The 57,671-nt window shown below is 45.1% G+C and carries 46 protein-coding genes, 1 pseudogene, 1 CRISPR repeat array and 1 riboswitch (1 of these 49 running past the window's edge); of the genes and pseudogenes, 24 read left to right on the top strand and 23 right to left on the bottom strand.

What is annotated here, in order from left to right:
* The 9 genes from JHD45_RS20310 to cas2 all read left to right on the top strand — a co-directional run.
* Positions 1-154: the 3' portion of a hypothetical protein gene (locus tag JHD45_RS20310; protein ID WP_199478310.1), read on the top strand. Its footprint begins 776 nt before the window's first position; the window shows 154 of its 930 coding nt (coding positions 777-930); the start codon falls outside the window, past its left edge; it ends in the stop codon at positions 152-154.
* A 77-nt stretch (positions 155-231) separates the two neighbouring features.
* A complete protein-coding gene (locus JHD45_RS20305) occupies positions 232-1,866 on the top strand; it encodes a Cas10/Cmr2 second palm domain-containing protein (protein ID WP_199478308.1) in 1,635 nt (544 codons plus the stop codon).
* Positions 1,867-2,508: an RAMP superfamily CRISPR-associated protein gene (locus tag JHD45_RS20300; RefSeq protein ID WP_199478307.1), complete on the top strand. Its 642-nt coding sequence runs from the start codon at positions 1,867-1,869 to the stop codon at positions 2,506-2,508. It abuts the gene before it with no gap.
* A complete protein-coding gene (locus JHD45_RS20295; RefSeq protein ID WP_199478305.1) occupies positions 2,505-4,109 on the top strand; it encodes a hypothetical protein in 1,605 nt (534 codons plus the stop codon). The genes JHD45_RS20300 and JHD45_RS20295 overlap by 4 nt, the downstream gene beginning before the upstream one ends.
* Position 4,110: 1 nt before the next feature.
* The gene (locus JHD45_RS20290; RefSeq protein ID WP_199478304.1) at positions 4,111-5,523 is read left to right on the top strand and encodes an RAMP superfamily CRISPR-associated protein; all 1,413 of its coding nucleotides are present in this window, start codon (positions 4,111-4,113) and stop codon (positions 5,521-5,523) included.
* On the top strand, positions 5,523-6,035 hold the full coding sequence (locus JHD45_RS20285) for a hypothetical protein (protein WP_199478302.1): 513 nt from the start codon (positions 5,523-5,525) through the stop codon (positions 6,033-6,035). The genes JHD45_RS20290 and JHD45_RS20285 overlap by 1 nt, the downstream gene beginning before the upstream one ends.
* The gene (locus tag JHD45_RS20280; RefSeq protein ID WP_199478300.1) at positions 6,032-8,242 is read left to right on the top strand and encodes a TIGR03986 family CRISPR-associated RAMP protein; all 2,211 of its coding nucleotides are present in this window, start codon (positions 6,032-6,034) and stop codon (positions 8,240-8,242) included. The genes JHD45_RS20285 and JHD45_RS20280 overlap by 4 nt, the downstream gene beginning before the upstream one ends.
* Positions 8,243-8,248: 6 nt before the next feature.
* Positions 8,249-11,128: a CRISPR-associated endonuclease Cas1 gene (gene cas1, locus JHD45_RS20275; protein WP_199478298.1), complete on the top strand. Its 2,880-nt coding sequence runs from the start codon at positions 8,249-8,251 to the stop codon at positions 11,126-11,128.
* Positions 11,125-11,403, top strand: a complete 279-nt coding sequence (cas2, locus tag JHD45_RS20270) for a CRISPR-associated endonuclease Cas2 (RefSeq protein ID WP_199478297.1) — start codon at positions 11,125-11,127, stop codon at positions 11,401-11,403. The genes cas1 and cas2 overlap by 4 nt, the downstream gene beginning before the upstream one ends.
* 291 nt (positions 11,404-11,694) lie before the next feature.
* Positions 11,695-12,849: a CRISPR direct-repeat array (repeat unit 35 nt; unit sequence CCCTCAGAGAGATTGGCCGCTTAGGCCGTTGAGAC).
* Positions 12,850-12,959: 110 nt separating this feature from the next.
* Here the strand turns inward: cas2 and JHD45_RS20265 are convergent.
* Together JHD45_RS20265 and JHD45_RS20260 are read right to left on the bottom strand one after the other, a co-directional pair.
* The gene (locus JHD45_RS20265; RefSeq protein WP_199478296.1) at positions 12,960-13,889 is read right to left on the bottom strand and encodes a DMT family transporter; all 930 of its coding nucleotides are present in this window, start codon (positions 13,887-13,889) and stop codon (positions 12,960-12,962) included.
* Positions 13,890-14,058: 169 nt separating this feature from the next.
* Positions 14,059-14,237: riboswitch (FMN riboswitch) on the bottom strand.
* Positions 14,238-14,328: 91 nt separating this feature from the next.
* The gene (locus JHD45_RS20260; protein ID WP_199478295.1) at positions 14,329-15,411 is read right to left on the bottom strand and encodes a PA0069 family radical SAM protein; all 1,083 of its coding nucleotides are present in this window, start codon (positions 15,409-15,411) and stop codon (positions 14,329-14,331) included.
* A 151-nt stretch (positions 15,412-15,562) separates the two neighbouring features.
* Between JHD45_RS20260 and JHD45_RS20255 the strand changes: the two genes are divergently transcribed.
* Positions 15,563-16,345: an AraC family transcriptional regulator gene (locus JHD45_RS20255; RefSeq protein WP_199478294.1), complete on the top strand. Its 783-nt coding sequence runs from the start codon at positions 15,563-15,565 to the stop codon at positions 16,343-16,345.
* Here the strand turns inward: JHD45_RS20255 and leuA are convergent.
* Entirely contained in the window at positions 16,303-18,012 is a 1,710-nt protein-coding gene (leuA, locus tag JHD45_RS20250) for a 2-isopropylmalate synthase (protein ID WP_199478293.1), read from the bottom strand. The two genes, JHD45_RS20255 and leuA, sit on opposite strands and share 43 nt — an antisense overlap.
* A 264-nt stretch (positions 18,013-18,276) precedes the next feature.
* On the bottom strand, positions 18,277-19,659 hold the full coding sequence (locus tag JHD45_RS20245; RefSeq protein ID WP_199478292.1) for an MATE family efflux transporter: 1,383 nt from the start codon (positions 19,657-19,659) through the stop codon (positions 18,277-18,279).
* Between the two features lie 137 nt (positions 19,660-19,796).
* Here JHD45_RS20245 and JHD45_RS20240 point away from each other — a divergent pair, with 137 nt between their 5' ends.
* Positions 19,797-20,693, top strand: coding sequence for a LysR family transcriptional regulator (locus tag JHD45_RS20240; RefSeq protein WP_199478290.1), 897 nt, complete (start codon positions 19,797-19,799; stop codon positions 20,691-20,693).
* Between the two features lie 101 nt (positions 20,694-20,794).
* Here the strand turns inward: JHD45_RS20240 and JHD45_RS20235 are convergent, their stop codons facing one another.
* Together JHD45_RS20235 and JHD45_RS20230 are read right to left on the bottom strand one after the other, a co-directional pair.
* A complete protein-coding gene (locus JHD45_RS20235; protein WP_199478288.1) occupies positions 20,795-22,900 on the bottom strand; it encodes a methyl-accepting chemotaxis protein in 2,106 nt (701 codons plus the stop codon).
* A 337-nt stretch (positions 22,901-23,237) separates the two neighbouring features.
* Positions 23,238-24,182, bottom strand: a complete 945-nt coding sequence (locus JHD45_RS20230) for a LysR family transcriptional regulator (RefSeq protein WP_199478287.1) — start codon at positions 24,180-24,182, stop codon at positions 23,238-23,240.
* A 109-nt stretch (positions 24,183-24,291) separates the two neighbouring features.
* On the opposite strand from JHD45_RS20230, the pseudogene JHD45_RS20225 reads away from it, so the two are divergent.
* Positions 24,292-25,263: pseudogene (locus tag JHD45_RS20225) on the top strand (MFS transporter); the annotation flags it as partial.
* Positions 25,264-25,353: 90 nt separating this feature from the next.
* Here the strand turns inward: JHD45_RS20225 and JHD45_RS20220 are convergent.
* The gene (locus tag JHD45_RS20220; RefSeq protein ID WP_233407963.1) at positions 25,354-26,592 is read right to left on the bottom strand and encodes a bifunctional transcriptional activator/DNA repair enzyme AdaA; all 1,239 of its coding nucleotides are present in this window, start codon (positions 26,590-26,592) and stop codon (positions 25,354-25,356) included.
* Positions 26,593-26,778: 186 nt separating this feature from the next.
* Positions 26,779-28,743 carry a methyl-accepting chemotaxis protein gene (locus JHD45_RS20215; protein WP_199478286.1) on the bottom strand — a complete coding sequence of 655 codons (1,965 nt, stop codon included), beginning with the start codon at positions 28,741-28,743 and terminating at the stop codon, positions 26,779-26,781.
* Between the two features lie 434 nt (positions 28,744-29,177).
* On the opposite strand from JHD45_RS20215, the gene ypfH reads away from it, so the two are divergent.
* From ypfH to JHD45_RS20200, 3 genes are all read left to right on the top strand, one after another.
* Positions 29,178-29,807: an esterase gene (ypfH, locus tag JHD45_RS20210; RefSeq protein WP_199478285.1), complete on the top strand. Its 630-nt coding sequence runs from the start codon at positions 29,178-29,180 to the stop codon at positions 29,805-29,807.
* 144 nt (positions 29,808-29,951) lie between these two features.
* Positions 29,952-30,713 carry a sulfite exporter TauE/SafE family protein gene (locus JHD45_RS20205; RefSeq protein WP_067012327.1) on the top strand — a complete coding sequence of 254 codons (762 nt, stop codon included), beginning with the start codon at positions 29,952-29,954 and terminating at the stop codon, positions 30,711-30,713.
* 42 nt (positions 30,714-30,755) lie between these two features.
* The gene (locus JHD45_RS20200; RefSeq protein ID WP_199478284.1) at positions 30,756-31,352 is read left to right on the top strand and encodes a glutathione S-transferase; all 597 of its coding nucleotides are present in this window, start codon (positions 30,756-30,758) and stop codon (positions 31,350-31,352) included.
* Positions 31,353-31,484: 132 nt separating this feature from the next.
* Here JHD45_RS20200 and JHD45_RS20195 read toward each other — a convergent pair whose 3' ends face one another.
* The 5 genes from JHD45_RS20195 to JHD45_RS20175 form a co-directional block, all read right to left on the bottom strand.
* Positions 31,485-31,985 carry a GntR family transcriptional regulator gene (locus JHD45_RS20195; protein ID WP_199478283.1) on the bottom strand — a complete coding sequence of 167 codons (501 nt, stop codon included), beginning with the start codon at positions 31,983-31,985 and terminating at the stop codon, positions 31,485-31,487.
* Positions 31,986-32,921: a diguanylate cyclase gene (locus JHD45_RS20190; RefSeq protein WP_199478282.1), complete on the bottom strand. Its 936-nt coding sequence runs from the start codon at positions 32,919-32,921 to the stop codon at positions 31,986-31,988.
* Between the two features lies 1 nt (position 32,922).
* Complete coding sequence (locus JHD45_RS20185) at positions 32,923-35,658, bottom strand: response regulator (RefSeq protein ID WP_199478281.1); 2,736 nt, start codon at positions 35,656-35,658, stop codon at positions 32,923-32,925.
* 49 nt (positions 35,659-35,707) lie between these two features.
* Positions 35,708-37,009, bottom strand: coding sequence for a DUF917 domain-containing protein (locus tag JHD45_RS20180; RefSeq protein WP_199478280.1), 1,302 nt, complete (start codon positions 37,007-37,009; stop codon positions 35,708-35,710).
* 283 nt (positions 37,010-37,292) lie between these two features.
* Positions 37,293-38,468, bottom strand: coding sequence for an MFS transporter (locus JHD45_RS20175; protein WP_199478279.1), 1,176 nt, complete (start codon positions 38,466-38,468; stop codon positions 37,293-37,295).
* Positions 38,469-38,567: 99 nt separating this feature from the next.
* Between JHD45_RS20175 and JHD45_RS20170 the strand changes: the two genes are divergently transcribed.
* The 3 genes from JHD45_RS20170 (at position 38,568) to JHD45_RS20160 (ending at position 40,486) form a co-directional block, all read left to right on the top strand.
* Positions 38,568-39,473: a LysR family transcriptional regulator gene (locus JHD45_RS20170; RefSeq protein ID WP_199478278.1), complete on the top strand. Its 906-nt coding sequence runs from the start codon at positions 38,568-38,570 to the stop codon at positions 39,471-39,473.
* A 416-nt stretch (positions 39,474-39,889) separates the two neighbouring features.
* Positions 39,890-40,123: a hypothetical protein gene (locus tag JHD45_RS20165; protein WP_199478277.1), complete on the top strand. Its 234-nt coding sequence runs from the start codon at positions 39,890-39,892 to the stop codon at positions 40,121-40,123.
* 63 nt (positions 40,124-40,186) lie between these two features.
* Positions 40,187-40,486, top strand: a complete 300-nt coding sequence (locus tag JHD45_RS20160) for an addiction module antidote protein (RefSeq protein ID WP_199478276.1) — start codon at positions 40,187-40,189, stop codon at positions 40,484-40,486.
* A 20-nt stretch (positions 40,487-40,506) separates the two neighbouring features.
* On the opposite strand, the gene JHD45_RS20155 is transcribed toward JHD45_RS20160, so the two are convergent.
* The 4 genes from JHD45_RS20155 to dgt are packed head-to-tail and all read right to left on the bottom strand — an operon-like array spanning position 40,507 to position 43,721.
* Positions 40,507-41,109, bottom strand: coding sequence for a DNA-3-methyladenine glycosylase I (locus JHD45_RS20155; RefSeq protein WP_199478275.1), 603 nt, complete (start codon positions 41,107-41,109; stop codon positions 40,507-40,509).
* 25 nt (positions 41,110-41,134) lie between these two features.
* Positions 41,135-41,530: a GFA family protein gene (locus JHD45_RS20150; RefSeq protein ID WP_199478274.1), complete on the bottom strand. Its 396-nt coding sequence runs from the start codon at positions 41,528-41,530 to the stop codon at positions 41,135-41,137.
* Positions 41,531-41,551: 21 nt separating this feature from the next.
* Complete coding sequence (locus tag JHD45_RS20145) at positions 41,552-42,190, bottom strand: Vat family streptogramin A O-acetyltransferase (protein ID WP_199478273.1); 639 nt, start codon at positions 42,188-42,190, stop codon at positions 41,552-41,554.
* 13 nt (positions 42,191-42,203) lie between these two features.
* On the bottom strand, positions 42,204-43,721 hold the full coding sequence (gene dgt, locus JHD45_RS20140; protein ID WP_199478272.1) for a dGTPase: 1,518 nt from the start codon (positions 43,719-43,721) through the stop codon (positions 42,204-42,206).
* A gap of 202 nt (positions 43,722-43,923) precedes the next feature.
* Between dgt and JHD45_RS20135 the strand changes: the two genes are divergently transcribed.
* The 5 genes from JHD45_RS20135 (at position 43,924) to JHD45_RS20115 (ending at position 49,923) form a co-directional block, all read left to right on the top strand.
* Complete coding sequence (locus tag JHD45_RS20135; protein ID WP_199478271.1) at positions 43,924-44,154, top strand: type II toxin-antitoxin system Phd/YefM family antitoxin; 231 nt, start codon at positions 43,924-43,926, stop codon at positions 44,152-44,154.
* Positions 44,155-44,639: 485 nt separating this feature from the next.
* A complete protein-coding gene (locus tag JHD45_RS20130) occupies positions 44,640-45,137 on the top strand; it encodes a formate dehydrogenase subunit gamma (protein ID WP_199478270.1) in 498 nt (165 codons plus the stop codon).
* Positions 45,137-46,705 carry a formate dehydrogenase beta subunit gene (locus JHD45_RS20125; RefSeq protein WP_199478269.1) on the top strand — a complete coding sequence of 523 codons (1,569 nt, stop codon included), beginning with the start codon at positions 45,137-45,139 and terminating at the stop codon, positions 46,703-46,705. Before JHD45_RS20130 ends, JHD45_RS20125 begins: the two co-directional genes overlap by 1 nt.
* A 2-nt stretch (positions 46,706-46,707) precedes the next feature.
* The gene (gene fdhF, locus JHD45_RS20120; RefSeq protein ID WP_199478268.1) at positions 46,708-49,572 is read left to right on the top strand and encodes a formate dehydrogenase subunit alpha; all 2,865 of its coding nucleotides are present in this window, start codon (positions 46,708-46,710) and stop codon (positions 49,570-49,572) included.
* Positions 49,573-49,692: 120 nt separating this feature from the next.
* On the top strand, positions 49,693-49,923 hold the full coding sequence (locus JHD45_RS20115) for a formate dehydrogenase subunit delta (RefSeq protein ID WP_067012291.1): 231 nt from the start codon (positions 49,693-49,695) through the stop codon (positions 49,921-49,923).
* 85 nt (positions 49,924-50,008) lie between these two features.
* On the opposite strand, the gene JHD45_RS20110 is transcribed toward JHD45_RS20115, so the two are convergent.
* The 6 genes from JHD45_RS20110 to sstT all read right to left on the bottom strand — a co-directional run bounded on the left by JHD45_RS20110 (position 50,009) and on the right by sstT (position 56,698).
* Entirely contained in the window at positions 50,009-50,647 is a 639-nt protein-coding gene (locus JHD45_RS20110; protein WP_199478267.1) for a response regulator transcription factor, read from the bottom strand.
* A gap of 18 nt (positions 50,648-50,665) precedes the next feature.
* A complete protein-coding gene (locus JHD45_RS20105) occupies positions 50,666-52,024 on the bottom strand; it encodes a cache domain-containing protein (protein ID WP_199478266.1) in 1,359 nt (452 codons plus the stop codon).
* A 121-nt stretch (positions 52,025-52,145) separates the two neighbouring features.
* Complete coding sequence (locus JHD45_RS20100) at positions 52,146-53,435, bottom strand: TRAP transporter large permease (protein WP_199478265.1); 1,290 nt, start codon at positions 53,433-53,435, stop codon at positions 52,146-52,148.
* 73 nt (positions 53,436-53,508) lie between these two features.
* Positions 53,509-54,048: a TRAP transporter small permease subunit gene (locus tag JHD45_RS20095; protein ID WP_199478264.1), complete on the bottom strand. Its 540-nt coding sequence runs from the start codon at positions 54,046-54,048 to the stop codon at positions 53,509-53,511.
* A gap of 124 nt (positions 54,049-54,172) precedes the next feature.
* Positions 54,173-55,243, bottom strand: a complete 1,071-nt coding sequence (locus tag JHD45_RS20090; protein ID WP_233407962.1) for a TRAP transporter substrate-binding protein — start codon at positions 55,241-55,243, stop codon at positions 54,173-54,175.
* Between the two features lie 243 nt (positions 55,244-55,486).
* A complete protein-coding gene (sstT, locus tag JHD45_RS20085; RefSeq protein ID WP_233407961.1) occupies positions 55,487-56,698 on the bottom strand; it encodes a serine/threonine transporter SstT in 1,212 nt (403 codons plus the stop codon).
* 304 nt (positions 56,699-57,002) lie between these two features.
* On the opposite strand from sstT, the gene JHD45_RS20080 reads away from it, so the two are divergent.
* Positions 57,003-57,641 carry an NAD(P)H-dependent oxidoreductase gene (locus tag JHD45_RS20080; protein WP_199478261.1) on the top strand — a complete coding sequence of 213 codons (639 nt, stop codon included), beginning with the start codon at positions 57,003-57,005 and terminating at the stop codon, positions 57,639-57,641.
* The last annotated feature ends 30 nt before the right edge of the window (positions 57,642-57,671 follow it).

Here is a 57,671-nt window from a genome sequence, read left to right as displayed (position 1 = left end):
CTACCTGCAAGATAAACTGGTGATTGATGTAACGGGCGGTAAGGCCTCCATGTCAGCCTCATTAGCGGCGGTATCGGGTAGCAAGGGCATTTTTCTACACTATACAGATACCAATAGCAAAGAGTCGCACACGTTAGACATCAATACCTATTAACTTGTCAGTCATTGATCAACACAATAGCACATTACATTAAATGTAGTTAAAAACACGACTAGGGAAGGGAAAAGAATATGCCCAGCACCGTTTATTTATTTGAAGCCCGAGCAATACAAAAGTACCTCTTTGAAGGCGGAAAACTTCGCGACATGGTCGCCGCCAGTGATCAACTTGATGCCTTATGCAATAAGCCATTGGAGGAGGTTTTTACCACTTTAGGACTAGAAGAAAATAAAGACATCTGGTTTTCACGCCGAGCAGGCGGCTCGATTTACGCCATATTAAACTCAGCAGATCATGCCAAAGACCTTAGCCAACTATGGTCACTTTATGTACGAAAACACTTTCCCAGTGTCGAGGTCGTGCAAGTACTCAGCACCGCCAATAGCATTATGGACGCTATGAAAGACGGCTTTGAACGGCTCGCCGAACAACGCAACCGACTGTCTACTAAATTTCCCATCGCAGGTCCATTGGTGCGCCGCTCACCTAGAACCGCCAACCCTGCCGTCGCTTGGAGTGAATCTCGCAAGGAATGGATAGACGAAGCCACGCAAATCAAACAAAAAACGCTCAACCGATCCAGCTTAACAAGAAAATTTTCCGACGCCCCTGACCAGTATTGGCCAACAAACCTTGATACAGACAGCGGTGACTTTCCCTTTATTAACAATGACCGCTCCATTGCACTTATTCATGCCGATGGTAATGGCTTAGGAGAGTTGCTCAGAGTACTCAATACCGCTGTCAGACATATTGTCGAGAAAACGGCGAATGAACACACCTATATTGAGCTGTATCAAGAATTTTCGAAAAGCCTCGAAAAGGCAATGCAAAAGGCAGCACAAATCGCCACCAACGTCCTGTTGGATGCGAGAAAAAATGACGAGAGCATGATCCCAGCACGGCCTTTGGTACTAGGCGGTGATGATCTAACTATTCTCGTACGTGCAGACTTAGCCATCCCCTTTACTCAAGCCTTTTGTCTCGCCTTTGAAGAACAAACACAACAATATTTATCGCCCCTTTACGACACCGTTAAAAGCAAACTTGGCGGTAAAGACGAACTAACAGTAGAGGGAAAAACACTCAAATTAACACGACTAAAAACACTTACGGCTTGTGCAGGTGTGTGTTTTATCAAATCCAATCAACCTTTTTTACAAGCCCACGATTTAGTCGAATCCTTGTGTAAAGAAGCCAAAAAACAATCTCGACAATGGCAAACAAACAACACTGAGCTAGATTGTATTCCTTCTTCCATCAGCTTCCATCAAGTCGCCGCGACCATGATTGAAGACGTAAGAAGCGTTCGCGAACATGAGTGGCAAATTCCTGTAAATGGTCAAACCCATGAATTGTCACTAGGATGTTATGGGTTTAAAGACGGCCTAGCGAACTTAGCCACATTACAAACCATGGCAAAACTATTTGGAGAAAATAAACTCAATCGTAATGGCTTACGTGAAGTTGCCAGCCTCTTAAAAGACAGTCCATCTAAAGCTCACAGGCGCTACAAACGTTGGCGAGAGATTGCCGCCGAGACCTCTTCGTCATACTTAACCGATTTCGATAGCCAACTCGCTTCATTGTGTGATTTAGAAGCGCTCGACGCTCTGCCCTTTGATAAACATACACGAAAAAGCCCATTAATCGATTTATTGACAATCACTGCGCTACCTAGCCAATCCATTGAAAAGGAGGTCTAAATGCATCAGCAGCTTACTATAAACATCACCAGCTATTGGCATACTGGCACAGGACGAACCAGTGGTAGTCATGTAGATAGCTTGGTAGAAAAAGACGCTTCCGGTTTACCTTTTTTAAATGGTCGTCACCTTAAAGGTCTACTCAGAGACGCCATCACTCGCGCAGATGACTGGGGTTGGTTTAATGACTTTCCTATCCTAGAGCACGGGCAAAGCAGTTTGCCAGATTGGCTTTTTGGCTCTCGTCCTACAAACACAGACCCCGCTAATGAGACACGCTTCAATACCGTGCCAGGAATAATTGCTGTCAGCAATGCTCAATTACCCTCTAGCGATTATGAGATATTAGCTAACGAACCTGAACTGAAATCCGAGCTGTATCGACACATTTTTTCAACCGCCATAGACCACCATTCAGGCGTTGCAAAAGAGAAGTCCTTACGGGGCATCGAGGTCACCGTTCCGCTCACTTTATATGCCGACATTGACTGTAACGACTCACAGGCTGAGCAAGTATTTCAATACTTAAACAAAGCCATCAATCTCATTGATCATGTAGGGGGCATGCGCAACCGAGGCTTAGGGCGCGCACAATTAAACCTGTCTGAATCAAGCACAAATCAAAGAGGGAATGCATCATGAGAAGAATACCTCTGCTTATCACATTAAAAGACGATCTGGTGATCAGCGCCAACGCTGCCACCAGTGGCGCACATATTTCTTTAGATTATATTCCAGGTAGTCTATTACTAGGGGCAGTCGCGGCCAAATTGTATAAGAGTCTCAGCTCACCAGAGGAAAAATGGCAGGTATTTTATTCAGGAAAAGTGTGCTTTCAGAATGGCTATATTGTCCATAAGGATAATCGTCCAAGTTACCCTTCTCCCTTATGTTTACATCACTTTAAAGGAGAAGAACCTAAAAATGGTGGCGACACAGACATCTCCTTGTTTGAACAAAATATCATTCGACCGAATATCGACGATCTGGATAATAACAAACAACCCAAACAACTAAGAGAAGCCTACATTACAGGCAGAGGCCACCTTGCCACTGTCATTCGAACCGCCAGCATGAAAACCGCCATTGATAATACAAATGGTCGTGCCGCCGAATCACAACTCTTTGGTTACCAAGCCATCCAATCCGGACAACGTTTTTTAGCTCATATAGACATAGCCAGCGATGTCCCCAAAGACCTCGTCAATCACATCCTCGACGCTCTAGAAGGCCAAGCTCGAATGGGCCGATCTCGATCAGCTCAGTATGGTCGAGTAACAATAGAACGCTTAAAAAGCGAGGCGTATCAGCCGACCAGTATGGCCAAAGTGGGTGATACCGACCTCACCATTTGGTGTTTATCTGACCTAGCGTTAACCGACCCAATCACAGGGCAGCCCACTCTAACGCCAAGACCAGAGCATTTTGGCCTACCCCAAGGAGAACTCAACCTTTCACACAGTTTTTTACGCAGTCGAGCATACAGTCCTTATAACGCTTTTCGTAAGGCCTTTGACAGCCAACGACAGGTAATCAGTCAAGGTAGCGTCATCACCTTTGACGGCATTGCCCCCTTAACGGCTGAACAAATTAAACACCTCGAGAGCCCCATTGGTAGCTATACCGAAGTGGGTGCGGGCCATATCGCCATACAAGCAAAAGTGTGTGTGAGTTCCTCGCTTAAAGCGGCCATTCAAGACAGCTTCACTCTGCCTGTCATCAATAATGAGAAGACTATTGATAGTCCTTTGATAAAATGGTTACGGGTACAACAGCAAGCACAAGCAGTGGACCATCAAGCATGGCTAAATACCATGCTGACAGACATTCAGAAAATCTACAAAACAGCACGTCAACTTAACGCTTTAGAACCCAGTATACCTATTGGACCAAGTGCTTCCCAATGGGGGGTTGTGTATCAGGCCGCCCGTGATAATCGACGCCATCCGGAAAAGTTACTTGAGCAACTTTTCCTAGACCCAAAACACGCTATTTGCCGGCAAAAAGAAGGCAGCCAGCATACATGGGGGCTGAAAATTGACTCGGAAAATACCTTTAGCACTTGGCTAGCGGATCAACTCATTGAACTGGCTGAGACTTCTAATGATAAAACACAATCAGACTCCAAAAGGCAAAAAGAGAGCCATATTCCCCATACCCTGAGTGACAAAGTGGCACTATTGGCAGCCGAAATGCGCTCACTACGAGGAGAAAAAATCAGCACTGCAGGGGAGGACAACTAACATGCTAAAACAATGGAACCACCTTTACCTAGCTCGCGTCTGTGTCGAAGCGCAAACGCCACTATCCATCCAATCGGGTCAAGCGGAAATGAGCTACGACACCAGTTTGGTGCGCGATGCCAACGGCCTACCCACATTGCCTGCCACCAGTATTCGCGGCGTATTGCGTCATCTTTTTCAAACCCAGTTTAACGAAGAAAAAACCCATACTCTGTTTGGCTACGCTCAAACCCACACCAAAGAACCTAAAGACCAAACATCACGCATACAAATCAGCTGGGGGGTAATACATGATAAACATAACCACCCCGTCGAAGGCTTAGTCTACCCCAGTGAAGATCCTGATTTTCTAGATCCATTGGCTCAGTCGCAGCCGATAAAGCGTGAAAGAGTACGTTTAAACCATAAAGGTTGTGCCGAGGACCAAGGTAAATTCGATGTTTCTGCTTGTCCGAAAGGCGCACGTTTTACCTTTGAAATAAAGTACTGGAGTGACTCCGCTGATGACACCCATTGGGAAGAACTAATGGCGCTCTTACAAAAGCCGAACTTTCGACTCGGCAGCAGCACTCGCTCTGGATTCGGTTCATTAAGCATCCAGCAAATGGAATCCCATCATTTTGACCTAAAAAATCCAAATGACATTGCAAAATGGTGCGCTTTAGACCGTTCTATTGCGGTTAACAGTGCGGATGCACAAGCCTCACCCCCTAGCGAACAAAGCCCAGACGGTATACACATTCATCTCAAATTAAAAGCAGACGGTTTTATACGTATTGGCGGTGGCGATATCCCCATGCATGAAACATCTGATCCTGCTGATTTGCGCATGCAATCCGAAAGTTATATCCAATGGACAAACGACCAAGGCCGCTTTTCCAAACGTCAGCCACTGATTCCCGCTAGCAGCATCAAGGGCGCAATAGCACACCGAACCCTGTACCATTGCAATCGCCTTAAAGGACAATTCGCCGATCAACTAACCGACGAGCTTTTCATCTCCGCCGCCACACGAGAACATCATAGTGAATTAACCGATTTACTCGGTTATGCGAAAAATGAAGGTGATGAAGGAGGTGTGGGAAAGCTACTCATCGATGACATCTACCTACCAGAAAATGCGCCAACCACCCAACTGTGGCACAACCGTATCGACCGCTTCACTGGTGGTGTTATTGATGGCGCATTGTTCACAGAAGAAGTGCTATTTGAACCAGAACTTGAGTTTGATCTCACCCTATTAGACGCAAACTCTCTTTCTGACCTCGCCCAACAGGCCTTAAAAGCCACTCTTGATGACTTATGCCATGGTCGCTTACCACTTGGGGCCGCAGGTTCCCGTGGTTTAGGTAGCTTCACCGGGGAATACCATTGGGCAGAGCACACAACCTCTCAAGTAAAAGGTGAGCTATAATGGATTACAACACTCTCTTTAAACACATCACATCACTGTCACCTGAGCACCAACTGCTAGGACACTTAAAACCAGTCGCCCTGACCTATCAACAACATCAGTCATTCGCTAATGCTAGTGAGATTCTAAGCGCCATAACGCAATTAGGAGATGTCACTGGTTGGATAACTTGGCCAGATGGCGTGGAGCGTATTGAAAGTCAAAAATCACTGACTGCCGATATTGCCATGCCGCCACTTGAGGGTGAATTGGTCACCAGCACACACCATCAACAAGACCAGAAGTATATTCGCCTCCATTATCGTAATCAGCGCTGGAACCTCATCACCATCACGCTTCAGGAACAACCGAACCCATCCGCAGCCAATGCATTAGCAGAACAAATACAGCTTGCTTCTCGTGAAAAGGCACAAGCAAATTTATGCTACACACGTATTTGGCAAATGGATGAAGATCAAGGCGTCGTCAGTACAGACGCTATTTTTACAGGCTTCGCAGGAGGTGAACAATGAGCGTTTTCGCACCTTACAACTTTGTCCCACTATCACGCTTTATTTACTTACCACACTGGGCCGATCAGGTATCACACGACGTTCCCTTTAGTGATGGCATTAGTGGTACGCTTACCGTGGAACTCACCTGTCACACACCAACCCTAGTTGGCGGCACACAAATTCCCGCCACCAAAGAAGCGCCAGGGCGTGTCGAATTTTTCAAAGATCCAAATGGCAACCCCATTATCCCCGGAAGCAGCTTAAAGGGCATGATCAGCAGCGTGATGGAAATCGTCAGCTTCGCCCGCTTTAACCGTCTGGACGACAAACGCTATAGTGTTCGGGACCTCAGTAGCAGCAAGAGTTTCTATCTTCAACAATTTCCAGGCACACCTAAAGGAGGCAAATCCGGTTGGTTGAAATTCAATCAACAAAAAGGTTGCTGGGAAATCACGCCCTGTAAAATGGCCCGAATTCATCAACAGGATATTATTCATTACTATAACGACATTTCTAAATCTAAATGGGTAAGCAATACCAACTCTCAGGCACACCAAAGATATCAGCTGTTAAATGGCATTCGTCAAATAAAATTTGACACTAAGGTACATAAAACGAAAGGAACCGTTGCGCTCCCAAGTACAACGGGCACATTAGTCGGCCAACTCGTTGTTACAGGTCAGCCCGGACAAGCATTCGATGCCGGCCGATCGGCAAAAAAATGGGAATTTGTCTTTTACCAGCCAAGTGACACACCCAAGCCGATACCAACCGCAGTCATAAGAGACTTTCTTTTTATTCACAGTGAGTCCGAAGATTGGAACTACTGGAAGAAAAAAAACAGCGAACACAGCGAAACAGGTATTCCCGTTTTTTTCCAAGAAGAAGGTGGTAAATGTACCTCTATTGGTCTCTCCTATCTGTACAAATTAGCTTATAAAAACAGTACACATGAGGCTGTTATTCACACCAATGAAAATCATATTAAAGGGGATACCCCCGACCTACCTGAATTGATATTTGGAAGAATAAGCAATGAAAAAAACGTTTCACTAAAGGGACGAGTCAACATTGGTACTGCAAAAACCGTAGGGAAGCCAGTTTATAAAACAGATTTACCTGCAAGCATACTAAATGGCCCTAAACCCACCTTTTACCCCGCCTACATCAGACAGCCTAAAGCGGGCTCAGATGGGCAACTTAACGCCACTGGGGACTACGTCACCTTAATGGACCAAAACAGTGAACTATCTGGGTGGAAGCGTTACCCTGTAAAGGAAAAAGTACATGTTTTACGCCCTGAAACGACAGTAGGCTCAAGAAAAGACGAAAACTACAGCGTTCAAGTCAAACTTATTCCAGTGGATACCGCCACAATCTTCCGTTTCAAACTGCAACTTCATAATGTAAGAGAAGTAGAACTCGGCGCTTTATTATGGAGTCTTGACTTTGGAGAGCAAAAAGAAGTTTTTCATAGCCTAGGAATGGGTAAACCCTTCGGTTTAGGGCGAGTCTCACTCAATCTTATCGATGCAGACCTACACCCTGTGATAGACAGAGAATTTGATAACAATACACTGCTCCAAAAATCCCGCAGCAGTTTTATTGAACTCATGGAAAACGCCTACCGTGCCGTAACCCAAGAGCATAGTTGGAAAGAATCACCGCAAATAAAAGAACTGCTTGCAACCTCTACGATCAAATCTGCCTATGAGGGAAACTACATGCCGCTTGGGAAATTTACTAAATCAAAAAATACAGGCGACACATTACAACCTCATTCAGAAGAAGCCTTTCAACCTATTGAGATAGACAAAAATCTTTCCGCAAAAGTAAATACTGAGCTTGAATTACTCACTGACGACGCCTATTTTCGATTACTTCAAACACAAAAAGAAGCAGAACGTGCTCAGCAAGAAAAAGAGCAAAAAGCACAAGCATTAGCCGCCCAAAAAGCAAATGCTTCACCTGAGGAGCGACTAATTATGACGTTAAAAGAAATGGTAGATCATTACCTTGATAACAATACCTCAGCGGCTCGTAAAAAAGTCAACGATGCAATGAACAACACAGCAAAAGCAATAAAAGAAACCCCCTTTAATGAACAACAAACACAGCTATGTTTAACATATATCGAGCCGTTACGGGGGGCTGGAATGTTACCAGAACCTAAATTTCTCAATCGCCTAACCAAAGCTTTAGAAGACCAAAACGAAGGGGGCTAATCTCAAATGCACGACTCTCCCTTGGTTCAAGCCATACTGCCTCTGCGCAGTGTAGTAGTGACCCTGCGCTGGCTGTACAACAGCCAGCCGGGGTTTTTACACCATGTTGGCCTGCATGCCTGGCTAAGAAATTTAGCTGGTAGTCCGGAACATTTCAGCGACTGTATAGTGATCGAACCACTGGAAAACGCTCACAGCCATTACCAAAAGGGCGACCACTACCGTTTTCGCCTTGTGGTTATAAAAGGTGGAGAAGAACTGTTACAAACCTTATTTGACCGATTACAAAAACTACCAGAAAGCGTGCCAGCCAAAGCCCGTAATAACGGCCCCTTTGGCGATAATTTGACACTAGAAAAATTAGAAGACAGTTTTGACCACCATCAAGTGACTCAGATCGAACATCTGAGTGCTTACGACATCAACGACCTCACGTTGGAAACTGCCCTATGGGCAAAAACGCCCGTATTTAAATTCGTCTTTACCACACCCGCCCGCCTAAAAGCAGCCAAAACCAACCCATCGGACAACCTACTACGAAAAGGCAAACAGCGATACTGTCGGGATAAACATCAGCTCAGTTGGGAACTGCTCACCCAACGACTGACCGATACGCTCATCAACCTTTATCAGCGCTACAGTGGCGAGCGGCTACAGCGCCAAGACTGGCCTGCTGCCACGCTACATAACGCCTTGGTTTTTTGGTTAAACAATGACTACCAAAGTAGTGAACCACCTAACACTCAAGGATCTAGCGCCAAAAACCATGGCAAAAAAGACGCTAGCGGCATGCTTGCTCAGCTGCAAATCGAATTGCCAGAGGACTTCCCGGCCGATCTACTCGCCTTAATCGTATTAGGGCAATATATCGGTATTGGACAAAACCGCGCCTTTGGTATGGGATTATACCAGCTCCAAGACGCCTACGGCATAACCAGCTACCCTCGTCCACAAGCGGCGACAACCCTGTTGCAACAATGCATGAGTGATGCTGAACTGTTTGCCGCCTGCCAAGAGATGTACCCACGCAGAGATGACATCGAACAACACGAAACGGATGAAGAACATCAGCTCGCCATTGACTCCCTGTTTCAACAACTGCAAAACAGTCGACAAAAAATCCTCCAAGGCAACTATCAACCCAGCCCGTTACAACCCGTAGAAATAGACAAACCGGATGGTGGTGTACGCCAACTATCGGTACCCAGCTGGCACGACCGAACCTTACAAAAAACCGTTACCGAACGCCTAGGCCAAACCCTAGAGTCCCTATGGATGAAACACAGCTACGGCTACCGTAAAGGCCACTCTCGCCTGCAAGCACGAGATCAAATCAATCGCTATATTCAGCAAGGCTACCACTGGATTTTAGAGAGTGACATCAGCAGCTTTTTTGACAGTGTCAACTGGCTAAACCTTCAACAACGCCTAACCCTGCTGCTTCCTAATGAACCTCTAGTCCCTTTAATCATGCAATGGGTTTGTGCGAACAAACAAGACACCGACGACACAGTAACAGCACGCCATCAAGGGCTCCCCCAAGGCGCGCCAATTAGCCCTTTGTTAGCCAACTTGCTATTAGACGACCTTGACCAAGACATGCTAGAAAAAGGCCATAACATCATTCGCTACGCGGATGACTTTGTCCTACTGTTTAAAACTCAGTCAGAAGCCACCGCAGCACTGGACGACATACATCGCTCCCTTAGCGAACATGGCCTAGCCATCAACCCAGACAAAACCCGCATTGTTGAGTCCAAACAAGGTTTTCGCTACTTGGGGTATTTTTTCATCGATGGCTATGCCATTGAATCCAATCGAGAAATCATTAAAGAGCAAGCGACAGAACACATCCTACCCGCCGTAATACAAAAGTCCCAACCAAAGCCAGACCACACCATCGGCGAGCGCGACAGCATGGGCACCATACTCATCATCGCGGGGGAGATCGCCATGCTCAGCCATCAAAAGCAGCGTCTGATCGTCGAACAATACGAACAAACACACAGCTACCCTTGGCAGGGATTAAGTGCGGTTCTACTGATTGGGGCTCACCACATCACCACACCGGCCCTAAAAGCCGCCATGCAAGCGGGTGTTGCCATACACTTTGCCAGTGGTTTTGGACACTATCAAGGCGTCTCCGCTGGATTGTCCCCTAGCCATTTAGGGGCTGATTTTTGGTTATTACAAACCCAATATTTACAACAACAAGATGTCGCCTTACAAATTAGCCAAGACTTGATCCAGGGCCGTCTCGCTGGCATCAAAGCCGTCATCAGCCGTAGAGACAAAACCGCCCCAGAGCTCAACAAACTTCAGCGTTTTGCCAAAAAACTCACGCATGTGAGCGATCTAGATCAACTACGTGGTTACGAAGGCCAAGCCAGTAAACTGCTCTGGTCTTTTTTCAAACGTTATCTTGCTGAAGAATGGGGCTTCACTGGACGCAACCGCCGACCGCCCAAAGACCCAGTAAACGCCATGCTATCCCTTGGTTATAGCTTCCTATACAGCCTAGTAGACAGCATTAACCGCACGGTTGGTTTATACCCTTGGCAAGGGGCACTCCACCAACGCCATGGCAATCATCACACCTTGGCATCGGATCTAATGGAGCCTTGGCGTTATCTGGTAGAGCGGGTGGTGCTCACCTTAATTAGCCGCAGCCAAATCAAGCCAGACGACTTTGCCAACACCGAAAATGGCTGCCAGATGAGCAGCGCCGCCCGTAAAACCTTGCTCAATGAATTACTCATACAACTGACTCGCTCATCCAAACAACCAGAAGGTAACTTATTGAATCAAATACGCAACCAGTCATACAGGCTCGCCCTAAGCTGCAAAACGCAACAACGATTTGATCCATGGAGCCCAATAAAATGAGAGTCTATTTGGCTTGCTTCGACATTGAGGACGATAAAAATCGTCGCAAACTATCTGAGTTATTACTAACCTATGGTGACCGTGTGCAATATTCGGTATTCGAAATCAGTGTTAAGGACAAAGATGACCTCGAACGTTTACGTCAAAAATGCACGCAATATGCCGAAGAAAATGATAGCGTACGCTTCTATTGGTTAAATAGAGAGTCACGGCAGCAAAGTCATGATGTTTGGGGAAACCCTATTGCCAGCTTCCCTGCCGCCCTTGTATTATAAAAACGTTATTTTTGTGGATAACCACTAAATGCTCTTTAACAACAAGCAATTAGAATTAGTCTTCTAAAGGTTTATAGCCAACAGGGCGGGAATAGATGAAAAATCAATAAGTTAGCTTGATTTTTTATGCCTTTTTCGCTATTTTTAAGGAACCCTCTTGTGCATAACTTGAGGGCGGGGAAAATCAGCTTATAACTGATTGAAATCGTTAAGAAAAAAGAGGGCACTCCCTCAGAGAGATTGGCCGTTGAGACTCGTTGTTGCCTTTGTCGTCTATACCAGGATGGATTCCCCTCAGAGAGATTGGCCGCTTAGGCCGTTGAGACGCCATCTTGTTGGCGACTGATGATGCAGATTTCTGCCCCTCAGAGAGATTGGCCGCTTAGGCCGTTGAGACATTGTTGGTCTAAGCCAACAAGCTCTGAGCCTTCCCCCTCAGAGAGATTGGCCGCTTAGGCCGTTGAGACAAGGTGCCATCAGCACCAAGGTTCACTTTTGAATCCCTCAGAGAGATTGGCCGCTTAGGCCGTTGAGACTTAAGATTTTTAGCGGTTTTTTCTAGTCTTTCCATCCCTCAGAGAGATTGGCCGCTTAGGCCGTTGAGACGATTGGGCCAATTGACCCAAGCCATTACTTGAAACCCTCAGAGAGATTGGCCGCTTAGGCCGTTGAGACTCAGCAACGCTGCCTCCATTAACCCCTGGCAGACCCTCAGAGAGATTGGCCGCTTAGGCCGTTGAGACTGGACTCGATGATATTCTTGTTAACCCACTTGCTGACACCCTCAGAGAGATTGGCCGCTTAGGCCGTTGAGACTAAACTTGCCGATATCTTTTTTCACTTCCGCGAGGCCCTCAGAGAGATTGGCCGCTTAGGCCGTTGAGACTTAAAGCTAGAAGCCTCCAATGCAGAATAAGCTTCCCTCAGAGAGATTGGCCGCTTAGGCCGTTGAGACTGGAATATTCCAAAAGAGCCGTTTTGATCCAAGTTTCCCTCAGAGAGATTGGCCGCTTAGGCCGTTGAGACTATGAAACTCTCGAAACATCGATTTGATCAAAATCCCTCAGAGAGATTGGCCGCTTAGGCCGTTGAGACAGTTGAGCTTTAAAAGTTCAACTCTAAGGTTTTTACCCTCAGAGAGATTGGCCGCTTAGGCCGTTGAGACGGCACAGTTCATAAGCCAGCTAAAGTCAGTTGCGCTCCCTCAGAGAGATTGGCCGCTTAGGCCGTTGAGACAATATCTTTCCGGTACTCGTGAACGCAATCGCTCGGCCCCTCAGAGAGATTGGCCGCTTAGGCCGTTGAGACCCTAAGGCAATTGCCTTAGAAATTACATTGTCTGCCCTCAGAGAGATTGGCCACTTAGGCCGTTGAGACTTTTGATCGCCTTCAGATTCGTCAGAACCATCACCCCTCAGAGAGATTGGCCGCTTAGGCCGTTAAGATATTTTATCTATTGCGGCTTGGAGTTCTTTTGAACTTCTAGCCGCTTTTTTAGAATTAAAAAAAGGCCTGATACCTAAGTAATCAGACCTTTTAGAAAGACGATGCAGTGATTATTGAATCGCTGGCCTTAGCTCTGCTGTTCTTAGCTCTTTCATTCGCAAGCCCACATTCCCCAAAATTAACATGATCGCCCCAATAATCTGGTAGCTGGTTAAGCTCATATCTAAAAACAACCAGTTAATACCTGCCGCAAACACAGGAAACGACATTTCTGCCAAGGTAGCAAATTGCGCGGGGACGGATTTTAATCCCTGATAATAAAACCACATACCAATCAGACCACTGAGTAATGCCATCACCACGACAAGCCCGACTTTCGTCATGGGCATGGCCACTAGGCTAGACGGCATCATCATGGCTAAAGGCACCAGTACACACAAACCGGATAAAAAGCGTCCTGACAGGATGGCATTGGCTGGCACCCCTTGGTAAGAAAGGTACTTACCACATACGGTAGCAGCGCCCCACGCGGCGACAGCAATTAAGGTAAATCCATAGCCTTTTAAAATATCAATATTGTTATTGGTATAGTGCCACTGAGCGCTACCAAGGGAATGAATATCTGGCCACATCATGACAAGACTCCCCGCTAAAATCACCACCGCCCAGCGCACAAAATGCCCACGTATACGCTCTTTTAAGAAAAAATAAGCCAGTAAAATCGCGACGATGGGTTGCAGTTTCTGCAGCAAAATAACCACTGTCGGGTTGAGGTAGTGAAAAGCTTGGGTAAACGCCAAAGTGCCCAACGCCGACCCGACACCGCCAATAAAAAATAAGCAGCCAAACGAGGTGCGTGAAAGATGCCGAAAGGCATAACGGTGACGCAACAATAACGGGCTGGTGACCAACACCAAGGTCAGATGTTCCATCAGAACTATCTGTAAAGTGGAAAAACCCGCACTCAAAAGGGGATAACGAATGAGAGTATCTAATGCCCACGTGAAACACGCGATCATAATAAACAATGTGCCTGCCATCTTGTTTGTCTCCTAAAATTAAGATGCACAGGGGTGATGAGGAATATACCAAACAAAGCAGTACTTCACGCTCGTCATACACGACGCCTAAAGCACGCATCCCAAAGCCGGATGACCTTCATTTAACGGCGCAGCCTTAAACGACTTTCATCAAGCATTAGTCTATCTGGTCGATCTTCTATCATCCGGACTATAACCGTCGGCTCTGGCGTCTCACCAGATCTGCTGACCCTTTTTCCTACATTCTCCCTTAGGAGATCATCTGAAAAAGGCGCTCGCGGGCTGATTACGAAGCATGGCTTGTAATATACCGCCGGTGGGGAATTTCGCCCCGCCCCGAAGTTCGATTTAGTAACATTCTTCTATTGGTAAATAGAGAGAGCTATTACTTTACCGCGACACATCCAGACAGACAACCACAAAAATTTGATCGAATGTATCAAAACAATGAAAACTGATCCCCTGCTTTAGCTGGCACAGTAAACTGATAACAATCAAGCCGACTCAATCGTTCATCAGACAATCCATGCTTGCGTCTCGCTAAATGAAAACGTTGGTTAATGATATCGGCAAACAGACCTTCCCCTGTCATGCGCTTACCAAAGCGACTGTCGTATAGCTTGCCACCGCGCATGTCCATAATACGCTGCAACACATGGGAAGCTCGGTCGGGATAATGCTGTATCAGCCACTCTTCAAACAATGGCGCAACTTCATGGGGCAAACGCAGCATAATGTAGTGAATAGATTGGGCTCCAGTGTCTGCTGACGCCTCAACAATCTGTTCCATCTCATGATCATTGATAAACGGAATCACCGGTGCCACCAGCACAGTCACGGGAATGCCCGCCTCACGCAACGTTTTAATCACCTGCAAACGCGTTTTTCCTGAGGCGGTTCTGGGCTCTAAAATACGCTTTAAATGATTATCTAACGTCGTCACACTGATTGCCACGTGCACCAAACGCTTTTGTGCCATCTCAGTGAGAATATCTAAATCACGCAGAATCAAGGTGCTTTTGGTAATCAAAGACACAGGCTGACCATAGGCCAAACACACGGACAACAACTGGCGCGTAATCCCCAGTTGCTTTTCTATTGGTTGGTAGGCATCGGTATTGATTCCCAACGCAATCGGCTCACAACGATAACTCGGGTGAGCAAGCTCTTTCTCAAGAAGCGCCGCCGCATTCACCTTTGCGGTTAACTTGGTTTCAAAATCCAGCCCTGGCGATAAATCCAAATACGCGTGGCTTGGCCTTGCAAAGCAATAGACACAACCATGTTCACAACCTCGATACGAATTCACCGACAAGGTAAAGGGAATATCCGGGGAGTTATTACGGGTGATAATCGTCTTGGCCGTTTCGTAACGAACTTGTGTTTTAGGCGATGACGTTTCGAGATCCTCGACAGGGACATCATTTTCGTCCACTTCCACTAAGGTAATGGCAAAACGCCCTGCTAGCTTGCTCGCTGTACCACGACCTTTTATGGGTTTATTGGCAGAAAAATCAGACATAATTGCATCCCAATATACTGTATATAAATACAGTATATTGGGATTTCTGAATTTGTCAAAACCCTATTGAAAACCTTTCTAGACAATGTTTTTCGTCTTATTATGGAGCCATGCCTCACTGACGAAACACCCCATTTTTCTAGGACATGCAATGCTTTTTAAGGAACATACTATCCATTCTGCACTGATTTCCCACGCAGAAGATTACCCACATGGGACAGTGGTTCCTTACCATTCCCACAATTGTGCTCAGCTACTCCACACGCTAAGTGGTGTCATAAGAGTTGAAACCAATAAGGGCATTTGGGTAATACCGCCAAACCGTGGTGTTTGGATTCCATCAGGTATTCAACATAGTTTAAAAATCATTGGCGCAGTGCAAGTCAGAACCCTGTTTGTGGACCCATTAGCACGGGCGGATCTGCCTCACACCTGTGCGGTTGTTGGTATTTCCGATTTGCTAAAAGCCTTAATAGTGGAAGCTGTGTCGATTCCTGAAAACCGACCAACGGGCAGCCGAGAAGAACGTATTATTGAGCTTATTTTGGATGAGTTAAGACGCTTAAAAAATATAGCATTTCATGTCCCCATGCCTCACTCTGAAACCTTGGTTCGACTTTGTCAGCAGATCAATCTGCGCATTTCGCACCCATGGACAACAGCAGATGCCGCCGCTTTGTTAAACACCAGCGAGCGTACAGTCGCACGCCAGTTCCAACAAGAGTTAGCCCTTACCTTTGGCGAGTGGCTAAGACGCTCTCGACTATTACGTGCCTTTGAGCATCTTGCCTCTGGTGACTCTATTTTAGAGACAGCGCTTGCCATTGGTTACGACAGTCCTAGTGCATTTAGTGCCATGTTTAAAAGTCGCGTGGGCGTGTCTCCGCGAGATTATTTACAACAGGCAAGGGAGGCCGAATCCTGTGCGGTATGAGCTTGAATAAGATTGCTCCAAGCATTCAGCAAGGCTTGCAGCGACGCACTGGTTACATCCTCTTCAATACCAACGCCAAAATAATATTGACCGTCTTGCCCATCTTCAAGTTGCACATAGGTGGCCGCTTTACTGTAAGACTGCTTGCCTAGCGTATGCTCATGATAATCCAGAATATTCGCAGACACAGAGAAGCGCTTTCTTAGCCCATCTAGAAAGGCCGACAACAAGCCGCTGGCTTCTCCCGTAATTTGCTGACGTTGACCTTGCCAATCTAAGGTCGCTTTTATACGATGAAGCTGACCGAGATGATCACTTTGATAACCTATAAGCTTCGCAGACGCCCGCTGAGACAAGCCATAGGCATCACGGAATAAGTGCCATAACTCAGCAATAGACACTTCTTGTCCTGTTTTATCTGTGTGATGCTGAACCTTATGACTGAAATCGACTTGCAGCCCTCTGGGTAGATACAAACCATGGTTTTCCTGCAATAACCAAGCCGCACCACTTTTTCCAGACTGGCTATTGACGCGAATCACTTCTTCATAGGAGCAGCCAACGTCTTTAGGGTCCAAAGGCAAATAAGGGATTTTCCATTCACTAAAACCGCTTTTCTCTCGTGCTGCAAACCCCTTCTTAATCGCATCTTGGTGAGAACCGGAAAACGCGGTAAAAACTAGCTCTCCCGCATATGGATGGCGCGGATGCACAGGCAGCTCATTGCAATCTTGCACAAGCTCCACCGTGTTACGAATATTTGAAAAATCTAAATTCGGATGAATCCCTTGTGTGTAGAAATTGAGCGCTAGCGTGACCAAGTCCACATTCCCTGTGCGCTCACCGTTACCAAACAGACACCCTTCTACTCGTTTAGCCCCCGCCAATATCGCCATCTCAGCCGTCGCCACTCCCGTTCCTCTATCATTATGAGGATGTACACTCACCGTTATATGATCTAAACAGGAAAACTGCATCATAAAATACTCAATTTGATCGGCAAAGACGTTGGGGGTATTGACCTCAACTGTGGTTGGCAAATTCAAAATAAGCGGCCGATCCTCACTGGGTTGCCAGACACTGGCAACCGCTTCACAAATTTCTAAAGCAAAGTCAGCCTCCGTAAAACAAAAGGTTTCCGGTGAGTACTCAAAGGTCCAATGTGTGTCTGGTTGCTTATCGCACAGCGCTTTAATTTGCTTGGCACCACGCACCGCCATGGCGATGGTTTCCGCTTTGCTTTGCTGAAACACAACCTCTCGAAAGACTGGTGCTGTGGCATTGTATAAATGCACGATAGCCTTGGGCACACCTTGAAGTACCTGCATGGTCCGATCAATCAGATCTGACCGTGATTGAGTCATTACCTGAATCGTGACATCCGTAGGAATATGCCTTCCATCAATTAAAAAGCGAACGAAATCAAAGTCAGTTTGAGATGCGGCAGGAAAGGCAACTTCGATTTCCTTAAATCCGCACTCAACAAGATGCTTAAAAAAACGCAGTTTTTTGGCATGATCCATTGGATTGGCGAGGGCCTGGTTGCCATCTCGCAAATCCGTAGAACACCAGCGTGGTGGCGTCGTTAAACGTTTTGATGGCCAAGTTCGCGAAGGCAAATCCAAGATCTTAGCCGCAGAATATTTGTCCTCTGGATGCATTAACATGTTTGCTCCTCAATATCTGATGTTATGAGCCATTCATGCTAATCCACCCACCTTTATCTGTCTGAAGCAAATTAGACAAAAATCATCGCAAGACAGACAAAAGCAATTTGTTGAAATAAAGTCCGTTAAGACAATAACCTTTCTTAGATCAAAAAAAGAGGCTTTCGCCCCCGAAAATAGAAGATGTAATCTGATTCGATGAAAGGTTATTTCTCATCAAGAGCAATAGACCTTCTCGTACCCTGTCACGCTTAATCTTCCCCCTTAAGAGGTCACGGCTGCTTTTTTGATCATCCGAGTGTTCTCACCATGATGCTGTTTCATCAGAGCTTTTAAGTTCATTAATAGCATAGGTAATACAATCATTGTGAAGGCGATGTTTGATAACGGGACAGACAACCATACGCCTTCAATACCCAAAAACCTTGGCAAAATAAATAAGAAAGGCAATTGCACGATCATGTTTCCGACAGAGACAAACAAGGCTTGGCCGCTTTTTCCTACCGCCACAAAGTAAATCGACGCCATAAATAAGAAGCCATCTAAAAATAACGCCATCAAATGCAAGCGGATACCCACTTTGGTGGCTTCAATCAAAGGTCCATTAGCACCAGAAAAAAAGCGGGTGAAAAATTCAGGAAAGAGATTCAACACAATGACCACAACGACACCAGAACCTACCGTGACTGAAAACGCTAACTTTACCGTTTGGATAATACGTTGGTACTGCTTCGCCCCCAAGTAATAGCTCACTGGCGGCTGCAAGCCACTCACCAAGCCTTCGGCAAAAAAGTAATAGCAACTGGCTAAATAACCAACGATGGCGAACGCTGCCAATTGCGTTGTGTCCCCATAAGTCATAAATAACCGATTATGCAGAGCGATGATAAAACTCATATAGATAAACATCACCAAGTTCGACGAACCAAGCTGCATGATCCTTTTCGCGATGTGTCTATCAAACTGATTCAGGGATAAAACGGTTTTTGCTTTAGACGAGGTAAAATATCGTAAGCACAAAATGCAGGTAGCCAGTTGAGCGATCAAGGTTGCCACGGCCGCCCCTTTTAACCCCATTCCTAACATCCCTAAAAAGACATAGTCCAAGACGATGTTCAATAATGCTCCGACCACAATAAAGAGCGTCGCCATGTTCGGACTATCGTCATTTCGCACTAACATGGGCATGGCACTGGCACCAATGGAGATTAACGCACCATAAGACATGATCTCTACATACTGCCAGCTTAGCATCAGGGTATTCCCTGCCGCCCCTTGTAACAACAAGCCACTTTTCCCAAAAGTCGTAAACACCAAAGAAGCAAATAAGCCAATCCCAACGACTAAAAATAAAGACGTCATCAACGTTGATTGTGTCGCAGGAAGATTCTTCTCACCTCGATATTGAGACAACACACTGCCGCCGCCCATACCGATAAGAAGACCAAAGCCCATTATCAAACCCAATAATGGAATCGCCATATTGATTCCAGCTAAGCCTTCGCTTCCCACATAATGTCCAACAAAGAAACCATCAATAATTTGATACAGACCACTCACCAGCATGGCGACAATAGAAGGAATCGCGAAGCGCCAAAAGGCCTGAGCGACCGATTTTGGTGGTTGAGTGGGTGTCACGGTTGGCATTTTGACTCTCCCATTGCGTAAAAGTAGGAGAATAATATGATAAATTCAGATATAACAAAGTTAGTTACCATCCGATTTTAGGATACATAACTAAGTCAGTAAACTGCTTTGGAAACTCACTTGAACTGGAGACCTGTATGAACTGGACCCTTGATCAACTGCTCGCTTTTGTGACCGCCGCCGAATTAGGCTCCTTTTCTGCTGCCGCAAGAAAGCTTAACAAAGCACAATCACGTATTAGCAGTGCCATCTCCAATTTAGAACTGGATCTGGGGTTTGATCTGTTTGATCGCCGCTCAAAGTACCCAGTGCTAACCAGTTTAGGAAAAGAAATGCTGCCTGAAGCCCAAGCTATTCTGAATCAATGTTTACGCTTAGAATCACGAGCCTTAACCGCTGCGGGTCAGGAGCCGATCTCATTACGTATTGCCATTGACGAGGCGCTTCCTTTAGAAACCATCCATACTATTTTTTCCCAATTCGGCGACACCTTTCCCAACACTCATTTGGTCATTACTAATGGCTCCCAAGATGATATCGCCGTCGCCATTGCCCAACATAATGCAGATATAGGCTTAATGATCAGTAACCACGTACTGCCCGCTAAATTACAACTCCACCCGCTTGGCTATTTAAAAAAAGTGCTTATTGTTGGCAAGCAGCACCCTTTGGCTGACAAAGACACGCTCAACTTGGCGCAATTACAGCAATATCGACAATTCGTTTTATGCAATCGCTCAGGAGAGAATCGGGAACAAGCTTTAAGTCCTGATCATTGGGATATAGACAGCTATTACTTAATTTGTGAACTGGTGACACAAAATCAAGGATGGGCCATTGTGCCCGAGCACATTGCCAGCGCTCAGTGGTTTTCTCAGCAAATAAAAATTGCTAAAAGCGACGTACTATCTGATCGCTTTATTGAAGTCGGTATTGTCACGCTTATCGAAAGCCCCACCTCAACACTAACGGATTGGATTATTGAGCAAACCCGTCAGTTAATGACAAATCCCCCAAACGAAAGAGCAATATAATGACAATGGCGGTCCCTATAAATTACTCGCTTACTCAATGATAAAGCCTGGCATTTTTATGGAAAATACCAGGCTTATAAAAGGAAGCCATCAGCAGCTAATTACTTCACTTTTAGCAAAGACAAAATAGCGGTTAATTCCGCTACCGCTTTAGAACTATTGACATTACTGCTTTCTAGTTCACTTACAATGTCTTTAAGCTTCGCGGAAGACTCATTGATACCAATCAAATTCCGGTTAATGTCTTCCGCCACATTCGATTGTTGCTCTGCGGCAGACGCTACTTGAATCGTATTATCTGAAATCCCAGCCACTCTTTCGTTTACTACACCCAATTTTTCTGCACTTTCAATCGATGAGGCAACTGTTTGCTGAGCATTTTCTTGGCTTTTCATAATCAACTCCACAGCCGATTGAACATCCTGCTGCAAGCCTTTGATTAACCCATCTACCTCTTCTGTTGATTCTTGAGTCCGTGCTGCTAGGTTACGCACTTCGTCAGCGACCACGGCAAAGCCTCGACCTTGCTCACCGGCCCGAGCAGCTTCAATAGCGGCATTCAAGGCCAATAGGTTAGTTTGTTCTGCAATGGCTCGAATAGTATCCAAAATACTGTAAATTGAATCACTGCGTTGGGACACTTGTGCAACTTGATTACTGGCATCGTTTAACTGTTTTGCAAGGCCTTCAACCATTTGTCGATTCGATTGAACAAGCTCAAATGACTCGGTTAGGTACTGACTAATGTCCGTCGCCGCTTGTCCATTATCCCGAGCCAGTGTGGCCACCTCTGTTGCAGAGCTGGACATTTCTGTGACAGCAGTAACCACAGAATGTATCTGTTCTGCCTGCATGACAGTGGACTGATGGGCAATCGTGGTCGCCTTGGTAAACTCATCATTCGTCATGGCAACAACATCTCGCTGCTGGATCAGGCGAGTAATCATGTTCTGCAATTTCCCGGTGAACTGATTAAACCCTTGCGCCAACAACATAAGTTCTAAATGTTTTTGCGTATCGAGACGCTGGGTTAAATCCCCTTCCTCGGAGGCCAATTTTTCCATTCGTAGAGCAATGCTGCGCAGTGGTGAGGTCACTGTATTGACAACTAAAAAGACCAGTACCAGCCCAACAAGTAAAAGCCCAATAGACAAACCAACAAACAAGGTGATTGAGCTTTGTGTTTTATCATCAAGTTGACCGGACATTTTGGTCACGGGCGCCAATAAGTCAGAAGTGGGAACGGAGACATAAATTTTCCAGACATTGGGTGCCGCGTTGATGGTCATACTGTCACTGTATACCCATTGCTTTTCCCCTTTTTTTAGCCCTGTTTTCTGACCCGCAAACGTCAACCCTGTCTTGTTAATGTTTTTACCAATTGCATCAGGCAATTCGCTGGATCCTACTATCAACCCTTTTTCACTGACAATAGTGATATTACCAGCACCGCCAAACAAATTGTCGGTTAGCTGATTTAGCTTTTTTTGAATCGCAGACAAATTGATATCCGCGCCCACCATGCCGATAAACTTTCCATCAGCCAAAATGGGGGCTGAATAAGTAGTCATTAATACTTTTTGCCCACTTGTCAGCTCAAATAAATAAGGGTCTAACAAACACGCTTTTTTTGTGTCCATCGGACACAAATACCATTCCGATACTCGAACGCCATTTTCATCTTTATCCTGAACATATTTAAGGGCGGGATCTCCCGTACTGTAAATATATTTACCGTCATCACCTTTTAACCAATAAGTGTCTAATGTACCAACAGATGATGTATGATCCCCTGTTCCCATCGACTCTTTATCTTTTCCATCGTATCCATTCGGCTCAAATTGCGCATACAACGCGTCCATATTCGGTGAACTTTTTAGTAAAGATAGGTTCATATCTTTGACTTTTTGACGAGCAAAAGGAACACCGCCATTGCCTACTGCCGTATCCGCTAAAACTTTAGCAAAGCTTGAAACAACCGCTGCGGTATTACCCAGATAACTGGACACTTGGGATCGCACCTCAGCAGCGGCAGACTCAAGTGAAAGCCCCGCTTGTTCTTCTTGGTACACTTTTAACTCATTGGAAGAAAAGTTGCTTAACGAGCGAATAGAGTGAGCTGATAAATAAATAAGTACACTGATAAGACAAGCAAAAAAGACGCCTGTTATTACCACCAGCTTTACTCTGATACTGAATTTAGACATTGAGGCACCTCAGGTCAAATTGACTATACTGTCCAAACTTCCCTGTTACTAAAAAGCATATTCTTATAATAAAACGACATCCAAAATAGGATAGGTTGAAACTCGATATGCATTAGAATTTTTTATATCAATTATACTGTAGACTCTTTGTTTAAATCATACTGTAGGATTTTTGTAATGAATGGCAGTAACTTCTTATCAAAATTTTGGTAAAAAATTAACTAAATAGTCAGAATTAATTTTTGTTTTATTTAAAAGAGTCAGCTCAAACGCCTCAATAAAATAATAATTTAAAACCAGAACAACACTATATGAATGAAAACAATGAATGAAAATGCTAACCCATTTTAGAAGGCGGCCTTGTCCCGACAAGCGTTGGCATAGCGTCTCTTATAATGTCGAGAAACGTTCGTAGACGTGCTGGATAGTAGCTTGCATAAGGGTAAATAAGGTACACAGGCAAGGGAGTAGCGTGCCACTGTGGCAGTAAATGCACCAAACTACCTGCGGCAATGTCATCGTTGACCACCCAAGCAGAAGCCACCCCTGCTCCGAGCCCTGACAAAAGAGCATGACGCATAGCGTACAGACTATCGGTGCTGAGTTTTGGGGAGATCGTTAGTTGATAGAAATCATGGTTACGATCACTTTGCAGTATCACCTTCGTGCGGTAAAACGTGCTCAGCGCAATCCAAGGCAAAACAGCCAAGTCCTGAACCTGCTGAATCTCAGGGAATTGCCTCAATAATTGGGGCGATGCCACAACAATCCGAGGTATTTCCGCCAATAAAACGGCCACCATAGAGGGATCAGTCAGCTCCCCTACATGAATCGCGCAATCAATACCATCATTGATAAAGTCGGGAGAATGATCGTTAAGCATCCATTCCACTGACATATTGTTGTAGCGATTTAAATAGTCGACTAACGGCACAATAAGCTGATCTTGTCCAAAGGCATGGGGCGCCCTTACCCGCAAAGTACCAACAGGCTCGTCTTTGGCGTTATTAACGTCGTCTTCGAGGGCATTCCAACCGTCAATTAAGGTTTTTGCATGCTGGTAACAACGCTCCCCATCGTCAGTCAGTTTCATTGCATGGGTGGTTCGCAAAATCAGTTTTGTACCGAGCAGGTTCTCTAGAGACTGCAAGCGTCGGCTAATGGTTGGCTGGGAAGTACCAAGTTGATTCGCCGCCGCCGATAAGCTGCCACTTTCTACAATTCGGACATAAGTTTGCATCAGTTCTATACGGTCGATGCTACCGAGTTTTGATATCTTCATACGAGTTATGTATAACCGTTTTACCTATGAGCTGGCTACCAAAATAATGCCAATACATTAAAAATAGCCGCATTCCCATTCAAATCATTCACTCAGAGATGAAGCCGTCATGTCATTGCAAAGAACCATGGATAATGCCGCTACACCACAAACTCCCCCTTTATCCAAAAGCCTTGTGTTTACCATGGCAACCGGTGCGGGGCTCAGTGTTGCCTCCATTTATTACAACCAACCCATGCTGGGTAATATTGGCGCGACGTTTCATGCCGATGTCAGCGCCACAGGGTTTATTCCAACGTTCACGCAAGTCGGCTACGCCTTAGGCATTCTGTTTCTGATCCCCCTGGGAGATCGTTTTGATCGACGTAAAGTCATTGCCATCAAAAGCCTACTCTTAGCATTGGCTCTGTTCTTATGCTCAATTATGCCAAGCCTGAATAACGTATTAGTGGCCAGTTTAGCCATCGGCATCATGGCGACCATGGCACAAGATATCGTGCCCGCAGCAGCGAACTTAGCACCAGAAGCTAAGCGGGGGAAAACGGTTGGCACGGTTATGACAGGCTTACTGGTTGGGATTCTTTTATCACGCGTGATCAGTGGTGCGGTAAGCCAATATTTGGGCTGGCAAGCTATGTATCAATTGGCCGCATTAAGCATTTTGCTCATTGGCTTGAGTTTGTGGCGCATTTTACCCACATTCGAGGTACATTCCAATTTAAGCTATCCAGGATTATTAAAATCCATGCTGACACTATGGAAGCGCCATGATGAGCTGCGTCGTGCGGCATTCGCGCAAGGCCTGTTATCGGTTGGCTTTAGTGCTTTCTGGTCCACCCTTGCGGTGATGCTTCACACACACTATGGCCTAGGCAGTGCTGTCGCTGGAGCATTTGGCTTAGCGGGTGCAGCAGGGGCATTAGCAGCCCCATTAGCGGGAACACTAGCGGACAAAAGTGGCCCAGCCCGTGTCACACAAATAGGTTGCGCTCTTTTCACGATTTCATTCGCCATTATGTTTTTATTGCCCTATTTCCCTATAAACGGTCAAATTGTGCTGATCATTGTCAGTGCACTGGGGTTTGATTTAGGGATACAGGCTACCCTGGTTTCCCACCAATCTCTGGTATACGGCCTTGATCCCGCCGCTCGTGGCCGCCTCAATGCCCTGCTATTTACTGGGATGTTTATTGGCATGTCCATCGGTTCGGTTCTGGGCAGCCAAGCTCTGGCTTTGATCGGCTGGAATGGCGTAGTGGCTGTCGCGACCATTGCTGGCATTTTGGCTTTCATCATCCGCATAACGGATCGATCCGCGTAATGGACATTGCATGTTACGCTCGTGATCCAGCAGCCAGCGCTTTCTTTCTAATCCGCCACCGTAGCCTGTTAAGCTGCCATCTTTACCTATCACACGGTGGCAAGGAATCATAATCGAAACGCGGTTCGCCCCATTGGCCGATGCGACAGCCCGCACCGCTTTGGGGTTACCAATTAACGAGGCTTGATGCTGATAGCTGGCGGTATGACCACAGGGAATCTGTTGCAAGGCTTGCCATACGGCGTTCTGGAAATCCGTCCCAGGCGTGTCTAACGCGACACTAAAGTCACGTCGTTCTCCCGCAAAGTATTCCTCCAATTGCTGCTTGGCCAATAACATATGCTCATTCACACCAGCCATGATAGGAGCTTTCAGGTAGCGTTGTAGATCTTTAAATTCCGTTTCTAACATACGTCGGTCGACGAACTCTAACAAACAAATCCCCCGTTTGGTGGCCCCCACAAACATAGGCCCAAGTGGGGTAGTCAGCCGATCAAGCAAGATTACATCCTGCTCTAATGACGCTTTGGGGGAGCGCCCTACCAATTTCTTAAAGGTATAACCAAAGCCACTTAACGACTCATAACCATGGTCAAACGCTGTTTGCGTGGTTTGTTTTCCTTGGCGCAGCTCTTCATAGGCGAAATTAATGCGATACATGCGCTGAAATGTTTGGAAAGTCATTCCATAATGTTGATTAAACCAACGTCTTAGGAAAATAGGCCGAATGCCCGCTTGTTCAAGTTGCTCATCGGTGATTTTCGCTTTCGGACAATCGCGCACCAAATTTATCGCGATTTGCACTTCATGAGGGGCTTCATGGGTGTTTTCTGTCGGTTTACAGACCTTGCATGGCCGAAAACCAGCTGCCATGGTTTCCTTTAAGTCCGTATAGAACAGCACATTGTTACGCTTGGGTTTACGCGCTCGACAGGTGGCAATACAAAAAATGGACGTGGTTTTTACCGCCACAAAAAATGCTCCCACAAAACTAGGGTCGCGCTCAATCAAAGCCTTGTAGTAACAATCTGCTTGTTTTTCATCAGTGATTAACATGGCACTTCTCTCATCAGTCAAAGTTTGGTCCATTACACAACGCCACCTATCAACATCGTGTTTGATCCCGTGTTAATAAGGTTATAGGGTACCGACTGAATTCCACAACCGAAAACTGAACAAGTATTTTTTTGATGGGAACACAGAACCTGCCACACGCCACAGACCAAAAAGCCCTGTTACCATGGGGCAACAGGGCTTTTTTCATCCATGGATATACTAAAATTTAGTCGACTTAAATCTCGCCACCATACCTTGAAGCTCCTGAGATAATTCATTCAGCATAGAGGCCGTTTGTGACACTTGCTCCGCAAGAGTATTGGTCTTCACCGTTCCATCGTGAATCACCATCACATTGGTATTAATCTCTTCGGCAACTAAGTGCTGCTCTTCTGCAGAAGCACTGATTTGAATCATCATGTCTTTAATAGTTAATACTGACGCTAAAATTTGCTCAAACACAGTGTAGGTCTGTGAAGCTAAATCCACTGATCCTTTAGCAACCATAACACTTTGACCCATCTTACTAGCAGCAATACCCGTTTGTTCCTGCAATCGATTGACCAATTTATCAATCTCTTCGGTCGATTCCGCTGTACGACCCGCCAAGGTGCGCACTTCATCCGCGACCACAGCAAAGCCACGACCTTGTTCACCGGCTCTCGCCGCCTCAATCGCCGCGTTCAAAGCTAGTAAGTTAGTTTGTTCTGCGATGGCTTTGATGGTATCCAGAATCCCCACAATGTTATTCGACTCTTCTGACAAGGTCTTCATAGACTCATTAGAACTGTTTAACTCACTCTCTAACTGACGCAGGGAGTCCATGGTTTGCTGAATGAGCTTATTACCATGTTGAACCTGAGTTTCACTGTGTTCAGCAGCACTTGCCGCGTTGTTACAATTAGAGGCGACTTCGTTGGCGGTCGCCACCATTTCATTAAACGCGGTAGAAACATGATCCACCGAATTCACTTGATGGGAAGCAACATCACTCATTTCTGCCGCTAATGACTCGGATTGATGGGCAACATTGGCAATTTTCTCGCATGAGCCTTTAGAGTGTCCGACAATATCGTCAATTGACGCCACAAACTGATTAAAGGCTTCGGCCATTTGCGCCGACTCATCTTTAGACTCAATCGCTAAGCGTTGGGTCAGATCCCCCTCACCATGGCTAATATTCGTTAACCGTTCAGCCATGACATTAATAGGACGAACAACAAGATTGGTTAATAACATCCCCAAAATCACAAAAATGACAATCATCACCGCCGCCACACCGATGGTCACCCACATCAGATGATTCGCCTGAGCGTAAACCGCACTGCTGGGGATTAAACCGATGAATTTCCAACCTAATTTAGGGGATATATGCATACTGGCAAACCAAGTATGACCATCTATGATGATTTTCTGCAGTGATTTTTCCGATGTCACTTGGCTGTATGGACGGGACGCATCGTTAATGGATTTGAAGTTGTTCTTCGGATTAGAAGGGTCAGCTAAAACCGTCCCGGAGTCTTCCACCATGACCACATACCCGTCGCCCCCAAATTTGACGGTTGCTAGTAACTCCGTCAGTTTTTTAAGCGTCACATCGACCCCAACGGAGCCATAAAAGCCGTCTTTTCCATCGAATCGTTGTACATAATCCACTAAAGGAGCACCTGTAAATGCGTCTCGATAAGCAGGAATACGAACAGGCTTACCACTGTTATCGTTTATGGAGAGTTTATACCAACTCCTCTCCAACGGATTATAGTGATCGACACTATTGCTTTGAGGCCATTGCAAATAACCTTTATCGTTTGAGCCTAACCAAATATAGGCTAAATCTGGGTGGGTTTGACCAAAGGCATCCATTAATTCAAATGCCTTTTTTTCCAAAGGTGAGTTTGATAACGGCGTCATCTTTTGTACGGGCTTATCAGCGTAGCTGAAAATACTGCCTGGGGTAAGTTGTGTCAGCTCGTTAGTGCGAGCAAAAAAAGCCGCATTTTCTGATAAGTTATTCAGATACATGGAAAATAAGGCGTCCACGTAGCCCATTTCCGTTTGGCTTTGCTGTTCAAATCGCGTCTCAGCATCAGAGCGGACCTGACTGATGACGATGAGCGATACAATGAGGACTGGAAATATCACGCCAGCCAACAAAAGTGCGATGATCTTTTTTCGTATGGTCATTTAAAGCCCCAATTGTTGATAAAATAACGAGTTTTTATCCAATTTTTCATAAAGCTCCCTATGATTATGTATAGCAGAATATCCTTTCCTCAAAGAAAAAAACAAGCAATATATAGATTGTTTATCAATAGCCAAGAGTCGACTTTATTTAAACCATTTCTCTTTGAGAGCATGTTTAATAAGCTCGGCCATGATACTACGCTCTGCGATATTGTATTTGATCAATCAGTTACCATAAGTGGCCTCTGACAAATTATCAGAAGGACTGCTTCTAGCAAAGCCTTTTCAGACATTGGCTTACCAAGAATAAAACACCATCAATGTGACAATGTGTGACATGAAGTTAAAAGAGATTAATGTCATACTAATAAAAATACATGACTTGGAATAAACCTTAGTAAAACACCTCTTTTACTAACAGCAGAGGACTTAGAATGACATCGTCAATGACACTGCAACTGCCCCATTCACCCGAACGACTCATCCTGTTACTACATGGTGTCGGTGCCTCACCAGAGAGTATGGCCCCGTTAGGAGAGCTCTTGGCAAGACAATTTGATCAGGCGGCTATCATTTCGGTGCAAGCACCTGATGCATCCGATTTTGGGCAGGGCTTTCAATGGTTTTCTGTTCAAGGCGTTACAGAAGAAAACCGCTTTGAGCGAATTCTTACTGCGATGCCACGATTTGTAGAAAGCGTGCAATATTGGCAAGCTCAGACCAATGTCTCCGCCGATAAGACAACATTAATAGGCTTTTCACAAGGCGCTATTATGTCGCTATCCTCTACGCAAATTGTTGATGATCCATTAGCCTCATGCATTATCTCGTTATCAGGACGCTTAGCTAATCGACCGACCAAAGCACCGAAAAACACACGTATACACTTTTTACACGGTGATCAAGATCCAGTAATAGATAGTCAGTTCGCTCAACAGGCCCACGCGGAATTGTCTAAGCTTGGTGCCGACACCACCTTTGATTTGATCGCTAATTTGGTGCACACCATCAATCAGACAGAAGTACATTTCATTATTCGATATCTACAGGATGAAATACGATAATCTTATCTAACCGCTCCTAATGCACCACTTGCGTCCTTTGCACAATGCACCATAAAAGCAAAGGTCGCATGGCGTATTCCCTCCTCAGCCATTATAGGGTAGCCTTTCTATACTCCCCATCTTCCCTTTTTTAAGGACTAAATAGTGGACTACAGTTTTTTCACCGTTGCACTGCTTATGGGTACAGGTTTTGTCGCTGGTATCATCAACACTTTAGCGGGCGGTGGTTCCAACCTCACCTTACCCGCTTTAATGGTAATGGGCATGCCCGCCGATATAGCCAACGCCACCAATCGAGTAGGGGTATTTTTACAGAACCTCACCGCAACCTTTGGCTTTCGTAAAGCCAAAAAGCTCGATAATGCCGACATTTTACCCGTGATGATTCCGTCATTACTTGGCGGCGTGGTTGGGGCTTTTGCTGCAAGCTATGCTCCAGAAACCTGGCTCAAGCCTTTACTGCTTAGTGCCATGATAGGCATGACGTTAATAATGATTGTCCGCCCAACTTTGATTGCACCACCTGAAGGAACAGTACCCTTTAAGGTCAGAGAAAAACCCAGTGCTTGGATCGCCCTATTTATCGCTGGCGTCTACGGTGGTTTTGTACAAGCAGGCGTAGGCTTTATTCTTATCACCGCCTTGGCAGGCACATTACGCTATGATTTAGTGAGAACCAATGCGCTCAAAATGGTCTGCACCATGGGGTTCACCACATTAGCCCTTGGCGTCTTTATTTGGAATGGTCAAATCCTCTGGATACCAGGATTGATCCTCGCCTCAGGTACCATGCTCGGTTCACACCTAGCCGTGAAAATGGCCATCAAGGCCAACCCCAAACATTTGAAGTGGTTTTTGTTTATTATGACCCTCTGTGGTAGCGCGGCGGCATTATTGAGCGATTAAGCTGGCTAAAAAGTTAACCTTCTCAGGCATAAGGAAAAGTACATGCAACTAGTTATTGGCACCCTCTCAACTTGGTCACTACGTGCTTATATTTGCAGTAAAATTGCAGGGATTGAACTGGAGCTTATTGCCATTGATTTGGAAAAAGAAGGATATAAAGCTGAGGTACTTAAGTACTCGCCGTCAGGTCTCGTTCCCGCTTTATTAGTTGATGATGTTGTTATCCATGATTCTTTAGCGATTGCCGAATATTTAAACGAACTTTCAGACGGTGCCTTGTATCCAAAATCATCCTCACAACGTGCCTTGGCAAGAAGTCTATGTATGGAAATGCATTCTGGTTTTATGAACATAAGAAAACAATGTCCATTTACCCTTGAAAAAGTCACCCCCTTGACAAATTTGGACAAGGCAACAACAGCGGAGATCGAGCGTCTTAGGGCGATTTTCACTCAAGCAGAACAGCCTTTTATGTTTGAACATGCCGGAACCGTTGATGCGTTTTTTGCCATTCTAGCTTTTCGATTACAACATTATGGTGTTGTCTTTGATGGTCTTGCAGGGGAGTATCAGCAACGCTTGTTAGACTGGCCACTCCTCAAAGACGCTATCATGTTAACTGAAAAGATGTCGAACTAGAGACCTTTGCACGATATTGCCAACGCAACTAAGACCAGATAAAAATAGAAAAAACACTCATCTACAAGGATGTAAGTGATAAGTTGAGTCAGGATATCAAAGCCGAATTAGGATATAATTAATCTAATGGGATCATATTGAATCTGAAACGGATTGCATACCTCGAGCCATGTGTTCTTCAATTTCAGCAATCATGGCGTTCAAATCATTACCAGTTGCCAATCTTATATAAATATCATGTCCGTCTATTCTTGCACCTAAACGATGTTGCGCTTTTTGATGAAGAGACCAATAAAGTTGCAATCGACCTGATAATGTCTTCCAAGCCCCCAATAGTAATTCATTGTCAGAAAACTCATAAACCGTTGCATGCAAAGCTAGTTCTTTTTCAATAGCGCATGTTTTATCTTCCGCAACAATCGCCTGCTTAAGATCTTCATTACGAGTAGCCAGTGTATCAGCAAACTTATCAGTGCGATGATCCCATATCAATTTGAACGCCAGCGTTTCTAAACCAATACGCATTTCACATAAGTCTTTCAAGTTTTTATTGTTAAAAGACTGGACGAAATAGCCTTCATAGGGCACAGAAACTAGAAAGCCTTCCTCCACAAGCGCCGCAATAAGAAGCACTTAATCGCCGCTTCCTTGAGGCGTATCACTGATAGTCACATGTTCCCATTTCACTTGGTTTTTTCCGCTTGTTTTTGCCATATATAAGGCCTTATCTGCGGCAGCAAATAAATCCTCAAATTTAGCATCTCGTGTAGGGGCTATGGAGGCTACCCCAGCACTGATGGTCACCACATTTTTATCTTTTATATTGCATGCAATGGCCATAGCCTGAACCTCAGCGATACATTTATTAATACGCTGTAGCGCTTCTTCTTTTAAGGTATTTGGCATAATTGCGACAAACTCTTCTCCGCCATACCGTGCCACTAGATCTCTATTTTTAATAAAATTATCAGCTAAAACAGTGGCTACTCTTTGTAACACGACGTCACCAGCAGCATGACCATAAAAGTCGTTATATTGTTTAAAATTATCAATATCGATAACCACTAAGGATAAAGTTTGATTAAGCTCTTCCATTAATGTCCATTCGGATCGAATCGTTTCTTCATACTTACGACGATTTGCCAAAGAAGTTAATGGGTCTATAGTACTTAAACGCTCTAATATACGGTGCTGGTTTATTAATTTAAGATGTAAAGCAACTCTGGCTTTTATTATCGAAGCATGTATTGGCTTTTGAATATAGTCACTTGCCCCAAGTAATAGGCCTTTTTCTTCATTATCTATGTCATTCAGTGCCGTTATAAAAATGACTGGGATATCGCATGTGCGAGCATCCTGTCTAAGCTTTTTCATTGTCTCAAAGCCATCCATATCAGGCATAATAACATCGAGCAAAATTAAGTCTGGTGAAAACTCTAATGCTTTACGAACTCCCTGCTCACCGCTTTTTGCCATTATAATGTCTACTTCGTCACATAAAATATCGCTGATAATTTGTAAGTTTATCACTTCATCATCGATAACAAGAACACTAAATGAATGGGACATTCTAGCTACCTGATAATTCAATTAAAAGTTGGCGAACAAGATTAGAAGCTTGCTCATATTCAAGGTCGGTTATACTCTGAATAATTTTATTTATATCATCTCTATATTCAGTATTTTTAAATCTCTGATGTAACGTATAAAAATAACTCTCTACTTTAAAATCGTTTTTCTTCAGTAATGCCAACACTTTTTCAAGTATGACATTAAGGGGAAGGGCTAAATCATTATCATCTTGCTCAATTAAACCAAATACAGGATTAAGCTCGGTTAAAAGGCTTCGCATTTTAATGATAATACCGTCTAACTGAGAGCTATCAATGGCTTCATGATTGAGAAGTTTTCGCTCTATCACTTCGCAATCTTGAGAAATCGCTTCAGCGCCAATATACGATGCATTGGATTTTAAAGAGTGTATGTCATTTAGTAGACTATGATTATCTAGGGTTAGAGATAGGGCTTTAGAGTTTGACAACATTGCTTTATATTGCGACCAAAAAGAATGAACTATTTTCAAATAAAGAGATGTATCACTTTTTAGAGAGTAAATCGCCTTTTTCGCTCTTAAACTACTTATTTTGTAAAGCATAGATAACCGATCATTTAAAGTTAACTCTTCAGAAAATGAATCAGAGATTTCATTTTTATCTGTTCTGCTCTGTATTAAGTATTTATTCAGTATTCGATAAAGCAAGCCCGATGGAATAGGTTTAGGAATATGGTCATTCATTCCCACTGCAAGACTCTTTTCTATGTCTTCAGAGGATGTGTGCGCGGTCATGGCAATAATAGGAAGCTCATAATCCAGCCTCATATCACGAATGAATGAGGTGGTGGCTAATCCATCCATAACAGGCATTTGAATATCCATCAGGACAAGGTCATACTTCGTCTCTTGAATCTTCTCAATAGCAACTTGTCCATTTTCAGCGCAATCTACTTGAACACCAGTGCCTTTTAAATAACCCAATGCGACTTGCTGATTAATAAGGTTATCTTCCACCAGTAAAATATGAAACTTCGATAGTTGAGGTATAAATTCTATTTCTTCATTCGCCACCGCCATTTTTTCAATACTAAAAAACTGATTAATAGCATCAAACAAGGTGGATTTTCGAATAGGTTTTTCTATAAATTGTCGAATGATACCTGTATCTAGGTAAGACTGAATATAATGCTTTTCATAGGCGGATATCATCAGAATAGGTGGTGCTAACTCCTTAAATAACTCTTTTATTTTTTTCGATGTTTCGATTCCATCCATATCTGGCATCTGCCAATCCATAAAAACCACATCGAACGCCATACCGGATTGATCTGATTGCCGAATGGTATCTATAGCTTCCCAACCACTCCCTACACAGGTACTTTCTATACCAAAACCATCTAATAATTTGGCTAGAATCTCTCGAGATAGAGCATGGTCATCGACGACAAGTACTTTGAGCACATTCGCAGAATCAATGACCTCAAACTTGGGTTGCTCGGTGGGGGTTTTTAACGGTAATAAGACAGTGAAGGTTGAACCTTTGCCCAGTTCACTTTCGACTTTGATTTCCCCATTCATTAGCTCACATAGCTGACGACTTATTGTTAAACCTAAGCCCGTGCCGCCATAAACACGAGTGACACTGTTATCAGCCTGTGTGAAGGGGGAGAATAGTTGTTCGAGTTGTGTCGCTGACATACCTATCCCTGAATCAACAACGTCGAACTGTAATAGAGTCCTATCTGCCTCCAATTTAGTACAACTTAAGCGAATAATAATGGTTCCACTCTCAGTGAATTTAATCGCATTGCTCACTAAGTTGACCAAAATTTGTTGAATACGCAGAGGATCCCCTAACAAAGCCTCAGGAATGTCATCAGAGATATCCGTTACCAATTCTAATTTTTTCGCATGCGCGCCAAACGCATTCATATTAACAGTGGTTCGGATCAATTTTTCAGTTGAAAACCGTACGGATTCTGCCGTTAACTTACCGGCTTCTATTTTTGAAAAGTCCAGTACATTATTGACTAAACTAAGCAGAATTTCGCCAGAATCTCGTATCTTTTGCAAGTAGTCTTGCTGCTCATTATTAGGTGAGGTATTAAGAGCAAGATCGCTTAAACCGATAACGGCATTAATTGGTGTGCGAATTTCATGACTCATTCTAGCGACAAACGACGACTTCGCTTCTAGTGCTTCCTCAAGCTCCGCTTTCGCAAGTTCCAACGCTGCGGTTCGCTCTCTTACTTTCGCATCTAGGCTCTCATTGATCTGCTTTAGCCCAACGTTGTATTCCTTTAGCTTTACACTTGCTTCAACGGCCATTTTTTCGGCGGCCCTGATTTTGGTCGTTTCATGGCTAATACCGCAAATAAATATTGGATTATCTTGCTTATCAAAAATAGGTACTAACAAGGTATTGAAAAATACGTCCACTCCATTTTTAACGGTATGTTGTTCCATGGACATAGGCTTCCTACTGGCGATAGCTGTTTGATAAGTGCTATAAAAACCTTCAACAAGTTCTTCGGGAAACATATCTCGAATACGGTTCCGATGATAAATTTGATTCGGTTCAATTCCCATTGCCACTCGAGAGGCTATATTATTATCATAAAGCGAAAATTCACCATCCTCTTCCACTGCAACGATAAACATAGGATCATTGGAGTGATTCCATAATTGAAAAAGACACTCTTTAATTATAGAGTCATGCTCTTCTTGATCGAAATATTCGCTAAGCTTCATGCAACCTCTCTATTAATGGGAAAAACTAACCGTAATCAGTTATTGAACTTTAGATTTTTTCTTTCGCCAGTAGCTTATCTAGAGGCTCATACGATCCGAAGTAGCCAAACTGCTTGGCCAAAGCAGAAAACACTTCTTTATTATCATTTTTTAACGCCTCAGGGGATGGTAGACTAAACAAATACATTTTTTGCCCAACAACCACATCTTCTACCGAAAGACCATGCCATCCCCCAAGGGACTTCTCGGCCTCTAGTCTTTCTTTATAGTTGAGTGATTTTAATTCAGATAAAATACTATCTTTTATCGTTTCGTCTAATTTACCCAACATACAAATTGAATCAGGGCATATCGTCAGAGGGTGATCTTTAGCGCTATCCCAAAGAAGTAAATTTTCATTTTGATTTATAACAATAAGCTCTTTTTCATTTTCATTAATACTTTGCGTAAACACCAGCATATTAAAATCAAAACCGCCTCTGGAAATACTCTCTTTACTTTTAAGGATAAAAGGAGTGTTGTTATCAGATAAACTGTAGAGTGATATGTTTAGTGTTTCTAAAAATCTGGCAAACCGAGGGATGATATTTTTATCTTCAGCATTGTATTCTCTCAGTTGCTCTCCAATGCGTTGAGACATAGAAATCGTCCCTGGCACCAACGCGGACTTTGCTTGTTCACCATCCATCCGCCAGCCGGAAATGGCACCTATCCCATCAAAACTGTCTTTAGAAGATAGGATGGGCCTAACCATGTTTTCAATAATACTGGCTTGCGCTTTTTTCTTCGCCGACTTGTCTGGGTCTTCGTCACTAATGAGGGGTAAATTTAAAACAATATCACCTTCCACTGGATCTTTGTCTTTACTATGAGGGGCATTGAGAACAGCAAAAGGCGTGATGTTTATTTTTGAGCTATAACTCAAACAAGATAAGGTCGGAACAGAACGTCCCGCCCCATCTGCATCCACCACAATAGCAGAGTCTAGCGCTTTGGCTGCGGCGAGCATCGCGACAAAAATATTTGAGCCCGTTTCAACGGAAATAGTAAAGTTGATTTCCTTCGGCTTGCAGAGATCCTGCATGACCTTAATGGCTCTTTCCTCTGCTCCTTTTAAGCCTATTTTTTCAAAGCTTTCAGGCGATCCCATCGCCCCTACCACCACGCCATAATAACTTCTATTCATATCAGCTGGTGATAGCAAATTAATCGTTTTACCCGTGCCAACAATCTGGTCAACAAATGAATAGGCCGTTTTAATTGAGCCGCCACCACCACTGGCTAATAAGGTTGAACCGTTGATGATATTGAAAAGCGCTTGTGTTGTTAAAGGGGTCTTTGAATCTATCATCCAGGCACATCCTAAAAAGTAAACTGACGTAATGAATAGTTGGCTTATTTTTTATTGCGGTTAGAAAAGTTATTACAAATTGCTACTCAACTTATACAGTAAAGACAATCGCATGTTCTATAGATGACTTGTTAGCTTCTCACGCTTTAAAGTTATTTTTTGTATGTGCTTTATAAAAAAACTAAAAAAAGAACAAAACTTAGTCCCATATCGAAGAGCTAAGTGATGCAAAGATTGGTGCGGGGATGCTTTGATTAATGCCTAAACAGTCCCCGCTTATTAGTTAGGAAGAGGCGACTTGCTCATTACCTTGGTTTGACGGGTTTCGTTTTAACACCAGTACCATAAACAACCCAAGCGCTGCGGTTCCCGCTCCGGCTAACGCGACCGCAGGTAAGCCCAATCCCATACTTATGACGCCACCACCTAAGGCTGCCCCAATTGCATTGCCGAGATTAAAGGCGCCAATGTTCATGGCAGATGCCAGGTTCGGTGCTTCGCTGGCTTCGTGTACCACTAGGGATTGCAAGGGTGGAACCACCGCAAAGCTGGCCACTCCCCAGAGAAAGATAAGGGGTACCACCATAACCGAAGAAGACATCACCATTGCAAAAATAACCAATAGCAAAATCGCCGCGATTAACGACGCAATCAAGGTCCCGTAGAGAGAACGATCCGCATAACGTCCGCCAAGGATATTCCCCACGGCAAGCCCAGCACCATAAAGCACTAACATAGCGGTCACAAAGGCTGTGGACTCATGGGTTTCTTGTTGCAAGATAGGCACAATGTAAGTGAATACGGTAAACATCGAACTGGCTCCCACCACCGTTAGCAGTAGCGCGGCCAAAACAGGCCCTTTACCTAACACCGTTAACTCATTGCGAATGTTCGCCTTCTCTTGATTGACTAATGGCGGCAAGCTGACTCGTAACGCGACCATCACCATTACACCAATCGCGGCGATTCCCCAAAATGCACTTCGCCAACCGAATGCGGTGCCAATAAAGCTGGCTAATGGCACCCCACCAATGGTGGCAATGGTAAGACCCGAAAACATCGCGGCAACGGCGCCCGCCCGTTTATTCGGCGGTACTATATTCGTGGCAACGACGGCGCCAATGCCAAAAAACATACCGTGATTCAACGATGTGATAATACGCCCAACCATCAACGCACTGTAGCTGTCGGCCATAGCGCTAATGGCATTCCCCACGGTAAAAATTCCCATGGACAATACCAACAAACGACGTCGTGGCATATTTGCACACAGTAAAGTCATAACAGGCGCCCCAATTAATACACCAAACGCGTAAGCGCTAATAAGCATGCCAGCTGTCGGAATAGAAACACCTAAATCCCCGGCAATCACTGGCAACATCCCCATGGGAGAAAATTCCGTGACACCAATTCCAAAAGCGCCCATGGCCAACGCCATTAATGGAAAGTTAATCTTCATATTAATCCCCGTTTATTTATGATATTAGGGAATATAACGAGACGACCCAAACCTGAATAGTGGGTAAAAAAGCGATTCTGTTTTGCATTGGATTCACAAATGAAGCAAGTAAAAGTTGATAAAACCACCGAGATGGAAACATTCTTAGCCGTTGCCATGACGGGAAGTTTAAGTGGAGCCGCAAGAGCACAGGGACTCACCCCCTCGGCAGTGAGCCGCATGATGACAAGAATAGAGAAGCGTTTAGGGGTTCGTCTGCTTGTTCGCTCTACCCGCAAGCTTTACTTAACCAGTGAGGGCGAATCCTATGCCCTTGCTGCTCGGCGTATTTTGAAAGATCTAGAAGAAACGGAGCGCACAATCGCTGATAGAGCAAACCCAAGCGGATTAATCAAAGTCAGTACCCCAACAGCTTATAGCCGTTTGACCATGATTCCCTTATATAAAGAGTTTTTGCAGCGTTATCCCAATATTAAAATCGAAGTCGAAGTGAGTGATAAGATTAGCAATGTGGCAGATGGTCATATTGACGTCGCAATCCGTTTTGGCCCGCTACCCGACAGTAATTTAACCGCAAGACGCCTTGGGGAAACAGGTAGAACGGTTATTGCCACACCGAACTATTTAGCACAAGCCGGAATCCCTAAAACGCCAGCGGATTTGCAACATTTTAATTGTCTGGATTTTAGTTTTCAGCGGCTAGAACCGGGCTGGCCATTTCGTGAAAACGGCGAAGACTATATTTTACCCATCAAAGGCAATATGACCTCCAACAATGGGGAAACGCTAGTCGAACTGGTGATGGAGGACATTGGCATTACCCGAGTGGGGAACTTTCATATTGAAAAAGCCCTCGCATTGGGTCAACTCGTCCCTTTATTGGAAGACTTCAACCCACAGGACAAGGAAGTTATCCATGCGGTGTTTATTGGCGGACAACATATGCCAGCACGAGTCAGAGTCTTTGTGGATTATCTGGTGGAGAAAATGGCTTCAAGTTATTAGATCGGCTTACCCATCAAACTTCCCCTTTGTTATTAACCCAGCGGAGATTTATATATTCTATGCCGCATAACGGATCGAATTGTGTTTACAGTACTTTTTGATTCAATTCGGATTCTTCTGCAACCCTCTCATATGAGAGACCACTCTATCCTTTAAAACCTTTCCATTCTTTGGCGCATCGCCTATAGGCACACCTGCCTTTAAATCACAGTTTAGATACTCATCTGGCAAGATGCAGGTACTGATGATCTACATGGTTATAGATTAGTTCAAGCGCTGTTTTTGTTCTTGGAAAGGTTGACTTTACTAACTTTTCGCGTGGTTGTTAATGAGTCCTATGGGTTGCATGAATGTAAAAAGCATTGAGATTAGATTAAAAACAACCTTATTGTATTCAAATGGATACGGATTGTTTTATGTATGATATTAAACTCACGGATGAGTTCAACCTTTGGCTGCGTCGGCTAAAAGGTCACTCGCCTAGAATTCGTTTAGCCCGCCGTCTAGAACAGGCTTCACGTGGATTACTTGGCGATGTTAAGCCTATAGGTGATGGCTTGTATGAAATGAGAGCATTATGGACCAGGCTGGAGAATGTATTACGTCCAACGAGGGACGACTTTGATCATAACGTTGGCTGGTGGCAATAAATCGACGCAAAGCAGAGACATAGAATTGGCTAAACAGCGAGCTATAAAACTGGATGAAGCGACATGACTTCAATAAAAGAATTGACCAACTTTGATATGGCAAAGCAACTTCGTACAGACGAAGATATTGCTACTTATTTATCTATGGTGCTTGAGGATGGTGATACCGATGAGCTCATTCATGCTCTTGGCCATATTGCCAAAGCGCGAGGTATGACGCAGATAGCTAAAGACAGTGGGTTAGGACGCGAAAGTCTTTACAAAGCCCTGCGATCCGGTTCTCGGCCGCAATTCGACACCATAGTAAAGGTGCTTAAATCCCTTAACTTTGACTTGAAAGCCGTGATTCATACTCAAAAATGATCACATCGCATGGATGTTTTTCATGGCCTCACAAACCCTTTCCTCGCTCGATCAACTTCTTCTCGCATAAAACAGTGTTCTGCATGGTCATTGATGAGTCCCATGGATTGCATAAAGGCGTACAGGGTGGTTGGGCCGACGAACTGCCAGCCGCGTTTTTTGAGTGCTTTGGAAAGGGCGACGGATTCTGGGCAGGTAGTTTGGGTTTCGGGTGGTGGCAAGGTGTTTTCGTCGGGCTCATAGCGCCAGATAAACGTAGCTAAAGAACCTTCTTTATCGACCATTTCTAGGGCACGTTTGGCATTGTTGATGACCGCGAGGATTTTGCGTTTATTACGAACGATGCCTTCATTGTTAAGCAACTCGGCGATTTCTTGCTCGCCAAATTGCGCCACTTTATGAAAGTCGAATTGCGCAAAGGCTGAACGAAAATTTTCTCGTTTACTCAGAATGGTTCGCCAACTCAGGCCGGATTGAAAGGTTTCCAGACAGAGCTTTTCAAACAAACGCTGATCATCTGCGACGGGGAAACCCCACTCGTTATCATGATAATGGGGGAAATCCGGCGCGGAGTCGGCCCATGCACAACGATGTGGATGGGCTACTGAGAGATCAATAACCATATAAACACTTCCGGTTAAACAAACATCATCGATCAGCCGGATGGTTCACACCATCGTTTACTACAACGTCACCAAGATCATAAGGATTAACACCTTCTAAGCAGCCGATATTGTAGCCATATTGTGTGGGGGCGGATCGACGTTGATGGTGGGTGTAAATACCACAGTTTGAACAGAAAAAATGTTTAGCGGTGTGGGTATTAAATTGGTAAAGCTTTAATACATCATGGCCTTTGACGATACGCAGGTTATCCAATGTGACGGAAGCCACAATGGCTCCCTTACGACGACAAATAGAGCAATCACAGCGTCTTGGGTTTTCGATGCCGTTTGGCAAGGTTAATTCCAATTCAACCGCTCCGCAATGGCAGCTTGCTTTGTGCTTAAGCTTTATTTCTGTTGGGCCAACTTGTTTAATCATAGCGTTTACCTCATTTTAGAATTAGTCGTCTTTTGCTGCTTGTAACCGAGCTAAATCAGCACCAACGATGGCATCCAAATGTTGGGTGATTTTCTCCGATCCCCAATCCCACCAAGCAATCTCTTGTAATGTTTGGATGGTCGGCTCGTCAAAACGGTATTTGATGACCTTGGCAGGGTTCCCACCGACGACGCAGTAAGCTGGCACATCGGATGTCACGACGGATTTACTGGCAATAATGGCACCGTTACCAATTTGCACACCGGGCATAACGGTAGCTTCATAGCCAATCCACACATCATGACCGATCTTCGTATCGCCTTTGTAGGGTAGATCGCCGGTTTTGGGTGCCGCCTTTTCCCAACCGTTGCCGAAAATATAAAACGGATACGTCGAGAACCCTGCATTAGCATGATTCGCACCATTCATAATAAACCGAACGTCTTTGGCAATGGCACAAAATTTTCCAATAATTAATTGGTCACCGATAAAATCAAAATGATAAAGCACATTGTTTTCAAAACGTTCTGGTCCTTCAGGATCATCGTAGTAGGTATAATCTCCGACGATGATATTGTCTCGGGTGATAAAATTTTTAAGGTAACCTACTTGTGGGAAGCCTTTCATCGGCTCTTTATTATTTGGGTTGGGGCCTTTCATGCTTGCTCCCTTTCTAATCAATCACATGCAAAGCGCGGTATTCGTCATAGGCAAATTGATCTGTCATGCCACTGATGTAGTCTTGTATCAGTCGACAACGAAAGTAGAACTCCCAAGCATCGTCGCTGATGGATTTGAGGTCGCCGTTTTCGAAGTGTTTTTTAAATTCCGCTAGTTTTTTCTCTTCTATGGCGGATCGGTAGGCGCGTATGTGTTTTTGCGAGAGTTTTCTAAATACTCTCGCCTCGTAAGCTGGCGCTTTTTTATCGTTGTCTAGAACCTTGTTGAAGCTGGCTCTGTCTAGTTTGAGCAATGGGGCATAAATATCCAGTAAACCATTGATGATTCGATAGCCTTGTAGCTCTTGCCCTTCTACTTCAGGCGTACTGAAGGCGTATTTTCGAGCGACGGTTTTGAGTGTTTCAACCACGGCGTGATGATAGCTACCATCTTCAATCAGTGCGTTATTAAAGGAGCCATGGAAGATGGTATCGATATTGTCGATAAAACGTTTACAAGCGTATTTAGGCAGTTCTTTATTGATACCTACACGCAGCCCAACGAAGAACATACTGTCGATTTTGTTTTGTCGATACATTGATTTGGCAGAGTCAATAATGTCTTCCATTATCTGATTGACTGGCAGTTTGAAATCATCAGATTGGCAAGTATTGATAAACTCTTCACGCAAAATATTTGGCAAATCGGCAATGGATAAAATGCCTTTCTCTTCGGCATCTTCGATGTCTGCCACACCATAAGAAATATCATCAGCGGCTTCCATGATGTAGGCAAAGGGAGAGCGCCTTCCTTCTTGAATGTTTAACGCTTCTCTTAATACCTTGATAAAGGGCGCTTCACTCAAATAAAAGCCGACCTTTTTCTGTAGGTAATCTTTGTCTGGTTTGGGCGTATCACCACGACGAGTGTATTTCATAATGCCAGACAATTGGCTGTAGGTAAGGTTGAGCGCAAGTAAACTGTGAACCAAACGAATCGCTTGAGCGTTACCTTCAAAGTTACATATGTCACGTTTTAGCGCGGTTAGTTCGTCGTTGAGTTTGATGTCTGAGTCGTCAGTATCTGGCATAAAACGCTTAAGAAATTGACTTGTATGTTTCTCAAACCATTTGATCATGGTGTCTTCGCCAAAGTGACCGAAGGGCGGATTGCCTACATCATGCATTAAGCAAGACATCTCAACGATGGATTCAAACTGACGATCTAAACCGTCTAGGCCATATTTTTCAAGCTTGCCTTTTTCCTTGGCTAAGCGTTGGAAAATAAGCTGGCTGATGTAGCGCCCTACCTGTTGTACCTCCATGGAATGGGTTAGGCGGCTGCGTACAGCAGCATTACGCTCTAAAGGAAACACTTGGGTTTTTTGCTGTAAACGGCGAATAGCAGCCGAGTTGATGATACGCCCCCGATCACTTTCAAAATGCCATAAAGCGGCTATTTCTCGATCGCCTGAATCCTGGCTGTTATGCAAGCGATTGGAACGAACTTTTTCTCTAAAGTTAATGCCCATTCTTTGTATCCTTACCTTTCTATGATCATTGTTGTTAACGCTATCTGCTTAAAAGAAGTGACGTAGGGTGAGTCCACATAAATCTAAACATACCATTCAATTTTGTACAAAAATACATCAAAACTCTTATGCGCTTCATTGATAAATAAGCAATCGTCTTCCATTCTTATGAATAACAAACAGCATAGTTACGGAGACACAGATGGAGTTAGTTACTGCTTCAGCACTACAGACCGATTTAGACACCATGATGAAAAAGGTGTGCGATAGCCAAACACCCATCATGATAGACAGGGGGAACGAACCAGCCGTTGTGATGATGTCAGTAGACTGTTTTAAAGCATTGGAAGAAGCCACAACCTTATTCGACAACTATGCCAATTCAAAAGATATTTTACAAAATATCGCCAATAAAGACGGCGACACGGATTAAAAACACGGTGGCGTTACCCAGTAACGCCATGCCTCCTTCACACCTACCATTGATACCCACTACCTACATCATTTAGTGGATTTGAGCGTTTAATAATGAGGTTAAACCGTGCAAACGCTCATGAACCAAGATCGTCATTTGCCAAATTTAGCAATTGAGTCCAATATTAGAAACGCGACATTCGCGTAAAATAGTGACCATATAATTTGTCTGTTTCTCCCTTTAGATGGCCGCCATTTCGTCAAATATGTCGTAATAAGATAAGAGAAAGATCAGTGAATGTGCGATCCTGAGCGCCGTAATTGGTCTAATAAAGGCTGCCTGAGTAGCGATCATTCCCAGTTATGTGCAGGTTGCCGCGCTGGTGAAAGCACCATGTTGATCCAAGCGCTAACATGTGTCTACGTCTTGATGGGCACTATATTAAAGTAACGCTTCTGCCTAACGATGATTTCCGTGTTTAGGCGGTAGGAGGAATTATAATAATGACTACACCGAGAGTTGTAACTTGGGATCCTGCCATCGCGCAAACCATTATTGAAGAGTTTAAGTCCAAACCAGGCGCTCTTTTACCCCTTCTTCATGCTATTCAAGAGCGCTTTTCTTATATTCCAGAAGAGGCCGTCGGCTTAATCGCCACCGCCCTCAAGCAAACCCGAGCGGAAATACATGGTGTGATCAGTTTCTACCATCACTTTCGCACGAAACAACCGGGACGCCATGTAGTCGAGCTCTGCCGTGCAGAAGCGTGCCAAGCGCTTGGGGCACGTCGCTTAGAAGCCTACGCTAAAAGTATGTTGGGCGTGGACTACCATCAAACCACCCCCGACAACAACATTACCCTTGAACCGGTTTATTGCTTAGGCAATTGCAGCTGTGGTCCATCTGTTCGGGTGGGCGATGAAATCTACGCCGATGTCGACACTCAGCGTTTTGATGAATTGGTCGACAATCTGAAAACCGATCGCTTGGAGGTGCAATAATGACTTTTTGTATTCATGTACCTTCCGACACCACCGCAAAAGCGCTAGGGGCAGATCGTCTTACCAAACTGCTGGCCGCAACCGCCAACGAGCGCAAAGTGGATTTGTCGATCAAACGTAACGGCACCCGCGCCTTGTATTGGCTAGAGCCGCTTATTGAAGTAGAAACTAAGCAAGGTCGTTTTGGTTTTGGCCCTGTAAAAGAAGCGGATATTGACTCTTTGTTTGACGCCGAATTCTGGCACGGTGATGTGGTGCATCCTCTGGCACTTGGTCTAGTGGAAGATATTCCTTATCTAAAACAACAGCAGCGCTTAACCTTTGCTCGCGCGGGAGTTATTGACCCACTTTCTCTAGCTGATTACCAAGCAAAAGAAGGCTATCGCGGCCTGAAGAATGCCTTAGCGATGGATGCTCAACCCCTTGTTGATGAGATCAAAGCATCCGGCTTGCGTGGTCGAGGTGGTGCAGCTTTTCCAACGGGTATCAAATGGCAAACCGTTTTAGACGCTCCTGCTGAACAAAAATATGTTGTTTGTAACGCCGACGAAGGCGACTCCGGTACGTTTGCCGACCGCTTGGTGATGGAATGCGATCCCTTTATGCTGATTGAAGGCATGACCATCGCGGGTTTGGCCGTTGGCGCAACGCAGGGGTACATCTATCTGCGTTCGGAATATCCATTGGCGTTCAAGACGCTCCATGACGCCATTACCATCGCCTATGAGAACAACTTACTCGGCGCAGGCATTCTAGGCAGCGACAAACACTTTGACCTTGAAGTTCGCTTGGGCGCTGGCGCTTACATTTGTGGTGAAGAAACCTCCCTGCTCGAAAGTTTGGAAGGCAAGCGCGGTTTGGTTCGAGCGAAGCCACCATTGCCGGCCATTGTCGGTTTATTCGGTCAGCCAACCGTAGTAAACAACGTCCTGTCCCTTGCGGCCGTTCCCTTTATTCTAGATAAAGGCGCACAAGCCTATGCCGACTATGGCATGGGACGCTCGCTCGGTACCTTACCCTTCCAACTGGCGGGCAACGTCAAACAAGGCGGTCTTGTCGAGCTGGCCTTTGGCCCTACCCTGCGCGAACTCATGTTCGACTTCGGCGGTGGTACTCGTAATGGACGCCCACTAAAAGCCGTGCAAGTCGGCGGTCCGTTGGGAGCGTATCTTCCTGAGTCACAATGGGACACCCCATTAGACTATGAAGCCTTTGCCAAAGAAGGCGCGGTGCTAGGTCACGGTGGCGTGGTCATGTTTGACGACAGCGTCGATATGAGCGAGCAAGCGCGCTTCTCGATGGAGTTCTGTGTGGCCGAATCCTGCGGTAAATGTACCCCATGCCGTATCGGTTCCACCCGAGGTGTGGAAGTCATTGACCGTATTCGTTCTGGTGAAAATGTGGATGACAATATGACATTGTTATCCGACCTATGTGAAACCATGGTAGACGGTTCGTTGTGTGCGATGGGAGGTATGACGCCATTCCCAGTGCAAAGTGCGATGAAGCACTTCAAGGACGATTTCATTAAGCGCGCTGCGTCAACAACGAATGCCGAGGAGATCTAGTCATGTTACAGCACTTTGATCCTAATAAAGATTATGGTACGCCAGCTTCTTTAAGTGAAAAGTTGGTCACGTTGGAAATTGACGGGGTAGAAATCAGCGTCCCAGAAGGCACCTCAGTGATGCGTGCGGCAGCACTTGCCGACATCAATATTCCCAAATTATGTGCCACAGACAACCTAGAAGCCTTTGGCTCTTGTCGCCTTTGTGCCGTGCAAATTGAAGGCCGTCGCGGTACGCCAGCCTCTTGTACGACACCTGCTGAGCAAGGCATGAAGGTGTCTACTCAGAATGAAAAATTGGCCAAATTGCGCCGCAATATTATGGAATTGTACATTTCCGATCACCCGCTGGACTGTTTGACTTGTCCTGCCAATGGCGATTGTGAATTGCAGGACATGGCAGGGGCAGTAGGCCTTCGTGAAGTCCGTTATGGCTTTGATGGCGCCAACCATTTGGACGCCCCAAAAGATACTTCCAACCCTTATTTCACCTTCGACGCCAGCAAATGTATCGTCTGTTCTCGTTGTGTACGTGCTTGTGAAGAAGTCCAAGGTACCTTTGCCCTGACCATTGATGGCCGTGGCTTTGATTCCAAAGTCGCTGCGGGACAAAATGAAAACTTCTTAGATTCAGAGTGTGTGTCTTGTGGTGCCTGTGTGCAAGCCTGCCCAACCGCCACCCTGTCTGAAAATTCATTGATTCAAATGGGCCAACCAGAACACAGTATTTCCACCACCTGCGCGTATTGTGGTGTCGGTTGTTCATTTAAAGCCGAAATGAAAGGCGACCAACTGGTGCGCATGGTGCCAGACAAAGCAGGGGACGCAAACCACGGCCACTCTTGTGTCAAAGGTCGTTTCGCTTTCGGTTATGCGACCCACAAAGACCGCATCCGCACCCCCATGATTCGTGACGCTATCGATCAACCATGGAAAGAAGTGAGCTGGGAAGAAGCCATTGGCTTTGCCGCGAACCGCTTAAAGTCCATCCAATACGAATATGGCCGTGAAAGCATCGGCGGTATTACCTCTTCCCGTTGTACCAACGAAGAAACCTACTTGGTGCAAAAACTGATTCGTGCCGCCTTTGGCAATAACAACACGGATACTTGTGCCCGTGTTTGTCACAGTCCAACCGGTTATGGCCTCAAACAAACCCTTGGGGAATCCGCCGGGACACAAACGTTTGATTCAGTGATGAAGTCCGACTGTGTCCTCGTCATTGGTGCCAACCCAACGGATGCTCACCCAGTATTTGGCTCTTTGATGCGCCGCCGTCTTCGCCAAGGCGCAAGCTTGATCGTTGCCGACCCACGAGAAATCGATATTCTTAAGACACCGCATCTAGGCGACTCTGTACACTTACCATTGCGTCCAGGAACCAATGTGGCGCTTATCAATGCGTTGGCCCATGTGGTCATCACAGAAGGCTTGGAGGATACCGACTTTATCGCCAAACGCTGCGAGCCAGAAGCCTACGCCAAATGGCGAGCCTTTATTGCCGAATCTCGCAATGCCCCAGAGGCAGTTGAGGATGTGACTGGTGTACCTGCAGAGTCAATTCGTCAAGCTGCCCGTACTTTTGCTAACGCCCCCAATGCAGCGATTTACTACGGTCTCGGTGTCACCGAACACAGCCAAGGCTCCACCATGGTAATGGGGATCGCCAACCTTGCGTTAGCAACAGGCAACATTGGCCGCGAAGGCGTTGGTGTCAACCCACTTCGTGGTCAAAATAACGTACAGGGTTCCTGCGACATGGGGTCATTCCCACACGAGTTACCTGGTTATCAACACGTTGCGGACCCTGTGGTTCGCAATCGCTTTGAAAAAGTCTGGGGCGTAACGCTGGACGATGAACCCGGTCTGCGTATTCCAAATATGTTTGATGCAGCCATTGCTGGCCACTTCCGAGGCTTATACGTACAAGGGGAAGACATCGCCCAGTCGGACCCAAATACCCAACACGTGGAAGCCGCGTTGCGTGCATTAGACTGCCTGATCGTGCAGGACATCTTCCTAAACGAAACCGCAAAATTTGCCCATGTTCTGCTACCAGGCTCCACCTTCCTTGAGAAGAACGGCACCTTCACCAACGCCGAGCGTCGTATTAACCGCGTTCGTAAAGTAATGCCGCCTCTATCCGGCAAAGAAGATTGGGAAGTGACGGTCGACTTAGCCAATGCCCTAGGTTACCCAATGAACTACTCTCATCCCTCGGAAATCATGGATGAGATAGCCCTATTGACGCCAACCTTCACAGGGGTGAACTACGAGAAACTAGACAAACACGGCAGTTTGCAATGGCCATGTAATGATGAGTTCCCTATTGGCTCACCGATCATGCACGTGGAGAGCTTTCCTACATTGGAAGGCAAAGGCCACTTTGCTGTCACAGAATTCGTTCCAACGTCCGAACGTGCCAGCCGTCGTTTCCCACTCTTGCTTACAACGGGGCGTATTTTGAGCCAATACAACGTCGGCGCTCAAACCCGTCGTACTGAAAACCAAGTGTGGCATCACGAGGATAAATTAGAAATCCATCCCCATGATGCGGAAGAACGCGGTATTAACGAAGGAGACTGGCTAGGCATCAGCAGCCGTGCTGGACAAACCGTGTTACGTGCTCATATCAGTAAGCGCATGCAACCTGGGGTGGTGTACACCACCTTCCATCACCCAGGCAGTGGCGCGAACGTGATCACAACAGACAACTCGGATTGGGCAACGAACTGTCCTGAATACAAGGTTACAGCGGTGCAGGTCGAGAAGGTGTCTCAACCGTCCGAATGGCAGAAAGATTTCGCGGCGAACAACCAACGCCAACAAAAACTTTTGTCTGAAGCCGGTGCCTCTAGTGGCGAATAAACAATAGCCTCAGACGCTTCAGCACACGGTCATTATCCTGTGCTGAAGCGGTTGGCTAGGTTTGGTCAAGTGATCATAGATCAAGCCTCGTATGAGAGTTCAGTCTAGCGAGAATTAATTATGCATAACGAACAAGAACGTATCATCTCTATGATTAACCAAATCGCAGAGAATAATATTAGCGCGGGCGATGAAAGTGCTGTGGCAACAATTGTCGCAGGCCATGTGAAGAAGTTTTGGCCACGACGCATGAAAAACATGCTGAAAGACTATATTGAACAAGGTGGGCCAGCATTGCATCCAGCCGCCCTACAAGCAGGTAAACAGCTTTTTGAGGAAAGCAAAGCCTAAAACCGTAATCCAGTTCGCTATATCGACCCTCTAAAGAATACCTTCCTGTTAGATCGTCGATATAGCTATCCTCTTTTTCGCAAGATCAAATAAGATTGTGTTCAATGGCGTATTTCACCAGACCTGCAGACGAGTGAATATCCAACTTACGCTTAATATTTTGTCGATGGGTTTCTACCGTTCTCACGCTAATATTGAGTTGTTGGGCGATTTCTTTGTTAGATAACCCATTCGCAACCTCAGCGAGTACCGCACTTTCCCTTGGTGTCAGTGACTCCTCTTCTTGTGGCGCTGAAGAGAATTGACCAAATAACAAGTCGGTCGCTTTTGAACTAAAGTATGTGCCGCCTTGATATACTGTATTAATGGCTTGTATCAGCTCTTCCGACGAGACGTCTTTGAGCACATAGCCATTGGCTCCCGCTTGAATCACAGACAGAATATACTCTTTGTCGTAGTGCATGCTGAGCATCAGAATTTTGATATGTGGCTGTTCATTGCGAAAACGTTTTGTGGCTTCTAAACCATTTAAAATAGGCATGGAGACGTCCATTAGCACTAAATCTGGCGATAAAACCTTAGCTTTTTCCAAGGCTTCCAAACCATTCGCTGCCGTCCCAACAATATTAATATCCGCTTCCAATTCTAAACGAGCCTGTAAACCATCTAACACCAACATATGGTCGTCCACCAGCAACACTCGAATGCTTGTGCTTATTGTCATGACTTGTCTCTTATTTTTTTAATCCATTTTAGGCGCTATCGGTAAAATAGCACGGACTTTTGTGCCTTTGCCTTTCTGGGACTCTAAAAAAAAGTCCCCACCAATAAGTGCCACTCGCTCACGCATATTGATCAAGCCAATCCCTTTTGACAAAGCCGATTCCTGAGAACAACCAAGACCATCGTCTAGACATTCGAACACCAAATCCTGACGTGACTGCTTGATATGCAGAGAAACATGGCTGGCTTGGGCATGCTTATCGATATTGGTTAAGGCTTCTTGAGATAGCCGATATAAGGCAATTTCTATTTCATCAGGAATGCCACACGACACATCAAAGCAATAGTTCACAGACACCTTGGTGCGTTCGCTAAATTGGTCGACCAACGCGCTAAGTGCCGTATCTAACCCCAAATCGTCCAGCAATGTTGGCCTAAGATCATGGGAGATCTGACGAATTTCTTGGATGGTGAGGTTTATCAGTTCACCCGCTTTAAGTAATTCACCTTCAATAGCCTCTTTACCTTGGTCACGGTTGAGTTTGTTGCTAGCCAATTCAATACGAAACTTACAGGACACCAGTAACTGATTGATGCCATCGTGCAACTCGCGAGAAAAGCGCCGCCGCTCACTCACTTGTAAGCGCATAAAACGCTGTACCAAGGCTTTGAGTTTGGAATCCGCTAATTTGTGCTCATGCAGGTTAATCGCCAAGCCCAATAAAATCACAAAAATCACAGTGATAGTCACCACCACACTGACGGAAAAAAAGCTTCGGCGGATGTTGGCGTCCATATTTGCTTTAGCCTTGGATAATTCGAGAAAGACATCACCAAGATACAAGCCCGTTCCCAGCATCCAATGCCAGCGATCAATCATCACGGCGTAACCAATCTTCTCCTCCACATCCATATAGGGAGGCTTTTCCCAAAAGTAACGATGAAATCCCCCTCCCGTTTTGGCAACCGCCAAGAGGTGCTGGATCAAATAGTTACCCGACTTATCCTGAAAGTCCCAAAGATCTTTCCCTACCAATTCCGGCTGCGTCGGATGAACGAGATTCTTCCCTGTGCTGCTGTAAATATAAAAGTAACCATCCTCACCATAACGCAGGCGGCTAATCACTTTTTTTACTTCCGCCTTGGCCTCTTCATCACTTAGCGTATCACTGTCTAAAATCGGTTGAATCGCGGATAAGGCAATACTGATATGGCTTTTAAGCGCTTCTTTTTTGGCATGAATCAAATTGAATTCATAGATAGACAATTCCTCGTCGGCAAGTTCCCTAGCAGATTGCAAACTGAGGTAGATAATAATGACCGTCGAAGCAATCAAAGGGACGACTGCTAAAAGGATAATCTTACTTTTTAAGCCCACAAAGACGTCCTTCTTATTCTTTTTATATCATGCCAATCCGTAAAAAAACGGGCTAGTGACAACCTAGCCCGTTTGCTGGTTTGAAGCTCATAGACAACGTTTTACGGTATCTAAAGGGAGCTTAAGCCATTCCATACCATTCAGGAAAGACCATTATGCTGGCCAACACTAGCACTTGGATCAAAATAAAGGGAATTACCCCACGATAAATATCCATCGTCCGAATGGAGCTCGGTGCCACGCCTTTTAAATAGAATAGACTAAAGCCAAAAGGTGGTGTTAAGAACGATGTCTGCAAATTCATCGCAATCAAGATCGCAAACCACAACATGTTGATGCCCAGCGCTTCAGCCACTGGTGCCAAGATCGGCACAATGATAAAGGCAATTTCCACAAAATCGATGAAAAAGCCAAGGATCATAATCGCAACCATGGCGAGAATAATAAAGCCCCATTTTTCACCCGGTAGATTGAGCAATACCTCTTCCACTATTTGATCACCACCAGTGTAGCTAAAAGCCATCGAAAAGGCGGTTGCCCCCATCAAAATAGCAAACACCATGGCGGTGACTTTAACCGTTTCTAAACTACTGTCGTAAAGCATCTTCCAAGTAAACTGACGATACAGCAACGACAATACAATCGCCCCCATACCACCTAACGCTGACGACTCTGTCGGTGTCGCAATCCCCGTAAAGATAGAGCCCAATACCACCAGCACCAACGCCAAAGGAGGAATGATGGCTTTTAACGCACTGACAATTTGTTGAGAACGCGTTTCCCCATCGTCTTCTTCTGGCATGGCTGGCGCCATATCAGGCTTGAGAAAAGTCAGAATCAGAATATAGACAATATAACAACCAATCAGTACCACCCCCGGCAACATTGCCGAATGGAATAAATCCCCCACAGGAATGCCTAAAACATCTCCTAAGATAATCAAAATAATTGAGGGTGGAATGATCTGGCCCAGCGTACCTGAGGCGCAAATCGTGCCGCAGGCAAGGGATTTGCTGTATTTGTATTTCAGCATAACAGGCAAAGAGATCAACCCCATCGCCACGACGCTGGCCCCCACTACACCGGTTGATGCAGCCAATAATGCACCCACCAAAATAGTCGAAATCGCCAAGCCACCACGTACTCGACCAAACAGTTTCCCCATGGCTTCTAATAATTGTTCTGCCAACTGTGTTTTTTGCAACACAATGCCCATAAAAACAAACAAGGGCACCGCCATCATGGTGGTGTTTTCCATGTAGCTTTGTATGCGAAAGGGCATAAAGGCAAACATGTCAAAGCCTTCGGCAAACACACCAAATATTAAGGCGACCCCACCAAAGGTGAAAGCAACGGGGAACCCCAGCATCAGCATTGCTAGGGCAACGAAAAACATGATAATACCAATCATAAACGACCTATTAATCCGTCAGAACAAGAGAGCAAGCACTGCAAGACATCGCTGCAGAAAACAGGACTCAAGATCAATGTTGAATAGGAGGGTTTGAAAAGCCCTCTTCACTCACGCCACGAATGGCATTAATCGAACGCAGCATCATGCCCACCCCACTGATCGCCATGGAGAAAAAGGCAAAAGGGATAACCGCTTTAATAACCCAGCGATAAGGCAAACCACCTGGGTCGCCACTGGTTTCTCCTAGAGCAAAGGATTCTTGGGCAAAACCAATACCGTAGTAGCCAACCAGCAAGGTGAAAGGTAATAAGAAAAAGACGCAGCCAAACAAATCGATCCATGCTTTACGTTTGATCGGTTGGTTTTCATAGATCAAATCGACTCGCACATGACCACCCTGTTGAATCCCATAAGGAATCCCTAACAAGAAAATAGCCGCATACAAATGCCATTCTAATTCTTGCATGGCAATGGACACATCATTGAACAAATAACGCATTAATACGTCATAAAAAACGTTACATAACAAGGCGATAAACAATAAGGTCGAAATAGCGCCAAGTAGATTTGAAAAACGAGCGATGCCTCGCTCTAAATTGATGAGAAACATGGAAATGACTCCTAGAAAACACCTAATGGCACGCTAACTCCTAACAATCAACGTCCTTAGTAAGCATTAACTCGCTTACAAAGAGCGAAGTAGCGGAGGACGCCCCCCGCTACGCGATCAAGATTTATTCGGCAATTTTGTCTAAGCTTTCTAGGTAAGCTCGATCAGAAATGTTGGTCCATACACGGGCCACTTTCATATAAGCTTCTTGGGAATCGATAATTTCTTTCGTTAACGGATCTTTCGCAGCCGCTTCCGCCAATAACTCTTCGTTGGCTTTTTTCATGGCGCTTAGAACTGGTGTAGGGAAAGTCTTAACCTGAATATCTGGGTATTCAGATTTCATTTTCGCCCAGTTCACACCGCTTTCATGGTAAGACTGAATGTACATATCATAAGCGGCCAGTTTCATAGAGACACGCAGAATTTCACGCAGGTCGTCCGGTAGTTTTTTCCATGTCCGCTCATTTACTAGGAACTGAAGCTCAGTTGCTGGTTCATGCCAACCTGTGTAGTAGTAAGGCGCAATTTTGTGGAAACCCATGCGCAAATCAAGGGACGGTCCTACCCACTCCAAGGCATCAATCGTGTTACGCTCAAGAGCCGTATATAACTCACCAGGTGGAATGTTCGTTGGTTTGGCACCTAGCTTCGCTAACACTTCACCAGCAAACCCTGGAATACGCATTTTTAGACCTTTCAAGTCATCCAATGAGTTGATTTCTTTACGAAACCATCCTCCCATCTGCACACCGGTATTGCCCCCAGGGAAAGACAACAAGCCAAAGGGCTTATAAACTTTCTCCATCAACTTCATGCCATCACCATAGTAAAACCAACCATACTGCTCCGGTGCCGTCATCCCAAACGGCATGGTGGTGAAATACATGGTGTTGGGCACCTTACCTTTCCAATAATAAGAAGCAGAGTGACCAATGTCGTACTGACCCGCACGCACCATATCAAACACACCTAATGGCGCTTTGTGTTTGTTTGCTGAGTCGATGGTGATTTTTAAGCGGCCTTTAGACATTTCTTCCGCCATACGTACCATGTTACGAGGCGCATCACCAAAGATAGGGAAGTTGGTAGTCCAAGATTCTGCCATTTTGAGTTTATAAACACGCTCTGCTGCCATAGAAGGCATAGACAGTGTACCGAGGGTAACAGCCGCAGCCGCTACAAAAGAAGTCATCTTAAGAGAGATCATTGATTATCATCCTGCTTGTTTATTATTGTTTAATTGGATAAAGCAGGTTTCATCATCTTCTGAAAACAATTTGTAAACAATTCGCATAAATACCGAAAACAGATTGTGATTAGTACGTAATAAGACTCAGTATTTCTACTTAGACGATCTTCACGCCGCATAAAAAAACCGCGGGCGCGGTTTTTTTATCAGCCTATTTCATATCACAGAACTACACCCAATCGTCCCTCACGAATGACGCGTAACGGAACGACAAGCCGCAGCAGTAAAGAGTACATCGGTCGAACTGTTCAATGCCGTTTCTGACGAGTCTTGTAGTACCCCGATAATGAAGCCCACGGCCACCACTTGCATCGCCACTTCATTGGGGATATTGAATAAGCTACAAGCCAAAGGAATCAGTAATAAAGATCCCCCAGCCACACCAGAGCTACCACAAGCCGATATAGCCGCAATAATACTAAGCAGAATCGCAGTAGCAAAATCCACTGGAATGCCTAATGTGTTCACCGCGGCAAGCGTTAGGACGGTAATCGTGATCGCCGCACCTGCCATATTAATGGTTGCCCCTAAGGGAATAGACACTGAATAGGTATCTTCATCCAATTGAAGGCGTTTACAAAGGTCCATATTGACGGGAATATTGGCAGCGGAACTGCGCGTAAAAAAAGCCGTTACACCACTTTCTTTTAAGCATTGAAAAACTAAAGGGTAGGGATTTTTTCGCGTCGCTAAAAAGACCAACAAAGGGTTGGTGACCAAGGCAATAAATAGCATCGAACCAATCAACACCGCCAGCAGATGGGAGTAACCTAACAGTGCACTAAAACCTGTGGTTGCAATGGTGTTCGATACTAAACCAAACACACCAAATGGCGCTAAGCGAATAACAAAGCCCACGACTCGAGTAACACTGTCAGCTAAATTTTGCAGTAACGCTTTCGTTGTATCCGACCCATGGCGCAGGCCGATACCAAAACACACAGACCAGGTTAATATACCGATGTAATTGCCTGTCACTAACGCATTAACAGGGTTATCAACCATATTAAAAAATAACGTATGCAAGACATCATGTATGCCTTGTGGAGCAGATTGACTAATATCGCCAGCCACTAGGTTTAACTTAGTCGGAAACAAATAACTGAAAAAGACCGCACTAATGGCAGCAATCAAGGTACCCACGGCATACAGTACTAAAATAGGTCGAATATAGGTTTGCTGATTATGCTTATGGTTGGCAATGGAAGCGATGACTAAGATAAACACGAGAATCGGCGCGATCCCTTTCAAGGCTTTGACAAAAAAGCCGCCTAACACACCCGCAGATTGGGCCGCATCAGGTGAAACGTACGCTAAGACAACACCACACAGAATACCAACAACAATTTGCAATACGAGACTGCCATTCATATAACGCTGAAACAACGTTGATTTCATATTTGAAGTCATAGGGGAGATCCATCAAATTTTTCGAGGGAGCACCATAAAACATCACGAGGGATAAATGAACCATTTTGGCGCATAATTATGAGAATTTTATTTGCTCAAATGGTTAAGCTTATCCTTACTAAGCCTCTCAGGGATACATAGCGTTCATCGTCAACAGAATGTTGCCAAGAACCGAACTATTTTGTTCATGCTTTTTCAAAACTATCGCTAAAATTCGCCTTCATATTCGACTTGAAGTTCGTCATTATAGACCTCATATTGTGGGTAAACTTATATATCGAGGAATTCCGAAATGTCGAATTTGTTAGAACAGTTATCATGGCGCTACGCAACTAAGAAAATGAATCCTGAAAAATCGGTACCGCAGGAGAAGGTGGACCGTATTCTTGAGGCAATTCGTCTAACAGCAACCTCAAGCGGCCTCCAGCCCTATGAAGTGTTTGTTATCACCAATAAAGAATTGCGTGAAAAAATGCTGCCCCATGCTTGGAATCAGGCACAGTTAACAGATTGCTCTCATTTGCTGGTCTTTGCAGCTTGGGACAACTATACAGAAGAACGTATTAACAAAATGTTCGACCTAGTTAACGAGGAACGTGGGTTCGTCAACGAAGGTTGGGAAAACTATCGCCAGCTGATACTAAGCAGTTACCCTCCTCGTGACAAAAAAGTGAATTATGAGCACGCAGCTCGCCAAGCCTATATTGGCCTTGGTACTGCGTTGATAGCAGCGGCGGAAGAAAAAGTCGATTGCACACCAATGGAAGGCTTCGTTCCCGAAGAGATCGATGCACTATTAGGCCTACAAGACCGTGGCCTACGCTCTGTTGTTCTGCTTCCTCTGGGTTACCGCGCAGAAGAAGGAGACTGGTTGGTAAACTTGAAAAAAGTACGTCGTCCAAAAGAAGAGTTCATTACTGAAATAAAATAAGTTTTTAGCATTCGCTAAGCACGACATAAA

The organism is Marinomonas spartinae (genome assembly GCF_016461715.1).
Taxonomy (GTDB): Bacteria; Pseudomonadota; Gammaproteobacteria; order Pseudomonadales; family Marinomonadaceae; genus Marinomonas; species Marinomonas spartinae_A.
Note: the sequence above shows the minus strand (reverse complement) of the source record. Positions and strands in the feature narration are given on the sequence as shown.

Excerpts from the sequence above, each read along its gene's own strand:
- JHD45_RS20305 (WP_199478308.1), top strand. The coding sequence starts at position 232 with ATGCCCAGCACCGTTTATTTATTTGAAGCCCGAGCAATACAAAAGTAC.
- JHD45_RS20300 (WP_199478307.1), top strand. The coding sequence starts at position 1,867 with ATGCATCAGCAGCTTACTATAAACATCACCAGCTATTGGCATACTGGC.
- JHD45_RS20295 (WP_199478305.1), top strand. The coding sequence starts at position 2,505 with ATGAGAAGAATACCTCTGCTTATCACATTAAAAGACGATCTGGTGATC.
- JHD45_RS20290 (WP_199478304.1), top strand. The coding sequence starts at position 4,111 with ATGCTAAAACAATGGAACCACCTTTACCTAGCTCGCGTCTGTGTCGAA.
- JHD45_RS20285 (WP_199478302.1), top strand. The coding sequence starts at position 5,523 with ATGGATTACAACACTCTCTTTAAACACATCACATCACTGTCACCTGAG.
- JHD45_RS20280 (WP_199478300.1), top strand. The coding sequence starts at position 6,032 with ATGAGCGTTTTCGCACCTTACAACTTTGTCCCACTATCACGCTTTATT.
- cas1 (WP_199478298.1), top strand. The coding sequence starts at position 8,249 with ATGCACGACTCTCCCTTGGTTCAAGCCATACTGCCTCTGCGCAGTGTA.
- cas2 (WP_199478297.1), top strand. The coding sequence starts at position 11,125 with ATGAGAGTCTATTTGGCTTGCTTCGACATTGAGGACGATAAAAATCGT.
- JHD45_RS20265 (WP_199478296.1), bottom strand. The coding sequence starts at position 13,889 with ATGGCAGGCACATTGTTTATTATGATCGCGTGTTTCACGTGGGCATTA.
- JHD45_RS20260 (WP_199478295.1), bottom strand. The coding sequence starts at position 15,411 with ATGTCTGATTTTTCTGCCAATAAACCCATAAAAGGTCGTGGTACAGCG.
- JHD45_RS20255 (WP_199478294.1), top strand. The coding sequence starts at position 15,563 with ATGCTTTTTAAGGAACATACTATCCATTCTGCACTGATTTCCCACGCA.
- leuA (WP_199478293.1), bottom strand. The coding sequence starts at position 18,012 with ATGTTAATGCATCCAGAGGACAAATATTCTGCGGCTAAGATCTTGGAT.
- JHD45_RS20245 (WP_199478292.1), bottom strand. The coding sequence starts at position 19,659 with ATGCCAACCGTGACACCCACTCAACCACCAAAATCGGTCGCTCAGGCC.
- JHD45_RS20240 (WP_199478290.1), top strand. The coding sequence starts at position 19,797 with ATGAACTGGACCCTTGATCAACTGCTCGCTTTTGTGACCGCCGCCGAA.
- JHD45_RS20235 (WP_199478288.1), bottom strand. The coding sequence starts at position 22,900 with ATGTCTAAATTCAGTATCAGAGTAAAGCTGGTGGTAATAACAGGCGTC.
- JHD45_RS20230 (WP_199478287.1), bottom strand. The coding sequence starts at position 24,182 with ATGAAGATATCAAAACTCGGTAGCATCGACCGTATAGAACTGATGCAA.
- JHD45_RS20220 (WP_233407963.1), bottom strand. The coding sequence starts at position 26,592 with ATGGACCAAACTTTGACTGATGAGAGAAGTGCCATGTTAATCACTGAT.
- JHD45_RS20215 (WP_199478286.1), bottom strand. The coding sequence starts at position 28,743 with ATGACCATACGAAAAAAGATCATCGCACTTTTGTTGGCTGGCGTGATA.
- ypfH (WP_199478285.1), top strand. The coding sequence starts at position 29,178 with ATGACATCGTCAATGACACTGCAACTGCCCCATTCACCCGAACGACTC.
- JHD45_RS20200 (WP_199478284.1), top strand. The coding sequence starts at position 30,756 with ATGCAACTAGTTATTGGCACCCTCTCAACTTGGTCACTACGTGCTTAT.
- JHD45_RS20190 (WP_199478282.1), bottom strand. The coding sequence starts at position 32,921 with ATGTCCCATTCATTTAGTGTTCTTGTTATCGATGATGAAGTGATAAAC.
- JHD45_RS20185 (WP_199478281.1), bottom strand. The coding sequence starts at position 35,658 with ATGAAGCTTAGCGAATATTTCGATCAAGAAGAGCATGACTCTATAATT.
- JHD45_RS20180 (WP_199478280.1), bottom strand. The coding sequence starts at position 37,009 with ATGATAGATTCAAAGACCCCTTTAACAACACAAGCGCTTTTCAATATC.
- JHD45_RS20175 (WP_199478279.1), bottom strand. The coding sequence starts at position 38,468 with ATGAAGATTAACTTTCCATTAATGGCGTTGGCCATGGGCGCTTTTGGA.
- JHD45_RS20170 (WP_199478278.1), top strand. The coding sequence starts at position 38,568 with ATGAAGCAAGTAAAAGTTGATAAAACCACCGAGATGGAAACATTCTTA.
- JHD45_RS20165 (WP_199478277.1), top strand. The coding sequence starts at position 39,890 with ATGTATGATATTAAACTCACGGATGAGTTCAACCTTTGGCTGCGTCGG.
- JHD45_RS20160 (WP_199478276.1), top strand. The coding sequence starts at position 40,187 with ATGACTTCAATAAAAGAATTGACCAACTTTGATATGGCAAAGCAACTT.
- JHD45_RS20155 (WP_199478275.1), bottom strand. The coding sequence starts at position 41,109 with ATGGTTATTGATCTCTCAGTAGCCCATCCACATCGTTGTGCATGGGCC.
- JHD45_RS20150 (WP_199478274.1), bottom strand. The coding sequence starts at position 41,530 with ATGATTAAACAAGTTGGCCCAACAGAAATAAAGCTTAAGCACAAAGCA.
- JHD45_RS20145 (WP_199478273.1), bottom strand. The coding sequence starts at position 42,190 with ATGAAAGGCCCCAACCCAAATAATAAAGAGCCGATGAAAGGCTTCCCA.
- dgt (WP_199478272.1), bottom strand. The coding sequence starts at position 43,721 with ATGGGCATTAACTTTAGAGAAAAAGTTCGTTCCAATCGCTTGCATAAC.
- JHD45_RS20135 (WP_199478271.1), top strand. The coding sequence starts at position 43,924 with ATGGAGTTAGTTACTGCTTCAGCACTACAGACCGATTTAGACACCATG.
- JHD45_RS20130 (WP_199478270.1), top strand. The coding sequence starts at position 44,640 with ATGACTACACCGAGAGTTGTAACTTGGGATCCTGCCATCGCGCAAACC.
- JHD45_RS20125 (WP_199478269.1), top strand. The coding sequence starts at position 45,137 with ATGACTTTTTGTATTCATGTACCTTCCGACACCACCGCAAAAGCGCTA.
- fdhF (WP_199478268.1), top strand. The coding sequence starts at position 46,708 with ATGTTACAGCACTTTGATCCTAATAAAGATTATGGTACGCCAGCTTCT.
- JHD45_RS20115 (WP_067012291.1), top strand. The coding sequence starts at position 49,693 with ATGCATAACGAACAAGAACGTATCATCTCTATGATTAACCAAATCGCA.
- JHD45_RS20110 (WP_199478267.1), bottom strand. The coding sequence starts at position 50,647 with ATGACAATAAGCACAAGCATTCGAGTGTTGCTGGTGGACGACCATATG.
- JHD45_RS20100 (WP_199478265.1), bottom strand. The coding sequence starts at position 53,435 with ATGATTGGTATTATCATGTTTTTCGTTGCCCTAGCAATGCTGATGCTG.
- JHD45_RS20095 (WP_199478264.1), bottom strand. The coding sequence starts at position 54,048 with ATGTTTCTCATCAATTTAGAGCGAGGCATCGCTCGTTTTTCAAATCTA.
- JHD45_RS20090 (WP_233407962.1), bottom strand. The coding sequence starts at position 55,243 with ATGACTTCTTTTGTAGCGGCTGCGGCTGTTACCCTCGGTACACTGTCT.
- sstT (WP_233407961.1), bottom strand. The coding sequence starts at position 56,698 with ATGAAATCAACGTTGTTTCAGCGTTATATGAATGGCAGTCTCGTATTG.
- JHD45_RS20080 (WP_199478261.1), top strand. The coding sequence starts at position 57,003 with ATGTCGAATTTGTTAGAACAGTTATCATGGCGCTACGCAACTAAGAAA.